This is a genomic window from Rufibacter sp. JT20002 (assembly GCF_056491185.1).
Window position 1 is genome coordinate 1,960,825 of record NZ_JBSZJY010000001.1, and the last position, 56,971, is coordinate 2,017,795.

General features: G+C 50.8%; 52 protein-coding genes (2 of these 52 running past the window's edge). 29 read left to right on the forward strand and 23 right to left on the reverse strand.

What is annotated here, in order from left to right; all coding sequences use genetic code 11:
* A protein-coding gene (locus ACW9SV_RS07780; protein WP_479556170.1) for a methyltransferase RsmF C-terminal domain-like protein crosses the window boundary here: on the forward strand, positions 1 to 872 show its 3' portion. Its footprint begins 544 nt before the window's first position; the window shows 872 of its 1,416 coding nt (coding positions 545-1,416); the start codon falls outside the window, past its left edge; the stop codon is at positions 870 to 872.
* A gap of 249 nt (positions 873 to 1,121) precedes the next feature.
* On the opposite strand, the gene ACW9SV_RS07785 is transcribed toward ACW9SV_RS07780, so the two are convergent.
* Together ACW9SV_RS07785 and ACW9SV_RS07790 are read right to left on the reverse strand one after the other, a co-directional pair.
* The gene (locus ACW9SV_RS07785; protein WP_479556171.1) at positions 1,122 to 1,547 is read right to left on the reverse strand and encodes a hypothetical protein; all 426 of its coding nucleotides are present in this window, start codon (positions 1,545 to 1,547) and stop codon (positions 1,122 to 1,124) included.
* Positions 1,548 to 1,577: 30 nt separating this feature from the next.
* Positions 1,578 to 2,765: a class I SAM-dependent rRNA methyltransferase gene (locus ACW9SV_RS07790; RefSeq protein ID WP_479556172.1), complete on the reverse strand. Its 1,188-nt coding sequence runs from the start codon at positions 2,763 to 2,765 to the stop codon at positions 1,578 to 1,580.
* Between the two features lie 128 nt (positions 2,766 to 2,893).
* On the opposite strand from ACW9SV_RS07790, the gene ACW9SV_RS07795 reads away from it, so the two are divergent.
* The 6 genes from ACW9SV_RS07795 to ACW9SV_RS07820 all read left to right on the forward strand — a co-directional run bounded on the left by ACW9SV_RS07795 (position 2,894) and on the right by ACW9SV_RS07820 (position 10,401).
* The gene (locus ACW9SV_RS07795; protein ID WP_479556173.1) at positions 2,894 to 3,889 is read left to right on the forward strand and encodes a dipeptidase; all 996 of its coding nucleotides are present in this window, start codon (positions 2,894 to 2,896) and stop codon (positions 3,887 to 3,889) included.
* A gap of 220 nt (positions 3,890 to 4,109) precedes the next feature.
* Entirely contained in the window at positions 4,110 to 6,815 is a 2,706-nt protein-coding gene (locus tag ACW9SV_RS07800; RefSeq protein ID WP_479556174.1) for a TonB-dependent receptor plug domain-containing protein, read from the forward strand.
* 118 nt (positions 6,816 to 6,933) lie between these two features.
* Positions 6,934 to 8,007, forward strand: coding sequence for a peptide chain release factor 1 (gene prfA, locus ACW9SV_RS07805; protein WP_479556175.1), 1,074 nt, complete (start codon positions 6,934 to 6,936; stop codon positions 8,005 to 8,007).
* Positions 8,008 to 8,113: 106 nt separating this feature from the next.
* Positions 8,114 to 8,503, forward strand: a complete 390-nt coding sequence (locus tag ACW9SV_RS07810; RefSeq protein WP_479556176.1) for a hypothetical protein — start codon at positions 8,114 to 8,116, stop codon at positions 8,501 to 8,503.
* Between the two features lie 67 nt (positions 8,504 to 8,570).
* Positions 8,571 to 9,965: a hypothetical protein gene (locus ACW9SV_RS07815; RefSeq protein ID WP_479556177.1), complete on the forward strand. Its 1,395-nt coding sequence runs from the start codon at positions 8,571 to 8,573 to the stop codon at positions 9,963 to 9,965.
* 13 nt (positions 9,966 to 9,978) lie between these two features.
* Positions 9,979 to 10,401: a secondary thiamine-phosphate synthase enzyme YjbQ gene (locus ACW9SV_RS07820; RefSeq protein ID WP_123128590.1), complete on the forward strand. Its 423-nt coding sequence runs from the start codon at positions 9,979 to 9,981 to the stop codon at positions 10,399 to 10,401.
* A 60-nt stretch (positions 10,402 to 10,461) separates the two neighbouring features.
* Here ACW9SV_RS07820 and ACW9SV_RS07825 read toward each other — a convergent pair whose 3' ends face one another.
* Positions 10,462 to 12,696 carry an ATP-binding protein gene (locus ACW9SV_RS07825; RefSeq protein WP_479556178.1) on the reverse strand — a complete coding sequence of 745 codons (2,235 nt, stop codon included), beginning with the start codon at positions 12,694 to 12,696 and terminating at the stop codon, positions 10,462 to 10,464.
* A 161-nt stretch (positions 12,697 to 12,857) separates the two neighbouring features.
* Between ACW9SV_RS07825 and ACW9SV_RS07830 the strand changes: the two genes are divergently transcribed.
* A complete protein-coding gene (locus ACW9SV_RS07830) occupies positions 12,858 to 13,157 on the forward strand; it encodes an antibiotic biosynthesis monooxygenase family protein (RefSeq protein ID WP_479556179.1) in 300 nt (99 codons plus the stop codon).
* 25 nt (positions 13,158 to 13,182) lie between these two features.
* Here the strand turns inward: ACW9SV_RS07830 and ACW9SV_RS07835 are convergent, their stop codons facing one another.
* On the reverse strand, positions 13,183 to 13,830 hold the full coding sequence (locus tag ACW9SV_RS07835; RefSeq protein WP_479556180.1) for a hypothetical protein: 648 nt from the start codon (positions 13,828 to 13,830) through the stop codon (positions 13,183 to 13,185).
* A 97-nt stretch (positions 13,831 to 13,927) separates the two neighbouring features.
* The gene (gpmI, locus tag ACW9SV_RS07840; protein WP_479556181.1) at positions 13,928 to 15,463 is read right to left on the reverse strand and encodes a 2,3-bisphosphoglycerate-independent phosphoglycerate mutase; all 1,536 of its coding nucleotides are present in this window, start codon (positions 15,461 to 15,463) and stop codon (positions 13,928 to 13,930) included.
* 142 nt (positions 15,464 to 15,605) lie between these two features.
* On the opposite strand from gpmI, the gene ACW9SV_RS07845 reads away from it, so the two are divergent.
* From ACW9SV_RS07845 to ACW9SV_RS07890, 10 genes are all read left to right on the forward strand, one after another.
* Positions 15,606 to 16,010, forward strand: coding sequence for a DUF4783 domain-containing protein (locus ACW9SV_RS07845; RefSeq protein ID WP_479556182.1), 405 nt, complete (start codon positions 15,606 to 15,608; stop codon positions 16,008 to 16,010).
* A 77-nt stretch (positions 16,011 to 16,087) separates the two neighbouring features.
* A complete protein-coding gene (gene nadC / locus ACW9SV_RS07850; protein WP_479556183.1) occupies positions 16,088 to 16,948 on the forward strand; it encodes a carboxylating nicotinate-nucleotide diphosphorylase in 861 nt (286 codons plus the stop codon).
* 111 nt (positions 16,949 to 17,059) lie between these two features.
* A complete protein-coding gene (locus ACW9SV_RS07855; protein ID WP_479556184.1) occupies positions 17,060 to 17,659 on the forward strand; it encodes a hypothetical protein in 600 nt (199 codons plus the stop codon).
* Positions 17,660 to 17,705: 46 nt separating this feature from the next.
* On the forward strand, positions 17,706 to 18,017 hold the full coding sequence (locus ACW9SV_RS07860) for a hypothetical protein (RefSeq protein WP_479556185.1): 312 nt from the start codon (positions 17,706 to 17,708) through the stop codon (positions 18,015 to 18,017).
* Positions 18,018 to 18,098: 81 nt separating this feature from the next.
* Positions 18,099 to 18,383, forward strand: a complete 285-nt coding sequence (locus tag ACW9SV_RS07865; RefSeq protein ID WP_479556186.1) for a heavy metal-binding domain-containing protein — start codon at positions 18,099 to 18,101, stop codon at positions 18,381 to 18,383.
* Positions 18,384 to 18,448: 65 nt separating this feature from the next.
* The gene (locus ACW9SV_RS07870) at positions 18,449 to 19,186 is read left to right on the forward strand and encodes an SAM-dependent methyltransferase (RefSeq protein ID WP_479556187.1); all 738 of its coding nucleotides are present in this window, start codon (positions 18,449 to 18,451) and stop codon (positions 19,184 to 19,186) included.
* Positions 19,187 to 19,189: 3 nt separating this feature from the next.
* A complete protein-coding gene (locus ACW9SV_RS07875) occupies positions 19,190 to 19,978 on the forward strand; it encodes a ZIP family metal transporter (RefSeq protein ID WP_479556188.1) in 789 nt (262 codons plus the stop codon).
* Positions 19,979 to 20,199: 221 nt separating this feature from the next.
* Positions 20,200 to 20,874, forward strand: coding sequence for a DUF2939 domain-containing protein (locus ACW9SV_RS07880; protein WP_479556189.1), 675 nt, complete (start codon positions 20,200 to 20,202; stop codon positions 20,872 to 20,874).
* A 102-nt stretch (positions 20,875 to 20,976) separates the two neighbouring features.
* Positions 20,977 to 21,807 carry a formyltetrahydrofolate deformylase gene (gene purU, locus ACW9SV_RS07885; RefSeq protein WP_479556190.1) on the forward strand — a complete coding sequence of 277 codons (831 nt, stop codon included), beginning with the start codon at positions 20,977 to 20,979 and terminating at the stop codon, positions 21,805 to 21,807.
* A 211-nt stretch (positions 21,808 to 22,018) separates the two neighbouring features.
* Positions 22,019 to 23,929 (forward strand): TlpA family protein disulfide reductase, encoded by a 1,911-nt coding sequence (locus tag ACW9SV_RS07890; RefSeq protein ID WP_479556191.1) that lies wholly within the window; start codon positions 22,019 to 22,021, stop codon positions 23,927 to 23,929.
* 115 nt (positions 23,930 to 24,044) lie between these two features.
* Here ACW9SV_RS07890 and ACW9SV_RS07895 read toward each other — a convergent pair whose 3' ends face one another.
* The 3 genes from ACW9SV_RS07895 to ACW9SV_RS07905 all read right to left on the reverse strand — a co-directional run bounded on the left by ACW9SV_RS07895 (position 24,045) and on the right by ACW9SV_RS07905 (position 28,735).
* Positions 24,045 to 25,412 carry a deoxyguanosinetriphosphate triphosphohydrolase gene (locus ACW9SV_RS07895; protein ID WP_479556192.1) on the reverse strand — a complete coding sequence of 456 codons (1,368 nt, stop codon included), beginning with the start codon at positions 25,410 to 25,412 and terminating at the stop codon, positions 24,045 to 24,047.
* A gap of 172 nt (positions 25,413 to 25,584) precedes the next feature.
* Positions 25,585 to 27,744, reverse strand: coding sequence for an IPT/TIG domain-containing protein (locus tag ACW9SV_RS07900; protein WP_479556193.1), 2,160 nt, complete (start codon positions 27,742 to 27,744; stop codon positions 25,585 to 25,587).
* 430 nt (positions 27,745 to 28,174) lie between these two features.
* Entirely contained in the window at positions 28,175 to 28,735 is a 561-nt protein-coding gene (locus ACW9SV_RS07905; RefSeq protein WP_479556194.1) for a YciI family protein, read from the reverse strand.
* Between the two features lie 101 nt (positions 28,736 to 28,836).
* Between ACW9SV_RS07905 and ACW9SV_RS07910 the strand changes: the two genes are divergently transcribed.
* From ACW9SV_RS07910 to ACW9SV_RS07925, 4 genes are all read left to right on the forward strand, one after another.
* Complete coding sequence (locus ACW9SV_RS07910) at positions 28,837 to 29,322, forward strand: hypothetical protein (protein ID WP_479556195.1); 486 nt, start codon at positions 28,837 to 28,839, stop codon at positions 29,320 to 29,322.
* Positions 29,306 to 30,454: a hypothetical protein gene (locus ACW9SV_RS07915; protein WP_479556196.1), complete on the forward strand. Its 1,149-nt coding sequence runs from the start codon at positions 29,306 to 29,308 to the stop codon at positions 30,452 to 30,454. The genes ACW9SV_RS07910 and ACW9SV_RS07915 overlap by 17 nt, the downstream gene beginning before the upstream one ends.
* Before the next feature lie 91 nt (positions 30,455 to 30,545).
* Positions 30,546 to 32,741, forward strand: a complete 2,196-nt coding sequence (locus tag ACW9SV_RS07920) for a prolyl oligopeptidase family serine peptidase (RefSeq protein WP_479556197.1) — start codon at positions 30,546 to 30,548, stop codon at positions 32,739 to 32,741.
* Positions 32,742 to 32,924: 183 nt separating this feature from the next.
* Positions 32,925 to 33,773: a LytR/AlgR family response regulator transcription factor gene (locus ACW9SV_RS07925; protein ID WP_479556198.1), complete on the forward strand. Its 849-nt coding sequence runs from the start codon at positions 32,925 to 32,927 to the stop codon at positions 33,771 to 33,773.
* 74 nt (positions 33,774 to 33,847) lie between these two features.
* Here ACW9SV_RS07925 and ACW9SV_RS07930 read toward each other — a convergent pair whose 3' ends face one another.
* On the reverse strand, positions 33,848 to 35,995 hold the full coding sequence (locus ACW9SV_RS07930; protein ID WP_479556199.1) for an acylase: 2,148 nt from the start codon (positions 35,993 to 35,995) through the stop codon (positions 33,848 to 33,850).
* A gap of 283 nt (positions 35,996 to 36,278) precedes the next feature.
* Between ACW9SV_RS07930 and ACW9SV_RS07935 the strand changes: the two genes are divergently transcribed.
* Positions 36,279 to 36,755: an N-acetyltransferase family protein gene (locus tag ACW9SV_RS07935; protein WP_479556200.1), complete on the forward strand. Its 477-nt coding sequence runs from the start codon at positions 36,279 to 36,281 to the stop codon at positions 36,753 to 36,755.
* 108 nt (positions 36,756 to 36,863) lie between these two features.
* Here the strand turns inward: ACW9SV_RS07935 and ACW9SV_RS07940 are convergent, their stop codons facing one another.
* The gene (locus ACW9SV_RS07940; RefSeq protein ID WP_479556518.1) at positions 36,864 to 37,169 is read right to left on the reverse strand and encodes a DUF4286 family protein; all 306 of its coding nucleotides are present in this window, start codon (positions 37,167 to 37,169) and stop codon (positions 36,864 to 36,866) included.
* Between the two features lie 91 nt (positions 37,170 to 37,260).
* Between ACW9SV_RS07940 and ACW9SV_RS07945 the strand changes: the two genes are divergently transcribed.
* A complete protein-coding gene (locus tag ACW9SV_RS07945; RefSeq protein WP_479556201.1) occupies positions 37,261 to 38,070 on the forward strand; it encodes a TonB family protein in 810 nt (269 codons plus the stop codon).
* A 48-nt stretch (positions 38,071 to 38,118) separates the two neighbouring features.
* On the opposite strand, the gene ACW9SV_RS07950 is transcribed toward ACW9SV_RS07945, so the two are convergent.
* Positions 38,119 to 39,354 (reverse strand): MFS transporter, encoded by a 1,236-nt coding sequence (locus ACW9SV_RS07950; RefSeq protein WP_479556202.1) that lies wholly within the window; start codon positions 39,352 to 39,354, stop codon positions 38,119 to 38,121.
* Between the two features lie 205 nt (positions 39,355 to 39,559).
* On the opposite strand from ACW9SV_RS07950, the gene ACW9SV_RS07955 reads away from it, so the two are divergent.
* A complete protein-coding gene (locus ACW9SV_RS07955; RefSeq protein ID WP_479556203.1) occupies positions 39,560 to 40,447 on the forward strand; it encodes a TraB/GumN family protein in 888 nt (295 codons plus the stop codon).
* A 267-nt stretch (positions 40,448 to 40,714) separates the two neighbouring features.
* Here the strand turns inward: ACW9SV_RS07955 and ACW9SV_RS07960 are convergent, their stop codons facing one another.
* From ACW9SV_RS07960 to ACW9SV_RS07970, 3 genes are all read right to left on the reverse strand, one after another.
* Positions 40,715 to 41,269 (reverse strand): hypothetical protein, encoded by a 555-nt coding sequence (locus ACW9SV_RS07960; protein WP_479556204.1) that lies wholly within the window; start codon positions 41,267 to 41,269, stop codon positions 40,715 to 40,717.
* 34 nt (positions 41,270 to 41,303) lie between these two features.
* Positions 41,304 to 43,706 (reverse strand): TonB-dependent receptor, encoded by a 2,403-nt coding sequence (locus ACW9SV_RS07965; RefSeq protein ID WP_479556205.1) that lies wholly within the window; start codon positions 43,704 to 43,706, stop codon positions 41,304 to 41,306.
* 136 nt (positions 43,707 to 43,842) lie between these two features.
* On the reverse strand, positions 43,843 to 44,142 hold the full coding sequence (locus ACW9SV_RS07970) for a hypothetical protein (RefSeq protein WP_479556206.1): 300 nt from the start codon (positions 44,140 to 44,142) through the stop codon (positions 43,843 to 43,845).
* A gap of 420 nt (positions 44,143 to 44,562) precedes the next feature.
* Between ACW9SV_RS07970 and htpG the strand changes: the two genes are divergently transcribed.
* Positions 44,563 to 46,389: a molecular chaperone HtpG gene (gene htpG / locus ACW9SV_RS07975; RefSeq protein WP_479556207.1), complete on the forward strand. Its 1,827-nt coding sequence runs from the start codon at positions 44,563 to 44,565 to the stop codon at positions 46,387 to 46,389.
* Positions 46,390 to 46,582: 193 nt separating this feature from the next.
* Here htpG and ACW9SV_RS07980 read toward each other — a convergent pair whose 3' ends face one another.
* The 3 genes from ACW9SV_RS07980 to ACW9SV_RS07990 all read right to left on the reverse strand — a co-directional run bounded on the left by ACW9SV_RS07980 (position 46,583) and on the right by ACW9SV_RS07990 (position 49,021).
* Entirely contained in the window at positions 46,583 to 47,455 is an 873-nt protein-coding gene (locus ACW9SV_RS07980; RefSeq protein ID WP_479556208.1) for an agmatine deiminase family protein, read from the reverse strand.
* Positions 47,431 to 47,949, reverse strand: coding sequence for a hypothetical protein (locus ACW9SV_RS07985; protein WP_479556209.1), 519 nt, complete (start codon positions 47,947 to 47,949; stop codon positions 47,431 to 47,433). Before ACW9SV_RS07985 ends, ACW9SV_RS07980 begins: the two co-directional genes overlap by 25 nt.
* A gap of 121 nt (positions 47,950 to 48,070) precedes the next feature.
* Complete coding sequence (locus ACW9SV_RS07990) at positions 48,071 to 49,021, reverse strand: hypothetical protein (protein ID WP_479556210.1); 951 nt, start codon at positions 49,019 to 49,021, stop codon at positions 48,071 to 48,073.
* 246 nt (positions 49,022 to 49,267) lie between these two features.
* On the opposite strand from ACW9SV_RS07990, the gene ACW9SV_RS07995 reads away from it, so the two are divergent.
* Complete coding sequence (locus ACW9SV_RS07995) at positions 49,268 to 50,533, forward strand: exo-beta-N-acetylmuramidase NamZ family protein (protein ID WP_479556211.1); 1,266 nt, start codon at positions 49,268 to 49,270, stop codon at positions 50,531 to 50,533.
* A gap of 101 nt (positions 50,534 to 50,634) precedes the next feature.
* On the opposite strand, the gene trxA is transcribed toward ACW9SV_RS07995, so the two are convergent.
* From trxA to ACW9SV_RS08020, 5 genes are all read right to left on the reverse strand, one after another.
* Positions 50,635 to 50,955 (reverse strand): thioredoxin, encoded by a 321-nt coding sequence (gene trxA / locus ACW9SV_RS08000; RefSeq protein ID WP_479556212.1) that lies wholly within the window; start codon positions 50,953 to 50,955, stop codon positions 50,635 to 50,637.
* Positions 50,956 to 51,031: 76 nt separating this feature from the next.
* Positions 51,032 to 51,841, reverse strand: coding sequence for an AraC family transcriptional regulator (locus tag ACW9SV_RS08005; protein ID WP_479556213.1), 810 nt, complete (start codon positions 51,839 to 51,841; stop codon positions 51,032 to 51,034).
* Positions 51,842 to 51,912: 71 nt separating this feature from the next.
* Positions 51,913 to 52,683: a DoxX family membrane protein gene (locus tag ACW9SV_RS08010; RefSeq protein WP_479556214.1), complete on the reverse strand. Its 771-nt coding sequence runs from the start codon at positions 52,681 to 52,683 to the stop codon at positions 51,913 to 51,915.
* Between the two features lie 249 nt (positions 52,684 to 52,932).
* On the reverse strand, positions 52,933 to 53,763 hold the full coding sequence (gene ygiD, locus ACW9SV_RS08015; RefSeq protein WP_479556519.1) for a 4,5-DOPA-extradiol-dioxygenase: 831 nt from the start codon (positions 53,761 to 53,763) through the stop codon (positions 52,933 to 52,935).
* Positions 53,764 to 54,180: 417 nt separating this feature from the next.
* Entirely contained in the window at positions 54,181 to 54,759 is a 579-nt protein-coding gene (locus ACW9SV_RS08020) for a Crp/Fnr family transcriptional regulator (RefSeq protein WP_479556215.1), read from the reverse strand.
* A gap of 243 nt (positions 54,760 to 55,002) precedes the next feature.
* On the opposite strand from ACW9SV_RS08020, the gene ACW9SV_RS08025 reads away from it, so the two are divergent.
* Together ACW9SV_RS08025 and ACW9SV_RS08030 are read left to right on the forward strand one after the other, a co-directional pair.
* Entirely contained in the window at positions 55,003 to 55,431 is a 429-nt protein-coding gene (locus ACW9SV_RS08025; protein ID WP_479556216.1) for a DoxX family protein, read from the forward strand.
* A gap of 50 nt (positions 55,432 to 55,481) precedes the next feature.
* Positions 55,482 to 56,339, forward strand: a complete 858-nt coding sequence (locus ACW9SV_RS08030) for a dioxygenase family protein (RefSeq protein ID WP_479556217.1) — start codon at positions 55,482 to 55,484, stop codon at positions 56,337 to 56,339.
* Positions 56,340 to 56,753: 414 nt separating this feature from the next.
* Here the strand turns inward: ACW9SV_RS08030 and ACW9SV_RS08035 are convergent, their stop codons facing one another.
* Positions 56,754 to 56,971: the 3' portion of a DUF5615 family PIN-like protein gene (locus ACW9SV_RS08035; protein WP_479556218.1), read on the reverse strand. It continues 106 nt past the right edge of the window; the window shows 218 of its 324 coding nt (coding positions 107-324); the start codon falls outside the window, past its right edge — the gene reads right to left on this strand; the stop codon is at positions 56,754 to 56,756.

Genomic DNA, 56,971 nt, shown 5'->3' on the forward strand with positions numbered 1-56,971 from the left:
AAGGCATGTTCCGCAAAGACCCCGATGCCATGAACGAGTGGTCTGAGGCCAACGTGAAACTCTGCAGCGAACGTCAGCGCCGTATCTTAATGGATGTCTGGGATGCCCTCAAACCCGGCGGCGTGCTCATCTATAGTACCTGTACCTACAACTTGGAGGAAAACGAGGAGAATCTCGCCTGGCTTGCCCGGCAACAGGATGCAGAGGCAATATCCATAGAACTGCAGCCCGACTGGGGCGTCACCCAAACTGAACTGGAAGGCATGCACGGCTACCGCTTCTACCCGCACCGCACCCAAGGTGAGGGCTTTTTCCTGGCCGCCGTCCGGAAAACAGATGGCGAGGAGGCCCGAGCTTACAAAAAGAGCAAACGCCCGTACCTGGTGGCAGCCTCTAAACAGGAGAAAGCGTTGGTGCAGGATTGGCTAAAAGAGCCCCAAAGCTGGGAACTGGTCAAGCACAAAGAAATCCTCCGCGCTTTGCCTAAGGCCTGGATGCTGGAACTGGAGCAATTGTACGAAAACCTGCGGGTCGTCTACGGGGGCATTGAGGTGGCCGAGGTCATGAAAAACAACGCCAAGCCTCTGCCTGCTTTGGCTCTTTCCCAACATGTGTCAGATACTGCTTTCCCCTGTGCTGAGGTTGATTTGGCTACAGCCTTAAAATTCCTGCACCGCGAAGACATCGTATTAGAGAACTCGGCTAATGGTTGGGTGTTGGTGCAGTTCAATGGTGTCGCTCTGGGCTGGGGCAAGAAACTCCAGAACCGCGTGAACAACCATTATCCTAAGGAATGGCGCATCAGAATGAGTTTGGATGAAGCCTTGAAGCCGGAGAACGTAGCTGGTTTGTTTACGCTGGGAAGCGTTTGATAGCGAAATTCTGCTTTCGGCTTCATTTCTGAAAACAAGGCCGAAAGCGAAGGGGCATTCATGTTAAAATATCGCTAACTAAGCGTAGATTCTCCCCTTGAGGGGAGATAAAGAGGGGTGTAGATGGTTTGAAGTACGGTTGAACTTTAGCCAAGAGGAAGCAAGCTTGCCGGAACAGCTTCAGCAATACCGAACCTACTTTTGTAAACACCCCTCTGCGCTCCCCTCAAGGGGAGCGCAGAGGGGTGTTTACTTTTCCTCTAAATTTAAAATCTGATATTCTTTTACTTCAAACCCCTTGGAAGTAGAATCAATCAATACAGAAAGCTCTATATCTGCTTTGCTTCCGGATAATGACAATTCCACAAGTGCAGGAAATTCATTTATTTGTTCAATCTTACGACGATTGTATCCATATCCCTTGTGCTCACCTATTGAGATTTGAATTTCTCTCTTCGCTTTCAATTGTTCAACAGCCTGTTCTACTACCTCTGGAGAAGCTATCAGGTAAGTTCCTATAGCCGTTAAGGCAAAGACAAACAAGAAAAGCCCTGCTAAGTATTTGAAGAATTTTGCTCTAAATACATTGTCTTTGTTGCCGGTTAATTTCTGCACTATAAAGTAAGCAATAACTACGCCTACTGCGGTTTGCAGGATGTTGATTACAAAATCCATGAATCAGATTTAATAGAAATAACTACTAATCTATTCTACATACAGCACCAAGCCCTTCAGGTACTCGCCTTCCGGGTGGAAGATGCTCACCGGGTGATCGGCGGGCTGTGAGAGGTGGTGCATGACTTTCACATTACGGCCTGCTTCTATGGCGGCAGCCATCACCGTGTTCGCAAACAGGTATTTATCCACCACGCCAGAGCAGGAGAAGGTGAAGATGATGCCGCCGGGCTTAATCTTCTGAATGGCCTCGGCGTTCAGGCGTTTGTAACCCATCAGGGCGTTATGGCGCACCTTCTGGCTTTTCGCGAAAGCCGGAGGGTCCAGGATGATTAAATCATAAAGGCCTTCTTTGCCTCTCAGGAACTCAAAGGTATCAACCGCATAGGCCTCGTGGCGGTCTTGTCCGTTGTTCAGGGCGGCGTTCTGCTCGGTTAACTCAATCGCTTTTTTAGAGACGTCTACCGAGTGCACGGCGGTGGCTCCGGCGTTAAGAGCGTAGATAGAGAAACCTCCGGTGTAGCAGAACGTGTTCAGGATGGTTTTGCCTTGGGAATAATGTGCTAATAACTGGCGGTTCTCGCGCTGGTCAATGAAGAAGCCGGTTTTTTGACCCGTTACCCAATCTACCAGAAATTTGTTTCCATTCTCTGTGACTACGTGCGGCGTGGGCGTTTCGCCAATCAGGTAGCCGTTCTGGCCTTGGGCGGTTCCCTTGCTGGGCAGGGTCTCGGCGCTTTTGTCGTAAACGGCGGTCAGTTTTCCGTCATATACCTCTATCAAGGCTTGCGCAATGTGTTGTCGCACGTGGAACATTCCCACGTTGTGAGCCTGAAGCACGGCGGTGTTGCCGTACACATCTATGATAAGGCCAGGCAGGTTGTCGCCCTCGGCAAAGACCAGGCGGTACACATCGGTATCAGGGGTGTCCAGGAAACCCTGCTCGCGGCGGTAATCCACGGCCCGCTGCACGCGGCTTTTCCAGAAAGCGTAGTCTGGTTCTACTTCTTCAAAAGAGAAAATGCGTACCGCAATGGAGCCGGGCTGGTAATGGCCAATGCCCAGGAACTCGCGGCGGTTAGTGTACACGGCCACAATATCGCCTTCCTGCACGTCGCCCTCTATTTTCTTGATAGCCCCCGAGAAAACCCAGGGATGGAAACGTTTCAGGGATTGCTCTTTGCCTGCGTGTAATAATATAGAAGGAAGATGTGCCATAGCCAAGGGTACGCACCACAAAGCACGTACGTTTTGAGGTTGTTTCTGCAAAATTCGGTAAAAAATCCGGGTTTGCGGAGCGGCGGCCATTGGTTCTTCGTAAACTCGCGGTCAGACCCCGTTAGAATATGCCCGATTCACGCTTCCCCATCATTGACCTGCACTGCGACCTTACCGGCTACTTGGCGTACATCCCCAGCGCTACCGCTCTGGATATCGAGATCATTGGCTGCGCGATTCCGCATTTGCAGGCGGGTGGGGTCCGGTTGCAGACCATGGCCTTCTTCACGCCCACCGAACCAGGTAGTGCCGCGTTCACGTTGCAGCAGGCGCATTTGTTTAACAAGACGCTACTGCAAAACCGAGAGGTCTTTGAACGGGTATGCCCAGAAAAGCTACAGGAGCAGGTGGTGCAGGGAGAGCGGGTAGCCATTGTGGCCGCCATTGAAAATGCCTCGGGGCTGTGCGAGGAAGACGAACCTCTGGCGCTTGCTTTTTCGCGCCTGGAGGAAATCATCAGGCTAGCGGGACCGCTGCTGTACATCGGGTTCACCCACGCCGATGAGAACCGTTTCTCGGGCGGGAACTTCACGCCGGGCATTGGCCTGAAACCCAATGGCGAGGAACTGCTGCGTTATCTCAGCGGAAAACGCATTGCCCTGGACCTGGCCCATACCTCCGATGCCGCCGCCTATGACATGCTTTCCTTCATTGACCGCCACGGACTGGAGATCCCTGTCATCGCCAGCCATTCTAACTTCAGGGCCGTGTACCAGGAGAACCGGAATCTGCCAACAGAATTAGTGCAGGAGGTAGTGCGGCGCGAAGGATTGATTGGCATGAATTTCCTGAAAAAGTTTGTGCACCCAGGCAGGCCGGAGACGCTTTTGGAGCACATTGCCTATGGTTTTGAGCACGCCCCAACCGCCCTCTGCTTTGGCGCCGATTTCTTTCAGGAGTCAGGCATGATGGAAGGCGGAGAGTCCTATTTCCACCCGGGTCACCGGAACGCAGCACAGTACCCAGCCATTCTGCAAGACTTAATGAAGCAGTTTACCAAGGAACAACTTGAATCCCTCAGCTACGGCAATGCCTTGCGGTTTATGCAGAAGCTCTGGGCGTAGCAGAGGCTTTCAAATGCGGGAGACCATTGATGCTCTAACGTTATTTTGAGCCTAGTTTAAGTAAAACAAGGCAAAAGCCGAGACCCAGAATTATAGATTAGGAGAGTTTATGGCATAGGACCAACAGGTGGATTTTGCTATATAGAAGTGGCGTAATTTATCGGGGATTTAAGTACATTTAAGAAGCGTATCGGCGCACATACTTTCCTCCCCCATTTTTATGTTCAAACGAGCAAAATTTCTCTTTTCTCTTCTATTATTAACGGGTATCACCATCTGCGCTTTTGGGCCCAAAAACCTATTGCTGGAAACGGGCTTAGAGCAGATCTTGGCCAAACTACAACGGTACGGAGAGCAATATCCGCAGGAGAAAGTGTACCTGCATCTGGATAAACCCTATTATGCCGCCGGGGAAGATTTGTGGTTTAAGGCTTACCTGGTGAATGGCGCTACCCACCAGCCTAGTTCCCTAAGCCGGGTATTGTACGTGGATCTGGTGTCGCCTGAGGATTCTGTCTACAAACGGGTGGCAGTAGATATGAAGAACGGGATTGGCCATAGCGATTTTGCGCTGGAAGACACCATCCCTGAAGGGTTGTACCGCTTGCGGGCGTACACCAGCTGGATGCAGAACTTTGACCAAGAGTACTTCTTCCACCAGAACCTGCAGATTTACAATTCCAGACTGGCCGACCTGGTGTCTTCCGTGGACTTTGAGTTCAAGCCCCATGGCAGAGGAGATTCTGTGTGGGCGAATGTCTCCTTGAAGAACCTGAAACAAGAACCGTTAGCCCAAAGGGCCATTATCTTTCATACTCGTTCCGGCAAAAAAGTCTCTGCCCGTCGCAAAACGGAAACCAACAACGCCGGCAATGCCCAGTACAAGTTCTTCCTACCCGCCGCCGAGGGCCGGCAGGATGCCCAGCTTTGGCTCAGTATCAAAGAAGGCGAAGAGCAAATTCAGCGGCACTTCAAGATTCCGGGAACCACCCAGAAAACAGACCTGCAGTTCTTCCCAGAAGGAGGAGAATTGGTCAACAACATGTGGTGCACGGTTGGCTTTAAGGCCGTAGATGCAAATGGCTTGGGCAAAGAGGTGCAAGGCGTGGTGCAGGATGAAACCGGCAAGAAAGTGGCTGATTTCAAAAGCCTGAAGTTTGGGATGGGACGTTTCGGGTTTATGCCGCAGCCCGGAAAGAGTTACGTGGCCACCCTCACTGGTCCGGGCGGCAGCGAAACCAAGTATCCGTTACCCACCGCCCACGAAAAAGGATTGATCGTGAGTGTAGACAACAGCAAGCCAGACAATGTGCAGGCAAAAGTCTATTTAGTAGGGTATAAGCAGGCTGAAGATCGGCCACAGGCCATTAACTTAGTTGTCCAGAGCCGTGGCTTGGTGTATTTCACGGGCAGTACCGTCACGTCCAAGGATCTGTTTACCCTCAACGTGCCGCGGCAGAAGCTTCCTACGGGAGTGGTGCAGTTTACCTTCTTCTCCCACACCGGTGCTCCATTGGCTGAGCGGTTAGTTTTTTTAAACCACCAAGACCATCTGCAACTCACCTTAACGCCAGACAAGGCCACCTACAAACCCCGGGAGAAAGTAACCATGCACCTGCAGGCTAAAAGTTTGGCCGGGGCTCCCGTGTCAGGGCACTTCTCCGTGGCCGTAACCGATGCCCAAAAAGTAAGCCCAGAACGCAACGCTTCTACCATTCTGTCTTCTACCCTGCTCACTTCAGACTTGCGCGGGCACATAGAACAACCAGATTACTACTTTTCTTCGCAGGAGCCGGAGAGAACCGTCGCCCTTGATAACCTTATGCTGACCCAAGGGTGGCGCCGGTTCCTCTGGCAAGACGTCTTGCAGGAGAAAAAACGGACCTTGGACTTCCCGATAGAGCAGAGCCTGGCCGTGAGCGGAACGGTGCTAAAATTATCTGGCAAGCCCGAGCCGCACGCCCTGGTCACCTTACTAAGCCTTCGGGCCCCCGGAATGATGCTTCTGGATACCGCCGACGCCCAAGGCAAATTCTCCTTTGGCATCATGGGGCTGGACGATAGTGTCAGGATAGTGGTGCAGGCGAGTTCCACCAAGGGCAAGAGTGCCTTGGAGGTGGTGTTGGATAAAGGCTTGCCCATCACTCCAGTTATGCCACAGGTACCTTACGCTCTACCGGCCTCAGTCCTTTCCCAAACCAGGTGGGATTACCTGAGAGCCAACCGGGAGCAACTACGGCTAGACCAGCTGGCGGGAAAAAGCATCCTGCTCAGCGCAGTGGAGATTAGAGCCAAAAAAGAGAAAGAAGAAGACCGCCTGCGGCAAGGGGCACTTTACAGCCAACCAGACCACACCATCAAAGCCTCTGCTCTGCCTATGTCCATGGACATTATCACGGCCCTGCAAGGCCGGGTGGCAGGGCTACAGGTGGTTAACGGCGAAATCTCCATGCGGGGTGGCGGCGCACCGCTTTACCTGGTAGACGGCATGCCCGCCGACGCGGCCTATATAAAAGCCATTTCCCTGGCTGATGTAGAAGCCATTGACATTCTTAAGCCGGGGGCTACCTCCACGATCTATGGGTCGCCGGGGGCAAACGGGGTAATAGCCGTTCTCTTGAAAAGGGGTGGTACCAATGCTGTCGCGGGGAGCGCCCGTTACAAAGGCGTGGCGCCGTATGCGGGCATCCGGTACCAGAAAACCCGGGAGTTCTACGTACCTAAATATAACCAACCCAACGAAGTGCAGATGCCGGACTTACGCACTACCCTGTACTGGAGCCCTACCGTGGTCACCGATGCCAGCGGCAAAGCCTCCTTCTCGTTTTTCAGCGCAGATGCGCAAACTACGTACAAAGCAGTGGTAGAAGGACTCACGGCCAACGGGCAGTTGGGCAGAACTACCACAGACGTGCAGGTACGGTAAGAAGAGGAGCAACTTTTTCCCTTTAGGGGCTGTTTCAAAGAAAACACACCAAAAACAGGACTCAGAAAATGCGGCAGAAATTCCGTAGCTTTGCGCCCTGAATTAAGTATAGCAGAAGATGTTAGATAAACTGGAAGCCATAAAGCAGCGGTTTGAAGAGGTAAATGAGCAACTCATCCAGCCAGATGTAGCCAGTGACCTGAAACGATATAAGTCTCTGAACAAAGAGTTCAAAGACCTTGAGAAGATAGTAGCCGAGTACGAGCGTTACAAGCTGTTGCTTAGTAACATAGAACACACCAAAGAAGTCATTGCTACTGAAAAGGACGAAGACTTCCGCGAGATGGCCAAAGAAGAATTAGATGAGCTCCTGCCGCAGCGCGAGGCCATGGAGGATACCATCAAAGAAATGCTAATCCCCAAAGACCCCAATGATAGCAAGGACATCATCATGGAGATTCGGGCTGGTGCTGGTGGTGATGAAGCCTCCCTATTTGCCGGTGACCTGTACCGCATGTACAGCCGCTACGCTGAAAAGCAAGGCTGGAAAATGGAAGTGATTGACGTGATGGAAGGTACTGCCGGTGGGTACAAAGAGGTAATTGTGGGCATCTCTGGCGAGGACGTGTACGGCAAGCTCAAGTTTGAGTCTGGCGTGCACCGCGTACAGCGCGTTCCTGCCACAGAGACTGCCGGTCGTATTCACACCTCAGTGGCGTCTGTAGTAGTATTGCCCGAAGTGGAAGAGCTGGACGTGGAGCTGAACATGAACGATATCCGCAAGGACCTTTTCATGTCATCAGGGCCCGGCGGACAGTCGGTGAACACCACGTATTCTGCCGTACGTTTAACGCACATCCCTACCGGTATCGTGGCCCAGTGCCAGGACCAGAAATCGCAGCTGAAGAACTTTGACAAGGCGTTGGCGGTACTTCGTTCGCGTATCTACGAGATTGAGCTAGCCAAGAAGAACGAGGCCGAAGGTGCCCAGCGCAAGAGCATGGTGGGCGGTGGTGACCGTTCAGACAAGATCAGAACCTACAACTATCCGCAAGGCCGCGTTACCGATCACCGCATTGGTTTAACGGTGTACAACCTGCCCAACGTGGTAGACGGTAACATTGACGAGTTTGTAGAGCAGCTCCGTATCGCCGAGAACGCCGAGCGTCTGAAAGAAGGTGTACAGGCCTAAGCCCAATTTGGAATATAGAAGCGCAGCCCAAGGGTTGCGCTTTTTTGTTTCTGTCGTTTTTAGGCTAATTTTCAGAAACTAAGCTGAAACCAAGCACCATATTTTCATGAGGAAGTCCGTTTTTACGAACACAGCGTTTTATTGGGCAATAGTTATTCTTCTTAGCACACTGCTTCTTTGGAATTTGTACTTGGTAGTTGTACACGCACATTTTCTTGGTCTCTTTCCTATAACCATTCAAGGAGTTCTGCTCACCCTGATTTTTAAGAGACATGAATATGCGAGAAGTGGAATCAAAGTATGGGCCATCGTATTCCTGATCGTAAGTTCAGGGCTACGGCTTGTTGGAAGTTTGCTTGGAGGCCTGCTTGCCGCTTCCTTTGAGAACTTAGAGTTTTATGTACTAAATGCGTTATCTGTTTTAATTGGTATTGCTGTGGTAGACTACACCAACAAAACAGTGAAAGTAGAAATGACTGAACCAGAACTTAACTAGACCTTCTTAACCTCACTGATTGTCTAGTAAGATAGTTTTCACTGTTCAGCAAGATTGTATTTATATTATGCCTAATCGCTTTCCATTGGCCAACCTTATAAAAGTGCGCACCTGGCTGCAATACCTGGCCCTGGTGTGCTTAGTGGGCTGGTGGATGAGTTCCTGCACCCCCCGCGATGAAGAAATTACCCCAGATGCCGGGGCCATGCTGCGGTTAGAGGCAGATACGGTTCTCTTTGACACGGTTTTCACGGAGGTAGGAAGCGTAACCAAACGGCTGAAAGTCTATAACCCCAACAAGAATGCCGTCAAGATCTCGGAGATAAAAGTGGGTGGTTTGGGGGCCTCGCCGTTCCAGGTGTTCGTGAACGGGGCGCCAGGACCGCAGGTGCAGGATGTAGAACTCAGAGGAGAAGACAGCCTCCTGATTCTGGTCAAAGCCACCATTAACCCCAACACACTGGAACAGCCATTCCTGGTGAATGACTCCCTCCTATTCCTGACCAACGGAAACCTGCAGAAGGTGAAGCTGGTTGCCTATGGGCAGAACGCCTCTTATTATCGGCACAACTATATTACCTCTCCCGCAGAGGTGTGGACGGCTGCCAAGGCGCACGTGATTTATGACTCAGTAACCGTACCGGCGGGGCAAACGCTCACCATTCAGAAAGGAACCCAGGTTCATCTGCATCGGAAAGCCAAGATAAAGGTGCTGGGGACGTTGAAGGTAGAAGGCGAGCACGAAAAGCGAGTGGTGTTTCAGCAGGTTCGCCTGGAAGAGCAGTACCGCAATGCACCAGGCCAATGGCAGGGAATAGAGTTTTTGCCGGGAAGCCAGGGCAATGAGTTACGGTACGTAGAAATCAAAAATGCCGTAACCGGCGTGTACCTGAGGGCCCAAAGCAACAACGTGCCCCAGGTAACGCTTAGGAACGCTTTTCTCAAAAACATGCTGCAAAACGGAGTGCTAAGTCTTGGCGGCCATGTGCGCCTGGAGAACAGCATCATTGCCAATTGCGCGGAATACGCCTTCGCGGGTTTGGGCGGAGGGCGCTACGAGATTATCTTCAGCACCCTGGCAAATTATGCCAATGACTTTATCCGGTTTACACCTTCGTTTGCGTTTGACGGGGAGTACGTGGTCAATGTGGTCAACAGTATCTTATGGGGCAGGCAGGACGAAGAGCTGCAGTTTGGCGCTATAACGGGGGCTGCCAGCAGAACCATTCGGAACTCCTTTTTGAAGACCAAGGCGTATAAAACTGAGTTTGAGAAAGACGGGAACCAGATCAACGTAGACCCGCAGTTCCGTGACGCGCCTAAGTTTGATTTCCAGATTATCAAGCTGTCACCGGCCAATGCGGTGGGTGTTCCGGTGCCCGGTATCACGGTAGACTACGAGAACAAGCCCCGTGATGCCCAGAAGCCCGATGTGGGCGCGCTGGAAGTAGACTATCAATAATCTCCCTTGCCTTATGAAGTGGTTTCAGAAAACGTTGCGCCTGCCCGCCGTGAAACGCGGCTTTCACCTCATCACCGATCTGCTGGAAGCCCAGTTGCCCGAGCTGGAGGAGATTGAAGTAGGCCTGGCACATATCTTTATACAGCATACCTCGGCCAGCCTTTCCATCAACGAGAACGCTGACCCCACGGTACGCCATGACTTTGAGCAGCACTTCAACCGCATGGTTCCCGAAAACGCTCCCTATTACCGCCATACGCTGGAAGGCCCTGATGATATGCCGGCGCACATTAAGGCCGCGCTTCTGGGCGCCTCCGTTACGGTACCCATCACCAACGGCAGGCTGAACGTTGGCACCTGGCAAGGCATCTACCTCTGCGAGCACCGTGATCATGGTGGCAAACGCACCGTGGTCGTGACCCTGCAGGGAAAGTAAAATACTCCTTTGTCTAATCCATTTCAGGCCTGTTTTACAGAAAACAGGCCTGAAATGCTGTTAGCGAGCCTCTGGGGAGTAATCTATTTCTGTGAAGTTCACGGTAAACGTAGTTCCCTGCCCCAGGGTGCTCTCCACGTCTATGGTGCCGCCCAAAGCCTTCACCTGCATCTTGGTGAGGTAGAGCCCCAGCCCTTTTGATTGCTCTACTTTGTGGAACACCTTGTACAGGCCAAACAGTTTATCGCCCATTTGCTCCAGATCCATGCCAATACCGTTGTCAGAGATGGAGAGGTGTAGCCCATCTGCGGTACGCCAGCTTCTGATCTTGACTTGCGGCTGGCGCTCAGAGGCACGGTACTTCAAGGCATTGGAAATGAAGTTGTGCAGGATGCTCTCCAGGTACAGCTTTGGAATATGGATAGTGGGCACTTCCAGCTCAGATGTGATCTGGGCACCTGTCTCGGCAATGATAGCGGCTAGGTTCTGGGTTTCCTTTTCAATCAGTTCGGCCAGGGAGACTTCTTCCTGCGGCAACTGATTTACCAGATGCGTCTTCAGGATGATATTTAAGTCATCAATGGTCTCAGACATGTTATCGCTCACCCGCTTTACACTATCCATGGCATAGGTGGCATTCTCCTGGTCGGGCTCCTCGGTGTAGAACTGGTGCAGGCTTTTGATGGTAGCCAAGGGTGACCGCAGGTTGTGTGAGATGATGTACGCAAAATCCTCTAACTGGGCATTTCTGGTGCGTAGCTGCTCGGTGTTCAAAAGCAATTCCTGGTTGAGGTCCTGCAGGGCAGTGGTTTGGTTGTGCAGCCTAATGGCAACCAGATCCTTTAGCAAAGCCTGCGTGATCTCCACCTCGTTCAAGCTCCAGGGTTCTGATTTCCCCCTGATCACTTCTATCCATTTCTCAAACGACTTCCGCGGATGTATTTGCAGGCCATCGGTGGACATGGGTTTCTCTGGGTTGCCGGCCCACACGCGAGTTTCGTTTATCTCAGGTTTGAAGAACAGCAGGTACTCCTGGTTATAGCGCGAGATCTCCAGCGCCAGAAGGCCACTGGCGGTCTCCCTGATGGAATCTGCCTCAGTCCATTCCGCAGAAAGTTGGCGAGTGCAGAATACTGCATCGGAGACGTGCTCAGAAAGCCATTGCACCAGCCTCCGGATGTCGCTTTCAGCGGGCGTATTGCCAAGGGTGGTTAAGGAGTCATCTATCAGTAGCGCGGCGCCTTGGCTTTCGGTGAGGTCCAGCAAGGTGGGTTGTTGCCTGAAAAGACCTTCGGTCAGGCTTTTGCCATTTTTAAGGCGTTGCACCAACGTGCGTTCTACTTGCTTGTATTTGTTAAACTGCTCTTGGTTGCGTTTCTCTTGCAGTGAGGCGATCACATTGGCGAAAGTTTTGGTCACCAAATCACAGAGTTGCCGGCGCCATACGTCAATGTAGGTAGGTTCCACGTTGTGGCACGCAATTACCCCCCACAAAGCATCTTTCACGATGATGGAGAACGAAATGGTGGCGGCCACCCCAGTATTCCGGATGTACTCCAAGTGAATCTCGGAGGGGTTACGCAGTTCTGATTGCAGGATGTTGGTAGGCGCCTCAGTTCCAGGGTTGAAGTAAGGGTAAATCTCCACGGCCTGGGCGTTCACGTTCGGAATCTGCCGGACGTGCTTCTGGCGCAGCAACTCCCGTGCCGGAGACGGGATATCCGTGGCCGGGAAATGGTGCCCAATGAAAGAATGCAGATGCTCGGCGCGGCTTTCGGCAATTACATCGGTATTCCATTCGGGGTCAAACTTGGTGACGTCTACCCGGTCATAGCGCAAAATTGTACGCAGGGTCTCGGCCACCTCATCGGCCACTGCTTCCAACGTATAAAGTGAGTTAAGCCGATGGTGCAGTTGCGCCAGAATGGCGTTGTGGCGCATCTTTTCCGCATCGGGGTACGGCATGCTGGGTTCGCACTCCAAAATGAGTTTACCCTCTGTTTTATGAAGATGGCCAATAAATGGAATACCGCTCAGAATAAGAAAATGGGTGCCCGGCACCTGTGGGTCAAAGGTGGTTTGAGCGGGAGAGAGCAGGCTCTCCAAAGATTTACCTAGCAGCTCCTGTACAGAAAGGGGAAGGTAATCTCCCACATTCTTGCTTGCCTGCTCTATTTGTAGGGTTCCTTGGTCCAGTACCAGAAGAAAGCCATGAGGTTGAATGCGACCTATGTGGTGAATGGGCTCTGTATCACAGTTAGATAGGTCAACGTGAAGATTTTGGTAATTCTGCATGACATTATTACTTCCTCAGGCGAGATGAAAGGACGAAGGAAGGAATGCGATTAACGCGGTAAGTATAAATACGTTGCAAATTTCCCTAACTTGATGGCTATTTTCAAATCTTTCTTGGAAAATATGGGTAGGGATAGAAGCTGAACCTTTACTTTTGCCTTATGTTCGTTTCCCTCAGTTCCTTTACCATCGCCAATGACACCGAAGCCAGTGTAAAAGAGGCGTTCAAGAATAGACCCCACCTGGTTGATGACGCCCCTGGTTTCCAAAAGTTGGAAGTGCTCTCACCGCAAGACAACCCCAACGAGATCTGGCTCATGACCTACTGGGACAATGAGGAGAGTTTCAAGACCTGGTACAAAAGCCACCAGTACCAAGACTCCCACAAAGGCATTCCGAAAGACACCAAACTGGTGCCCGGCAGTGTCAAGATCCGGTATTTCTCAAAAGTAAGCGAGTAAGACTAAATCCAATAATCCTTTGGGGTTATTGGATCACCTCACCGGTAACACTGTAGCGCTGGCTGTCCATCATAAACAGTTTCTGGGTTTCATCTAGGTGATACCGGATAATCCGGGGCGATGGACCGGAGTGTGCCTCCAGGTGCAAGACTTTTTTGGTATTGAACATCATGTTCTCCTGCAAAATGGTGGCATCTAGCTGTACCAACTGGCCTTTGGCATCCAAGGTGTAAGTGACTTCCTGTACATTGGTGGAGGCGTCTTCCTTAGCTTTGTAGCTGTGTACTTGCTGGCCAAGTGCATTGGAAGAAACTTCTTTGGTGAAAAGACCGGTAAGGGCGGGTTTGTTGATGTCTGCATCAGAGAAAGGCGCCATTTCCTCGTTCCAGTTCAGCGAAGAAATAACCTTCTCTTCTTTGATAGCTCCGCCTTCAGAAACTGTTTTACGCGCGGCTGCCTTCTGCTCTGCCAACGCCTTGGCCTCCTGGTCTAGGAAACTCACCAAATCAAACGCCTGATGCGTGCGCACCGGTGTCACCGGAGCGGTGATCTCCTCTTCGCAGGCACTGGTGCCCAACAACAGAACCGAAAGCAAATAGATGGCAGATTTCTTAAACCCAAAACGGATAGGCATAAACGGAAACATGAGTGGCATGAAAGAATAAGTGAGCAAACAGGTTTATGGCTTGTTTTACGCAGAATAGATAAAAAACGGAGATGGAGAAAGCAAAAGGGCTTCTCCATCTCCGTTTTTCTTTGGTAAATAGAAGTTATTCTACGCTGGGAATCAACAAAGACGTACCGGTCATGTCTGCCGGGGCCTGAACGCCCAGCAAAGCGAGCACGGTAGGCGCGATATCCCCTAATTTGCCGTCCATCAGTTCGCCTTTGTACTCCTCATCTGCCAGGATGATAGGCACCAGGTTGGTGGTGTGGGCGGTGTTAGGTGTTCCGTCTGGGTTGCGCATCATATCGGCGTTGCCGTGGTCTGCGATGATGATGGACGCGTAGCCGTGCGCCAGGGCAGCCGTCACTACGGCTTGGGTACACTGGTCTACGGTCTCTACGGCTTTCACCGCAGCCTCAAACACGCCGGTATGGCCCACCATGTCTGGGTTGGCGAAGTTGAGGCAGATAAAGTCAGCAGACTCGGCTTCAATCTCTGGGATGATGGCGTCTCTGATGTCAAAAGCGCTCATCTCAGGCTGCAAGTCATAGGTAGCTACCTTGGGTGAGGGGCACAGCAAGCGTTTCTCGCCTTCAAACGGCTGCTCACGGCCGCCGGAGAAGAAGAAGGTCACGTGCGGGTATTTCTCGGTCTCGGCAATCCTGATCTGGGTTTTACCGGCATTCGCCAGTACTTCACCCAACGTGTTGGCCAGATTGTCTTTGTCAAAGATAGGGTGCACGCCCACGAAGGTATCATCGTAGTTGGTGAGCGTGTAGTAGCGGAGGCTCAGCGGGTACATGTCCTGCTCTGGGAACTCGCGCTGGGTCAATGCCTGCGTGATCTCGCGGCCGCGGTCAGTCCGGAAGTTAAAACAGATGACCACGTCGCCTTCCTGGATCTTGGCGGTAGGCTCACCGGACTCGTCCAGGCACACAATCGGTTGGACGAACTCATCGGTGGTGCCGTTGTCATACGACTCCTGGATGGCTTCGCGCCAGTTCACTGAGCCGCGTCCCTGGGCATGCACCAACAGGTCATAGGCCAGTTTCACGCGTTCCCAACGGTTATCACGGTCCATAGCGTAGTAACGGCCAATGATGGAGGCGATCTTGCCGCCAGTGGTATCTAAGTGGTTCTGCAGATCGGTAAGATAGGCTAGGCCGCCTTTGGGGTCGGTATCACGGCCATCGGTGAAGGCGTGCACAAAGACGTTGTTCAGGCCTTGTTCCTGCGCCAGTGAGCAAAGGGCTTTCAGGTGCTCAATGTGCGAGTGGACCCCGCCGTCAGACACCAGACCAATGAAATGCACTGGTTTGCCGTTTTCGCGGGCAAATTGGAAAGCATCGCGTAAAACAGGGTTCTGGCCCAGGGTTTTCTCCCGGATGGCTACGTTTACCTTCACCAAGTCCTGGTACACCACACGACCGGCACCCAGGTTCATGTGGCCCACCTCAGAGTTCCCCATCTGTCCCTCGGGCAGCCCTACGGCCTCGCCGGATGCCTGCAGACGTGCGTGCGGAAAACGGTGGAATAACGAATCCATGAAAGGAGTATTGGCGTGCTCAATCGCCGACACGGAAGGGTCTGTTCCCAGGCCCCATCCGTCTAGAATCATCAGAAGTACCTTTTTGCTCATGCGCGTAAAGATACAAGCCAGTCTTTAAAAAGAAGCGTTTGCCCTTTGATTCTGCAGATTTCCTGTATCTTTAACCCTATGAACTTATCTGCCTTTGGCATAGTTTTGGCATAGGACTAGTAAAACTTGCTTAAAATAAAACATGAAAAATCTAAAGAGATTGATGGCGATGACCTTGGTGCTGTTGGGAATGCTGGTAGGCGTTAGCGGACAGGTAGCTGCTCAATCTGACGTAATGGGCGGTATCCAATCGGCGATCAAATCTGGTTCTTCCCGCGACCTGGCCCGCTACTTCAATTCCAAGGTAGATGTGAACATTGACGGCGACAACGGCAGCTACAGCCAGAGTCAGGCCGAGATGGTGGTACGCAATTTCTTCAGCAAGAACGCTCCGATAGGCTTCAGCTTTGACCACCAAGGTGGTTCTGAAGACGGCCAACGCTATGCCATTGGGAAATACAACCACAAAGGCGGCCGCTACAACGTGGTGGTGAAGGTAAAGAAATACGGCGATGCCTATAAGATTGACACCATTGAGTTTAAATAACAGAATATAATTGCCCCTAACAGGACAATCCATAGAAAAGGCACCGATAGTTCGGTGCCTTTTTTTATTTTTGCACCGTGAAAGCATCCTACCTTACCCAAGAAGGCATTAGGGCATTTATCCGGCAGGCCCTGCAGGAAGACATAGCCGATGGCGACCACTCGTCGTTGGCGGCTATTCCAGAGAGTGCCACCAACCAAGCCAAGCTCCTGGTGAAAGACCGCGGTGTACTGGCCGGGGTGGAACTTGCCTGGAAAATCTTCCATGAAGTGGACCCTACGCTTCGGTTAGAGGTGTTTTTGCAAGACGGGGCCCAAATCAACCACGGTGATATTGCTTTCACCGTGCACGGAAGTGCCCGCTCCATATTGACTGCTGAGCGTCTGGTTTTGAATTGCATGCAGCGCATGAGTGGTATTGCCACCTACACACAGAGCCTGGTTAAGTTGATTGAAGGCACCGGCGCCAAATTACTGGACACCCGCAAGACCACCCCTAACTTCAGGATGATGGAAAAATGGGCGGTTCTCATTGGCGGCGGCACAAATCACCGGTTTGGGCTGTATGACATGATCATGCTCAAAGACAATCACGTAGACTATGCTGGGGGCATCAGGCAAGCCATTGAAGCCACTCACCGCTACCTGGAAAAACTGGGCAGACCACTCAGGGTTGAAGTGGAGACCCGCAACCTGGACGAGGTTCGTGAGGCATTGGAAACCGGCGGAATTGACCGCATCATGCTAGACAACTTTGAAGTACCTTTGCTGCGTGAAGCGGTGGAACTGATTGGTGGCCGCTACGAGATCGAGGCCTCTGGTGGTATCAAAGAAGAAACTATCAGAGCCGTGGCCGAGACGGGCGTGAACTACATTTCGGTAGGCGCACTCACCCACTCTAACCGCAGCCTGGACCTCAGTTTAAAGGCATTTAAGTAAAAACACATAAAAAGAATAAAGTAAACCAGTAACGGTAGAAGCGTAGAAAGCAGCAGGTTGGCAGGTGAAACCTCATGAGACAGGATACTTGCTACGTGGTACCAACAAATTATGCAACAACCAAATCAACGCGGCGGACAACGGGTGCAGCAACAACAGCCTTTCAACCCTCTGGCCATCCGCACAAAGAAAAATCAGTTAGATAAAAACGACTACGCCAAGATGGCGTTGGTGCAGGTCTGGAAAAAGGAATGGTGGCGCGCCTTGATTCCGCTGGTGCTGTTCTCCTTGCCAGCCGCTTTTGCCTTCTCGTGGTGGTGGGTAGCCGGTGCTGTGCTGGTGACGGTGCTTTATGTACTGGTGCGTTCTGCACAGGTGATGGGCGTAACCCAGATGGAGCAAAGCAATGTGCTGTTTGAGCGCGTGATGTTTGAGATTGATCAGCGTCAGATCTTGATGAAGCGCAACGACCGCGAGGGCATGGCCCTGCAGTGGGAAATGATTGACCGCGTGGCCACCACTAAAGATGCCTACCAGATGTACCTGAAAGGGCCCGCCGCTGACCAGCTGCCCAAAGGTTGGAAAGGCTGGATCGCCAAGACGTTCAACGTGCCGGTGTTTCTGCACCTGCCGTTCAAGATTTTCAACAGCCCCAATGACCTCAAGCTAATGGAGTCACTGTTGCGCCGTAAAAACCTTATTGCCTCATAAGCGTCTAAATTCAATAGAACCTGTTTTAGACTTAATTTTCCTAAAAATGATAAAAAATACTCTTTCCGTTTTCGCTCTGGCCGGTGCGCTTTTGCTAGCCTCCTGCAGCAGCCAGCCTTCTGACCTGCGCCCTGAAGTAAAAGTTACTGATGACTCAGTGCCTCCAGGAATGCGGAACAACACCTCAAACATTGACAATGCCCGCGGTGAAGAGGAAACCCGTGAAGACGTGTTGATCAACCACGATGAGCACGAAAACCAAACCAAGCCGGGTAGTCAGAAAGGCACGCTGCCTGGTCAGAAAAGTGTTGACAAAAACGCGGTAGAAAACAACGAAGCCGGAGACAACCACCAATAATTTACCCTGTCTGAAGCCCGTTTTTGGTTTGTTTTGCTATAAACAGACCAAAAACGGGCTTCGGCGTACCTTCTAATTTCCATGAGAAAGACTTTCTTTGCCTGGGCGCTCCTGTTGGGTTCCCTTGTCTCTGTATCTTCCTGCAATAGTTCTTCTACTACAGAGCAGCCGGCTACTGCTGGTACCCCGCAAACGGAAACCGCTACTGATACCACCGCTGTACAGAGCCAGCAAATGGCGTACATCTGCCCAATGGAGTGCGAAGGCAGTGCCAGCATGCAGCCCGGTAAATGCCCCGTATGCGGCATGGACCTGCAGAAGAACCCTGCCTTTACAGCAACGGCTGACTCTGCTGCCATTCAGTAAGGCCAAAGCCCTGCAGAACACCGCTGGGGCAAACGTGTAGCCTGCTTACCTTTTCCCGCACCCGCATGATACAACATCCGGCAGATTGGTTTCATACCTGGTTTGATTCTCCGTATTACCATCTCCTGTACAAGAACCGCGATGCCCAGGAAGCCCAGCGGTTCCTGGACAACCTCTTGAATCATCTCCGGCCCAAACCTACCTGTCAGCTCATGGATTTGGCCTGTGGAAAGGGAAGGCATTCTGTCTACCTGAACCAGAAAGGCTATAATGTGACGGGGTTAGATCTGTCTGAGCAGAGCATCGCCTATGCCAAACAGTTTGAAAACGAGACGCTGCATTTCTACGTGCATGACATGCGCGATGTGTTCCGGCCCGAGGCGTTTGACTTTGTTTTCAACCTGTTTACCAGCTTTGGGTACTTCAAAGCCGATTACGAGAACGTAGTGGCGTTGCGGGCCAGCACGGCTTCCCTTAAAACCGGGGGTAAGTTCATCATTGACTTCATGAACACGCCTAGGGTAATCAACCGGCTGGTATCCAGAGAAATAAAAGAGGTAGGCGGCATTACCTTTCACATCACGCGTAAAGTAGAGGCGGGCTTTATTCTGAAGACAATTAAGTTTGAAGACAAAGGCCAACCCTATGAGTTTTTAGAAAGAGTGCGGGCGCTCCAGTACCAGGAGTTTCAGGAGTACTTCCGGATGGCGCAGCTTCGGCAAGCCGATGTTTTTGGGGATTACCACTTGGGGCCCTATGACCCGGAGAAGAGCGAACGTATGATTTTCATCCTGAAGAAATAATCCATGATAGTAGCGGTCTCCGTTCTATTCTTTACCGTTTTAGGCGCCGGTTGGCTCGTGCGCTTTCTCCCCCAAGACAACCAGCGCTGGCTTAAACTGCTGTTGGCGTTCAGCGGGGCCTATCTGTTCGCGCTCACCATCCTGCATATCCTGCCCGATGTCCTGCTCAGCACCCAGGACCCGCACCGAGTGGGGTTCTACATTCTGGCGGGCTTCTTTCTGCAGTTGGTGCTGGAGGTGTTCTCGCATGGGGTTGAGCACGGGCACATTCACGCCCACCCCGTAGGGGATGGACACCATCATCATCACGGCGGCTCAGTGCCGGTGCTTTTGCTGACGTCGCTCATCATCCATTCGTTTCTGGAGGGCAGCGTAATGGTGCAGAGCCGGATGGCTGCGCAACAAGCACACGAGCACCTGCACGCCCATGCCCATGTAGGTGACAACTTCTACCATATTCTGGCCGGTATTGCGCTGCACCACATTCCGGCCGCCATCGCCCTGATGTCGGTGCTGGTGACGCAGCTGCATAGCTTCAAGAAAGCGTTTGGGTATTTGTTGCTGTTTGCCGCCGCCTCGCCGTTGGGGTTACTATTCAGCAACTACGTGGCCCTGGAAAAGCTGCTTTCCAGCGAGACCTACACCATCCTGTCTGGGTTGGTGGTGGGCAACTTCCTGCATATCTCCACCACTATCCTGTTTGAAACCAGCCCCGAGCACCGGTTCAACCGCGGTAAACTCCTGGCCACCATTGCCGGGGCCTTGATTGCTATTGGGGCGGGCATGCTGTAGAAAACATTTCAGGCTATTTGCCGCTCCCCTGTTTAGGGCCAGATTTCAGAAAATCTGGTCCTAAACAGGGGAGCGGTTTTCTTTTGTGCTTTGGGTAGAAAGGCTATCTTCATGGTGTCCGGCAGCAGGAAAAAGGAAAATTTTCTATTCGGGCAACAGAAAGGTAGCCGAGGCGAGGGTTTTACGTTAGAAGGAGTTCTACACAGATAGACGACATTCCTATGAAAAGAATTATGGTTCTGCTCTCCGTGCTGGTACTGGTGGGCGCCGTTGGTTTCTGGCTGTACAAACGCTATGCCCAGGGACCAGAATTTTCCTTATACCAAATCAAAAAAGCGGTAGATAACCGAGACTTGGTGGCGCTTGAGAAGTACGTGGATGTGGACCGCACCACGGCCAGTTTTCTGGACCAGGCGGTGCAAGCTGGTATGGCCGAGCTGCCTCAGAAAGAGCAGGCCTTGGCCGCAATGGCGCTAGGAATGGCCATGGCTTCTAAAAAGCAGGAAGTCTTGCAAAGCCTTCGCGGAGGGATTGAAGAGTATGTGGCGCACCGCAGAACCCAAACCGGCAAGCCCGCGCAGGTAACCGAGGAAGAATGGGCGCAATTGCAGGCAGTGCTTCCGGTGCAGAAACTACTTCAGGAAAACCCCTTAACCAACAGCCGCCTGGAAGGGATCTCCTACGTGAACCGCACCGATTCGCTGGCAGTAGTGGGCTTAGACTTGCGGGTGCCCTCCCACCCCAACCCTGTGATTGTGGAAGTGCAGATGCGCGACAGAGATGGGTATTGGCAGGTTGTAGGATTGCCCAATGCGGGAACGGTCATGAAACAGTTAGGCCTATTGGAGACCTTCAAAAACCTCAAGAACTTGCCGCAATTAAAGCTGCGCATGTAAGGTTAAAACTCAACACCCTTTTCTCCTGAAATCAGTCCTGCTCTCTTTGAGGCTGTTTTACCCTAAACAGCCTCAAAGCAAGGCCCTTCTTATGTCACCTCTATGGTTAATTTCCTGCTCATTGATTGCCCAGACCGCAAAGGGCTCATCTTCACCATCACCCAGATTGTTTTCCGCAATAATCTCAACATCACCAGCAACGATGAATTTGTGGATCGGCAGCAGAACCACTTCTTTATGCGGGCGGAGCTGGCTGGCGCGGTACATCCGGAAGCCTTGGTGCAGGAACTGAGGGCCGAGTTGCCCCCGGAAGCCAACATCAGGCTGGTGCCCGAACGCAAGAAAAACATTGTGCTACTGGTGACTAAAGAACACCATTGCCTGGGTGATCTGTTGCTGCGCCATGAGTACGGCGATCTCAACGCCAACATCCAAGCCGTGATTGGCAACTATGCCGAGTTACAGTCGTTGGTGTCCAGGTTTGGAGTGCCGTTTCATCATGTCTCGCATGAACACAAGACCCGTGAAGAGCATGACCAGGAGATAAGCGAGGTTATAGCCCATTATGCTCCCGAGTATGTGGTGCTGGCCAAGTACATGCGGGTGCTGAGCCCCGGGTTTGTGGCCCAGTTCCCTAACCGCATCATCAACATCCATCACTCTTTCCTTCCCGCTTTCATAGGAGCCAATCCGTACCGGCAGGCCTACGAACGCGGCGTGAAGATCATTGGCGCCACGGCCCACTTTGTGAACAGTGATTTAGACGAAGGCCCCATCATTGCGCAGAACGTCATTCAGGTGAACCATGCCCAAGATGCCCGGGATATGGCCCAATCTGGCCGGGATGTGGAGAAGATTGTCTTGGCGCAGGCGTTGAAGCTGGTCTTTGCGGAGAAGGTGTTTGTAAGCAATAACAAAACCATCATCTTCTAAGGCAAACTCACTCGTTGGCCTTGCTCAGGAAGCCAATTATTAATAGGAGTCTGGCTGCTTACACCCTGCTGTTTTAGCTTGAATTTCAGAAAGTTAATAGTTTGTTAAACAAGTGATATGGCTCGGTTTAGTACAGATATTTCTTTATATTTACCTAAGACCTTCCTCTCTATAAAAGAAGAGTCTCCCCAAAGTTTAACTTAGGATAGGTATGAAAAGAAATCTACTACTGCTGCTATTGGGGGTATGGAGCCTCACATTGGCGCAAGCGCAAACCCCCACTGGTTCCCTCACCTTAAAGCCTGCGCAACCCAAAGTAGGGCAGGAAGTACGATTTACCTATCATCCGGCGGGCACCATTCTGGAAAAAGCAGCCATCGTAACAGCGCTGGTGTATGCGTATGACGGGAACAAGCCCAAAGTACAGGAGATACCGCTCACCAAAACCAAAAGCGGTTGGGAAGGGCGCTTCAAGCCTTCCCAAGAGACAGATGGTGCCTTGGTGCTTTTCAGGGAAGAGGACACGTATGACCGGAACAATGGAAAGGGATACTCCTTCTATTTCTACGATGCCCGAAAACAGCCGGTGCCAGGTGCCCACTACGGCTTGGCTTCTGCCCTGGTAGAGTGGGGCGGAATGGTAGGAATTGACCGTGATGGACCCAAAGCTCTGGAGTTGTTAAACCAGGAAGCCACGCTCTATCCTTCCAAAAAGCGCGACATGGCCCAAACTAGAGTTTTTGCCACCAGTGTGGCTTATAAAGGAGAAGAAGGCAAGCAGAAAACGCTGGCAGAGCTGGATGCCCTGGCCCAGGAGCCTAACCTTACCGAAAAAGAACTGGGGTTCCTTTCCAACTACTACAGCCGCTTAGACCAGAAGGAAAAAGGAGAAGCTTTTGCCCAACAGGCCCGCGCCAAAGAACCAAATGGGGAATTTGTGCAGAACCAGCGCATGTTTGAGTATTACAATTCAGAAGACCCGGCCAAACGCAAAGAGTTGGCGCTGGCCTTTGCCAAAGAGTATCCTGCGCATGAACGCATCAGCAGTATTCTGGGCAATGTTGCCATAGATTACGGCACCAATGGCAATTGGCAGGAGTTTGAGGCTTTGCTGGATAGTTATCCTAAGGTTGCCTCTTCATCGGTGTACAATTCTGTCGCCTGGCGGCTCTATGAGAAAGGCGAAGACCTCACAAAAGCCAAACAGCTGGCCCAGAAAGCCTATGAACTAGCCCGAAAAGAGCTCACCCATCCCTCCGAGCCGAGAGAAGACCTTCTCACCGAAACCGACTGGAAAAGAAGCCGCGAATACATGTTGGGTCAGGTAGCTGATACCTATGGTGCCATCTTGCTCAAAGCAGGCGATAAAACCAATGCTGAGAAGTATCTGGCGGAGGGATATGCCTATACCCGCGGGAAAAGCCCTGAGATAAATGAGCGTTACGCCGAGGTACTTACTTCTGTCTCAGACAAAGCCAAAGCCCAGAAAGCCTTAGAAGAGATGGTTTCCAGTGGCAACAGCACCTCTAAAATCAAAGGGTATCTGCAAGAACTCTACAACCAAACGCACCCCGGAGGGACTGGATTCGAGGCGTACCTGGCCAAAGTAGAGGCTCCGGCCATAGAAAAGCTCAGAGCTGACCTGAAAAGGAAGATGATCCTGGAGAAAGCTCCCACCTTTGACCTCCGCGACCTCAACGGCAACGCTGTTTCCTTGGCTTCCCTGAAAGGGAAAACTGTGGTAGTAGATTTCTGGGCTACCTGGTGCGGTCCTTGTGTCGCTTCCTTCCCCGGCATGCAACAGGCGGTGACCAAGTTCAAAGACAATGACAAAGTAGCATTTGTGTTCGTGAACTCCTGGGAGAACGGCAACGACAAAAAGAAAAACGCCGCCGATTTCCTGACTAAAAAGAACTACACCTTCCAGGTGCTAATGGATGAGGAAAACAAGATGATTGACGCCTACAAAGTGAGTGGCATCCCTACCAAGTTCATCCTGGATGGTAACGGAAACATCCGTTTCAAGAGCGAAGGCTTTTCTGGCAGCAGTGACAAAACCGTGCAGGAAATCACCATGATGATTGACCTGCTACGCGGCGAGGGGTTGACCAGTATGAATTAAGCCATTTTGTGAAAATCGTTAGAAGAACGGAAGGCCACTGCTCTCAACAGTAGCCTTCCGTTCTTCTAACGATTTTCTAAAATTTAAGCTTAATATCCAGTCCAGGTCACTTTGGCTAGTACATCCTAGGCAGCTCAATCCCTTTGATCTTCCGGAAGAGGCTGATGGCGCTGCTGTCCGTGAGGCCTGAGATGAAGTCGGTGATGTTAAGAATCTTCTCGTAATTGTCTCCGGATATTTGGCGCTGTGGGCCTAAAAACTGATCGGGTACTAAGTCCAGGTACTTGCGGTGACGGCCCGCCGATGGATCAAAAACCGCTTTCAGGAAAGCTTCCAGCAAACCGCCCAGTACCTCAAAACCGGCGGCTTCAATCTCTAAAACAGGGCGGTGGCGGTAAATCTGGTCAATGGAAATCTTCTTGATCTCGTCCAAGGCGGCTTTCTGTAGTACCAGGTTAATCAACGACTGGTCAAAGGTGCCGTTTAGAATGGCTTCTTCGTGCTCCAGGAAGATGCTGGCGCATTCATAGATAAGATTATTGATGATCACGGCCCGCCAAACCCCCAACTGCTCCCGCCAGTCATGGAACGTGGTGCTGTGAACCTTACCCGGGCGCTCGTTCAACAAAGGATGCAGTAACTCCCTGGCTTGCTCAAAAGGGATTAATCCTAAGCGGCAGCCGTCTTCAAAGTCAATGATGCGGTAACAGATGTCATCAGCGGCCTCCACCAGAAAGGCCATAGGGTGCCGGTGAAAGGCGTGCTCTCCGGCGGGCAATAGGCCTAGTTCCTGGGCTATTTTCCTGAAATGAGCCTGTTCAGCCTGAAAGAAGCCGTATTTCTTTTCGCTGGCTTTCTTGGTGCCTTTCACCACTGCATCTGAGGGGCGCGGGTATTTGGTGAAAGTGGCTAGCGTACTGTAGGTAAGGCGCATGCCGCAAGAACCGGTACTTTGGCCTGGGTGGGTGTGGGTGATGATCCGGAAACCGGCGGCGTTGCCTTCAAAATTCTGCAGGTCAGAAACCTGGGCCGGGGATAAGTCAGCCAGGTAACCCGCGGCTTCCGGGCTCCTGAAGAAAGCGGAAATAGCGTCTTCGCCCGAGTGCCCGAAAGGAGGATTGCCAATGTCATGGGTTAAGCAAGCCGCCGCCACCATGTCCCCGAAATCAGATTCTAGCATGCCCGGATGCGCTTCCAGAATAGTCGGGTGACGTTCCAGCAGCACTTTGCCCACCATGCGGCCTAAGGAGCGGCCCACGCAGGAAGTCTCCAGGCTGTGCGTAAGCCGGTTGTGCACGAAATCACTCTCGGGCATGGGCATTACCTGCGTCTTGTTCTGCAAACGGCGGAACGGGGTGGAAAAGACCAGGCGGTCGTAGTCGCGCTGGAACTCCCCGCGCACCGATTCATCAGTGGCGTGCTCCAGGGTTTGGGCATCGAAACGTTTTTTGGAGATCAGGCGCTCCCAGGTCATCTGTGGCATAGCAAAACTCAAAGCCCGAAACTACAGCTACCCAAGGTGCTATGCAAACAGACAGTAGCTAAAAGAACCCTGTTTTTAGGGCCGATTTATGAAAAAGGGCACTAAACCAGCGGGGCTACGAAAAGACAGATTCTTCTCGTAGCCCCGCTGGTTTCAATTTATAGGAATTAGGTTAGTCCAGTTTCAGGTACCGCAAGGTGCCGCTCTCCCGGGCCGTGGACCACCTGATGAGTAAGAGCCCCCGCACCACGGCGGTCTGCTCGTCTTCGTTTTCAGGGAACAAGGTGAGATCGTACCGGTTAGACTCGGGCGTGACCACAATCCCAAAGGTGCGGTAGAGTCGGCCGGTCACGTCATAGATAGACAGTTGTACCCGCTCTTCCTGGGCCACATTGAAAAACAAAGACGTCTGGTTGCCACCGGGGTTAGGTGCCAGTTGGCGCACAAAGCCAGGGCCTGCCACTTGCACCACGTCAGAATACTCCTCTGTTTGGTTTGTCCTGATCAGGCGCAGCCGGTAATAGTTAAGTTGGGAGAACGGGTTAGGGTCCACAAACTCGTAAGACCTGGGGGTGGTTGTATTGCCATTGGCTTGTACTGTGCCAATGGTGGTGTAGTTTTCCCCATCGGGGCTTCTTTCAATGGCGAAGGCCGTTATGCCGTTTTCCTGCTCGGTGGTCCACTGCAGCAACACTTGGTTTTCTGCCGTCAGCCTGCCCTCCAGTTCAATTAACTCCACCGGAATGGCGCAGGCATTGGCGGGCTTCGCAACCATGGGCTCAATGTTGCATGGAAAAGTAGTGGTGCTGCGGGCCATCACGTAATTTCCGCCGGCAATGTCACTGATGGGGTTCAAGGTTCTGGAAGAAGCGCCTCTGGCCACGGCGTAGTGCATAATCGCTCTGGGCAAGATCAAGTGACTTAACTGATGCCCGTGCCCCAACTCATGCACCAGCACCGCCGGGAAATCAAACTGTTGGTTTGTAGAGCCGTCAGGGCCGTACTGCCAGTCATTACGAGGAGAGTACTCCATGTCTATCTCGTCTACCCAAAAGTTGACTACCGTGCCGGAGATACAACCACGGTACCGGCTAATGGTTCTGCCCAAGACGTTAGCAGGCAGCTCACCCGTATTGGCAAACCGCACCGAGTTGATATTATCATCGGCGGTGGTAGCCACGGGGTCATTAGAGGCGGTAATCCAGTTAACGAACGTGCTGCAAGACCACTCGTTCATGGAACGCTTAAAGGCGTACAGGGCCGCGGTGTTAGATTCAAAGTTCGCCGAGAATCGGAAGGTGTACCCCCCCAGATCGTTTTGGTTTATAAGCCGGGGCTGGAAAGTCTGTTCTGCTATGTCACGGTCCTCGTCTTCGTAGCTTACGTTGGAGTGGGCGAAAATAATTGTCAGCGGAGCGGCAGAGGTGGCCGTATTAGGATCATTGTTGACCACCCTGAAATCACCGGTTCCTGCTGTGCCCCCATCAATGCCGTACGAAGGTACTTTCACCCTGATCTGGGTATCGGACCAACTCAGGTAGTCGGTGGCCAAAGGCTGTACGAACGTTTTTCCGCCATCATCAGCGTTCCTGAATTCCACGTAACCATTGCCGCGGGTAGCCCCGAAGTTAGTGCCGGTGATGGTCAGTACGTCGCCGGTACCAGCCCTAAGCGTAAGCGGGCTGAAGCTGGCGATAAGCGGGATAGCGCGGCGTTGGTTGGAGGTGGCAGGTTTCGGTTTCAAAGCTACATCCAGTTCTGTGTTGGCCTTCACCGTGCGCAGCGAGCTGCCCGATAGGCGTGACAAGGAGCCATATAGCTCCAGCGGGATGGAAGAGTAGCGGGCAAATGCATCTTTGGCGGTTCCCTCCGTTAACTGATACCTGATAAACCCTTGTAAGCTGCCAAAAACCGTATAGCGCCGCTGAGCTGCCGCGGCTTTGGAAGCTTGTAAAAAGAAAATTCCCTGTTGCTGTTTCTTTAGCTGTAACGTGGAAGAGTACACGTGCACGTCCAGGCCTACTCTACCGCCTTCGGTGATGATTTCCACGGTAGAGGCGGTGGGTTCGCCTTTGAACACTTTATACACCTCTACCTGGTTGGCGGTGTAGATGTTCTGGTGCTTTTCGTCCCAGAAAGAGCGCTGGCTTATCACTTTACCTTCTACCACCACCTGAGAGGCTTGGACGCGTTCCTCCAGAGACAAAGGAATCAAGAGGCAGACATCCTGGGCGAGGGCCGAGGTGGCAGATAAGAATCCGAAAACCAGAAGGAAAACGGGAAAAAGGTTCTTGGAGACGGAAGAGAAAAAACGAGTAAACCTTTGCATCATAGGTGACGGTGAATAGGTACTGCTGAATTGGAGTAAATAAAAGGGCTCGCCAGTTTTTGCTAGTGCTTGGTTGGCGCGCCCACTGCAATATAAGTACGGATAATGTAGCCGATACGGTTGGTGTCCGTAAATTTTGAGCTAAAAAAATTGAGGCACTTACCTGTAAAAGATAAATGCCTCAAAAAGCTAAACAGAAACTACTTCTACATTGAAACGGGCTACGCCGGCAGATATTGTGGATTTGCCTATAAATGGCAAGAAAGGCCTGAAAACACAAAAGGACCTAGCTAAGTCAGCCGGATCCTTCTGGTACGTTACACAACAACTATTTCGCCTCTAAAACGGAAGGAGTAACGGGTATATTGTGCAGGCGCAAAAATTTATTTTCTGTTTTGGGTATCTTTTTTCTAAAACGGCTCCAAAGGCCAGCTTACTTCAGTTTAGTCCCTTTTTGGGCAAACCACGGGTGAAGCTCCATGATGAGCCGGCCGGCTTTCACCGCGGGGTCTGCTTCGGTTAAGGCTTTGGCTTCTTCCATGGTGGGCACGTTGAAAATAAAGATGCCGCGTAGCTCGCCGTCATCCATGAAAGGTCCGGCTAAGGTAAGCTTGCCCTCGGCGGCCAATTTGTTTATGTGAGCCATGTGCGCGTCCTGGATTTTGATAGAGGTAAGGGAGTCATGGTTGCGGTTAGGGCCTTTCTTCAGCAAAGCCATGCAGTAGAGCTTCATTTCGCCCTCGGCAGGTTCTTTGTGGACTGGCTTTGCAGGTTCCTGGGCCGTGGGTTTCTCAAGTTGCTTTACAGGGGCTTTGGCAGTCTGCTTGACAGGTTCTTTGCCAATAGGCTTGGTTTGGGCGTGGGTGGTGACGGCTCCTAGATAAAAGCCCGGATAAGAGTAAAAGGTGCTTAGATTGCATAAAAAGGAAGGTGTGAGAATCTGTGCGCTAAAAATTTCTGACTGATATGAGGTTTGTGGCCGGTTAAATGACAAACCCGCTTCTACTCCCTGCTCGGCTTGTTTTTTAGCTTACCAGCCGATGCGTGCCGCTTATATTGTGTATTGGGAATATAAGAAAGTTTTCTCTAATATAGATGGGTAAATTACAGTTCTGGCGTATGGTTTCCTCTTCCAGGCGGTTGCTGGGTCTGCGCATACTTGTAGCAATAAGTGTGCTGGGGTCTTTGTGCTCTTCCTTTACATTGATAAAGGGATGGGGAGAGCTGTACCCGTTTGCCAACTGGAAACTGTTTACCCAGCCCCGCGGCAGTGATGGCCAGTACAGCACCTATCGGGTGTACACGCGCTACCCGGGAGAAACTACGTTCCAACGCCAGGCCGTGCGCCCCATCCGTTCCTTTGACCAGGATGACTATGTCTATACCCTGGACTATTGGGTCAATCGCATCTTGCAGGACAGTTCCAATACCAGCGGTAGCCGTGAGCGGTTGCATACGCTGGTAAAGTACCTGCACCCGCAGGCGCAGGAATACCGCATTGTGCGGGAAAGCGCCCACGTGAAAGAATTGCTGCTCCACCCGGAAAAGTTTAAAGCCGATACCGTTGTTTATTTCAGATAAGGAAAACAGCAGAGTTTCGGGGTGGCCTCAGGTAAGCGAGCATGGGTGCTTTAACCAATACCTGCGGGCCAGTGCCGACTTTTTCTACGCCGAGCTGTTTCTGCGCCTCCTCACCTTTGTCTGGCTGTACTGGGCCTGGCAGAAGTTTGACCTGTACCTTGACCGCCCTGCCGAGTTATTTGAGCCTTTGAATATGGTGGGCCGGGTAGTGGCGCCAGCGTTCCCCAGGAAAGAGGTTTTCTGGCTGGTCCTCGGCATTGCCGCTCTGGCTAATGTAGGCAAGGTTTTCTATAAACGGCTCCTAATCCCGCAGGTGGTATTGGTAGCCGCTCTGCTGTGGATTAACCTGGTCTTGTGGAGCTACGGCTATTTACCGCACGTAAACCATTTGTTTCTGCTGGCGCATCTGTTCCTAATTTTTGTAATGGTAGAAAAGCCAGGAGTAAACCATCCGGATGAGATTCAATACAAAAGCATCAACTGGTTGTACTTTGGGTTGCTGTTTGTCTACACCCTTTCGGGGCTCTGGAAGATTGCCGCCTTGGGCAAAAAGCTCCTTTCAATCTCAGAAGCTGTGCACTGGCTCAAGCCTGAGGCCGCTTTGTATAATGCGCTGGTAAGTTTCAGAGACTATGATCAGCCGCTTGCTTTGGCGCACTTGTTCACAGATTATCCTTGGGTTTGGCAAATAGGGTTTGTGCTGGTGGTATATTTTTTGACCTCGGCCGTGGCAGCAGCCTGGCACCCACCGCTCAGGCCTTGGATGGGAGCTCTGCTGATCTGTTTTCACCTGATCAACCAATTCGCCTTCCTGATTTACTTTGTAGTAGCCTGCCTGACTATTTTGTGCCTTTTCTTTCCTTATACATTAGTGTTCCGGCAGTACAGAGCGCACTACTGTTTTCCCGTTAGTTTTGAGTTTTCGGGCCAGAAACAAAGGGCTACTTACGTCCGGGAATACGAAGATGGGCAAGAGGATGTCTACCATGGGTTTGAGGCGTACCGGAAACGGCTGCTGGATAAAAACTATTACCTGGCTGGGTTGCTGTACTTCCCGGGAGTAAAACTGGTCACGCAGCTTTGTTGGAGATTGACTAGCCCGGAAACGCAGAATAAAGCCTCCATTTCGTAACTTTGGAATAGACCCAAACCGCTTTGTTTAGGTGTCGGCAAGGAGCTGGCCCTTCTTTTCACATGGATTGGTGAAACTAACTCACATAAACATGAACAGATCCTTTACGTTTATCTGGGTTGCTGCCCTGCTGGCAGCAGCCAGCTGTAAAACCAGCACGCCTTCTACTTCACCTGCCGCCGCGGCTAGTTCCGCTGCTGCCCCAGCGCCCGCGGTGGCTGCTAAATCTTCTAACCCTATGTACCCTAAAACCGAAAAGATAAACCACGTTGATACCTATCACAGCACCCAGGTGCCAGACCCTTACCGCTGGTTGGAAGCCGATACGGCCGACGATGTAGCAGCTTGGTTAAAAAAGCAGAACGAGGTCACATTTGATTATCTAGCCAAGATTCCGTTCAGGGAGCAGATTAGGCAGCGCTTGACACAGCTCTGGAACTACCCCAAATACGGAGCCCCCTTCCGCGAGGGAGAATATTACTACTTCTACAAAAATGACGGCCTGCAGAACCAGAGCGTACTGTACCGCCAGAAAGGCCTGAACGGCACGCCTGAGCTCTTCCTGGACCCTAACAAACTGTCAGAAGACGGCACTACTTCTTTAGGCAGCCTGGACTTCAGCAAATATGCCAAGTACGCGGTCTACACCACCTCTACCGGCGGTTCTGACTGGCGCGATGCCTATGTGCTGGATGTAGCCACGGGTAAAAAGCTGTCTGATGAGCTGCACTGGATAAAGTTTTCGGGTACCAGCTGGCACAAAGACGGGTTCTTTTACAGCCGCTATCCAGAGCCTACCCAAGGTTCTAAAATGGCCAACAAGAACGAGTACCACAAGGTCTATTACCACAAAGTAGGCACGCCGCAGAGCCAGGATCAACTCATCTGGGAAGCCAAGGCCCATCCGCTGCGCCTGTTGTTTGCCACCACCACCGAGGATGAAAAGTACTTGATTTTGACGGCCTCAGAAGGTCCCAGCAACAACTCGCTGTACGTGAAAGACCTTACTAAATCCAACAGTCCTGTTGTGCCGTTAGTAGAGCGCTTTGACAAGGAGTATGGCTTAGTGGAAAACATTGGCGACAAGCTCATCGTGCTCACCAACCAAGATGCCCCTAAGTACAAGCTCATAGAGATAGACCTCAAGAAACCGCAGCAAGCCAACTGGAAAACGCTGGTGCCGCAAACCGAGAATGTCCTGAACTATGCCTCACTGGTAGGTGGCCGCTTGATTCTGAACTACATGAAAGATGCCGCTACCTTGGTGCGGGTGCATGACACCACCGGCAAATGGTTGCATGATGTCACGCTGCCCACTATTGGTACTGCCGATGGTTTTACCGGTAAAAAAGAAGACAAGCAGGTTTTCTACACCTTCACGTCTTACACCTACCCTACCACCATCTACCAGTACGATGTGGCCTCCAACAAGTCAACCCTCTTCCGGAAATCGGAGGTAGACGTGAACATGGAAGGCTACGAGACCAAGCAGGTGTTCTACACCAGCAAAGACGGCACCAAGGTTCCTATGTTCATCACCCACAAGAAAGGCTTGGTGCTGGACGGAAACAACCCTACCTACCTCTACGCCTACGGCGGATTCAACGCTTCCATGACCCCAGGCTTCAGCATCGCCCGCATGGTGTGGCTGGAGAACGGAGGCGTGTTTGCGGTGGCGAACATTAGAGGTGGCGGCGAGTACGGCGAGGCCTGGCACAAAGCGGGAATGACACCTAACAAGCAGAACGTTTTTGACGACTTCATTGCAGCCGCTGAGTACCTGAGAGACCAGAAATACACTTCGCCTCAGAAACTGGCCATTGCCGGTGGGTCTAATGGCGGATTGCTGATTGGCGCCGTGGTAAACCAACGGCCTGATCTGTTCAAAGTGGCGCTACCGGCAGTAGGTGTGATGGACATGCTGCGGTTCCATAAGTTCACCATTGGCTGGGCATGGGTGCCGGAATATGGTTCTTCTGATGACGCGGCACAGTTCCAGAATCTCCTGAAGTTCTCTCCTATCCACAACCTTAAGGAAGGCGTGAGCTACCCCGCTACCCTAGTAACCACCGCCGACCATGACGACCGCGTAGTACCGGCACACTCATTCAAGTACATTGCCACACTGCAGGAGAAAGGTGCCGGACCAAACCCATACCTGATCAGGGTAGACGTGAAAGCCGGGCACGGCGCCGGGAAATCCACCACCGCCCAGATCGCGGAGGCTGCCGATGTATGGTCATTCGTGTATTACAACATGGGCGTAAATCCGTTTGGAGCGCAGTAGAAAATCAACGTTACCCATTGCAAAAAGCCGATGTTTTCTGAAAGCATCGGCTTTTTGCTTGTTTAAGCAAAATCAGGGCAAAAGCTAAAGCTGACATCCCTGTAAAATTGTACCCCTGGGTAGTGTCTCCTCAGGCAGATTGCTATCTTTATAGGGCAATCAAGGCACTATCTCTCGGCAAACATGGCCCGTTACCCTGACCTAAAAACCAGATTAGCTGTTGCTCCTTTCCTGGGCTTGCTGTTCAGGCACGTGGGGGAGCCGGCGCCTTTGGTGGAACTCTTGCGGAACCCAGATTACTACGCCGATTTGGCCGTCTGCATGGCCTCTATCTGGCTGCTTTGGGAGTATAACCGCTGGATTATTGAAAAGCTGGATAAACGCTATTCCTGGCTTGAGTCTCCGTTTGAGCGCTTACTGCAGCAAGCTTTTCTGGGCATTGGCATCACGCTGCTGTGGGTTACACTCATCTCCTTCGTTTACAATGAATTTATAATGGCTCAGCAGCGCGCCGAGGTGTTCAACGTCACGGTGGTGTTTGTGACCGATGTGCCGGTGGCTTTCCTGATGTTTACGGGGCTGCATCTGCTCTACACCCTACTGCGGGTGCAGCAAGAGTACGAGGCCAAACTCCGCAGCCTTCAGCAGGAATCTTCATTCATTCCTGAATTTAAGCCCGAAACGCCTACTCGCAACATCATGGCCCAACAGGGAAAATCCCTGGTGCCGGTTCCGCTCCCAGAGGTGGCGTATTTCTACAAAGCCAAAGAGCTCACTTTCTTGCGGACCTTCGCGGGAAAAGACTACCTGGTAGACGAGACGCTGGAGCACTTTGAAAATACCCTTTCCCCCGATGCTTTCTTCCGCCTGAACCGCCAGGTACTGGCCCAGATGAGTGCCGTGCAACGGTTTTCTGCGGATGGCACCGGCCGTTTACTGATTACCTTAGAGCCACCCTTCAAAGAAGAAGTTTTCGTGAGCCGAAGAAGAACCCCCGAGTTCAATGCCTGGATGCGGGAATTCGCCCTGTAGAAACCTGCCTGTTTAGAACCCCATTTCTAAGAATCAGCTCTAACACAGGCAGGCCATCCATTCGCTTCAAACTTTTACTTGTTCATAGACAACTGCTCACGCTTCTCCATGTTCCGCAGAATTTCCTCCTTCTCCAACAAAGCCGGACGAAGTTTCTTCTCTGAAAGCAACTGGAGTTGGTCTCCACGGTGTTTGCTGCCAGGTTGGGTGGCGTTGCCGTAGCTGAGCAAAACCTGGGCTTTGACCTTATCCCCGAACTCCGTGATGGCCACATACGAATCTCCGTGATAGGCGTACTCCTTGTTATCATCGGCGCTGTAGTAGTGCATAGTCCTAAAGACGCCATAGTGGCTGTGCGCGCCGTTGCCGGGCACGTTGTGATCACCCACCCTGAACCGGTGCACCTCGCCCCAGGCTACGTCTAGGGACCCGTACTTTTTCTCTACCTCGTCTGCAGTGGTCACCAGCAGGGCCACGGCTTTCTGCGGGTCTTTTAGGCCGTCTGGTGTGGTGAAAGGCTGATCAGGGTTCCAGGGCGTAGTGAACATGTCCTCGCGCAGCTTGTCAAACCAGCGGGCGAACAGGATGGCGCCCTTGCTAGTAGCCTCTGTTTGTCTGTCCCACTTTTGCAGCACGGCGGCAGCTCTTTGGGCTACCGGATCAGGGTGTTTTTGCACCGCTTTGAGCAAATCATCCAGGAAACGGTCCGCAGATTCCATGCCCGTGTTCATCTTGTAGGCCACCAGTTCGTCAAAAGAGATAGAGGCATCGTCTTTGAGCATGTTCACGGCGCGTTGCGGGCGCAAAGGCGTTTCCTGCGGAGCCATGTAAGGCGGGAAATCAGCGGGTTTGAGGGCTACGGGGTAGGTGCTGGTCCAGGGGGCGTCATTGGCGTTCTGCACAAAACCGGTGCTGGGGTTGAATACTTTGGGTAGGTCCTCGTACCGGTGGTACTGGTTCCAGATGTACTTGGAGGAGCGTCCATCTATGGTGCCGTTCCAGAAAGCCCAGTCGCCCTCGGAGCGTTTGGGCACGTTGCCGTTGAACAGGTACAGAATGTTTCCGGCCTTATCGGCGTAGATGATGTTGAACAGTGGGTTTTGCAGCATCTTGATCGCCGATTCAAACTCCTGCCAGTTCTTGGCCTGCGCCATCTTGTGGTACTGCGTGCCCAGCAAGCCGTTCTCTAACCCCGCAATGCGTACGGCGTAGGCTTTCCCGTTCTTCTCGCCTACTACCGGTCCGTGCTTAGAAGAGGCGATGACCAGATTTTCCGTTTTCACAGAACCATCGGCTTGCCGGATCTTCAGCGGCACGGTCCTTTTCTCGAAAGCCTGTACTTTGCCATCCAACAGGTAGCCGCCGTTCTGCAGCGTGAGTTCGTACCGGTCTGAGGCATCAATGGTGTTCACGGTATGGGTCCAGCCCAGGTAATCATTGAAAGCGAAGTTCAGGATCGGCAGTCCCACCAACGACGCGCCATAAGCATTGAACCCCGGCGCCGACAAGTGGGCTTCAAATAGGACAAAGAAATCTTCCCAAGGCAGGTGCGGATTAGTCACCAGCATCGCCTTCTTAGACGCCGACCGAGAAGGCGCAATGGCGTAGGCGTTGGAACCGGGCGTGATCTCGCGCACCGCTGCCCTAATGTCATCGCTGCCCAGGAACTCCAGGCAGACCACGCGGGAACTGTGGGCCAGCACATCATAGGCGGTAATAGGCAGTACTTGCTTTCTGGCTGGGTCAATGGCTTCTGGATGGGCTTGAGCATAAGCATTCACCCCGCGCACGAAGGCATCTAAATGCTGCTTGCCTTCTGATGGCTGTTGGGTATACTGCTTTTTGGCGGTCTCAGGCAAACTAAAGAGGTGCACCTGTTTGTCTGCGTTGAGGTACTTCTCGCCCCAGTATTCTGCGGCTCGGCCCCGCGCCTGTCCGTAAAGTTCCAGCAGGAGGTTGGCATGGTTGTGCATCTGCGCCCAACCGAAGGCGTAGTACATCTCGGCGGTATTCTGGCTATACACATGCGGCACGCCGTATTTGTCCCAAATGATTTCTGAGGGGGCTTTCTGGGCTTGTGCCTTACCTAAGACAGCGCAGAAAAAGAAAACCAGCCACACCATCGCTTTAAAAGATGATCTTACCTGTTTCATGATGCCTGTAGATTGATTGGGTGCTTGCCACCCCTTGGGGTTAAGATGTTTTAAGGCTTGATTTTTCATAAGGTTATGGATGTATTTTTTTTCAAGGAAAGATTTCTGCTTTGCGGGAAGGGCACTCGCCGGGGCGTTTGTCTGGGACAATAGTAAAGGGTTTGAGAACCAAAAACCGTCTTGATTAAGCGGATGGGACGTATTTTGGGGTGAGTGGTAGGTAAGCGAAAGGTGAATGGCTGCCGATGGTTGGCAGAGAAAGGACGGAAAGCGGTAGCCGCTGCTTTTTGTTTGCGCCCGCGGAGGCGTAATTTGCAGCACCATTGGCCAGAAGGCCGTTTAAGAAAGCATTATGAGTTTAACTGTATCCGTCCGGAAAGGAACCGAGGCCGACCTGCCGGGCGTGCACGCCTTGATTGTGGAATTGGCCGTCTATGAGAAAGCCCCCGATGAAGTCACCAACACCATTGATGACATGCGCCTAGATGGGTTTGGAGAACGGCCAATTTTTGAGTTCTTCGTGGCGGAGTCTGCCGAGGAAGGCATTGTGGGAATCGCGCTGTATTACACCGCTTACTCTACCTGGAAAGGAAAAATGCTGTTCCTGGAAGACATTGTGGTGACTGAGCGTCTCCGCCGGCAGGGCATTGGACGTCTGCTGTTCCATGCCGTAGCGAAAGCGGCCAAAGAAGAAAACTATAAGCGCATGAAGTGGCAGGTGCTGGATTGGAACGAGCCTGCCATTAATTTTTACCGCAGCATAGGTGCCAACCTAGACGCAGAATGGATTAACTGTAACCTGAGCCAGGAAGAACTGCAGCAGTTCTAGTTTCAATCATGGCTAAAATAAAAACAGCCTGAAAAAGCTGCGTAGAGCGTTTTCAGGCTGTTTTGTAAAATCAGGCTAGAAAGGAAGTAAAATTTAGTAGGGAAGTAACTATCCTACCACCTCAAGCACAGTCCGGAAAGACACGAACTGACCAGGGTACTGCGCTTGCATTTTCGCCTGCATGGCTTGGTCGTGCGCTTGGTGATACTCTAACAGATCATCCATGTGGCGGGCATAATACTGAATAGCGTAGGTAGTGCCGCCGTTGTCCTCTTCCTCCATTACTTTTGCAATCTGGAACTTAACAAAAAAAGTGGTGGCCATCACCTCCGGAATATGGGTTTCCTGCATCCACTGTAGCCAGTCTGCGGCTACGGTGTTGTCTATGTTTACGGTCTCGTTGAAAAGAATCATCCTCAAAAATACTGCTTATCTTGCGATAACATACAACTGAGTGCAAAAGGTGCCTTCTAAGCAACGCACGCCTAAGTTTATCTAAAATCTAATGAGAAAAGTTTTACTAGCCATGCTGATATGGCTATGTGGTGCCGCCACTGGTTTTTGCCAAACAGATTCCACCATCACGTACTTGAGTACTGCATTTAAAGAGGTTCCGCAGAGCGAGGCTGCCTATTACCGGGTGGTTCGGATCACAGATCCACGTACCGGGCGGGGTTATAAGAAAGATTTTTTCATTACCGGTGAGAAGCACGAGGAAATACACTTCAGCAAAACAGATTCTGTACGAGACGGCTTGTCCCAGACCTGGTTTAAGAACGGACAACTCAAAGAACAGAAACTGTATGTGAAGGGCAAGCCCGAGGGCAAAGCACAGGTATGGTTTGAGGACGGTAAGAAGAAATGGGAAATGACTTACAGGAACGGGGAACTGCATGACACCTTAAGAACCTATCATGTCAACCAGCAACTCAAGCGCCTGGATGTGTACGCCCAGGGAAAACTACTGAATGGACAGTGCTTCAATGAAGGGGGAACACCGGTGCCTCATTACCCCTTTGAAGTGATGCCCGAGTTCCCTGGAGGGCAAAGAGCCATGTTTCAGTTCCTGGCCAACAACATGAGAATACCCAAAGACATGCGGAAAGCCAGACAGGATGGTCAGTTAATTCTGTCCTTTGTAGTAGGAAAAGACGGGAAAGTAGAGAACATTGAGGTAGTGAAAACCACCCATGAATCTCTAGCCACCAATGGAATACAGGTAATTCAAGCCATGCCCACTTGGCATCCCGGGATACAGGATGGCGAAAAGGTGTCAGTAAAGTATACGGTTCCTTATAATATAAAGGTAAACTAACGGATGGCTGTTTTAGGGGCTGATTTCACCAAATCAGCCCCTAATCGTTTATTCTGTGTAGTCTAGGTCCTTGTTAAAGCTCTCGGGCAAGGTACTGATAGAAACCAAGGCAATAATAATAGTAATGGCTCCCAGCAACGCGGCGGTTGTCAATAAACCCAGGTCATCTTGCAGGCCCTTGAACGATAGGGTAAGCACCACAACCGCCCCACGCACGAAATTAGGAACCGTAGTGGTGACAGTAGCCCTGATGTTGGTGCCAAACTGCTCGGCCGCGATGGTCACAAATACCGCCCAGTAGCCGCTGCCAAAGCCTAAGGCCACGCACAACACATAGAAATAGGTCTCACTAGCACCTTGGGCTAACAGGAAAAGAGCCACTATTCCTGAAAGAAGCAGCAGAAACAAGACCACTACCTTTTTGCGGCTGCGTAGCTTCTGGCTCACTAGTCCGCTGGCCAAATCACCCAGGGTAAGACCCAGGTAAGAGAACGCAATACCTTTAGCAGCAGAGATAGGAACAGAAATATTCAAGGCTTGGCTGATCTCAGGTGAGAAGGTAATGAGCACGCCAATCACAAACCAGATAGGCACGCCTATAAGAATGCATTTCAGGTACTTAAAGAAGCGAGCGCCATTGGTGAAGAGACTCAGAAAGTTACCTCGGGCTACCTCTTGCCTCTGGGTCCGCTCAAACATCCCTGATTCATATACTCCTATTCTGAGCAGCAGCAGCAACAACCCTAAACCACCTCCCACAAAATAAGCCGTGCGCCAGTGGAAATACTCGCCGATAACCCCAGCTAAAATAGCCCCGGAAATCCCCACGGAGGCAACAATGGTGGTGCCATAGCCCCGTTTTTCCTTAGGGAGCACCTCGCTTACCAATGTAATACCGGCGCCTAATTCCCCGGCCAAACCAACCCCGGCAATGAATCGCAGCCAGGCGTAGGCCTCCAGGTTTGAGACAAATCCGTTGGCAATGTTCGCGGCAGAATACAAGAAAATAGAGCCGAACAGAACCGAGATCCGGCCTCGTTTATCCCCCAGAACTCCCCAGAAAATACCGCCCAATAACATGCCTGTCATTTGCATATTTATCAGACGAACCCCGTCTTCCAAGAGGGCCGTGGGGCTTGTCACCCCCAGGTCACGGAGGCTGCCAATTCTAACAATGCTAAACAGAACAAGGTCGTAAATGTCTACAAAGTAGCCTAGGGCCGCCACAATAACCGCAGTGTTTAATAGTTTACTTGTAGGAGCCGGAGAGGTAGGGATTTGCATGCAGGAAGAAGCAAGGTCGGTTAGTAAAAGCTTTTTGGATTTTAGTAATAAATCTATTGAAGCGGAGGAAATGGTATAATTAGTTTAACCACAGGTTATTAGTTTTTGTCCTGTATTTATACCGTTTCGTCGGATTATTGACAAAGACCATGTGGTGCTCTAAAAAAAAGTTATACTTTTGTTAAAGTTCTGCAACCTTCTGTCTATGATTACGTACAAACCCGCTTTTCTTTGGTTTTTATTCGCAAGCCTGATCTTCGGAATCGCTTTCCCGAAGAGTGGAACTTGTGCTACTCCAGAACCGCAAGGCAAGTCGTTGCTTTGGAAAGTAAGCGGTAAAGGGATCAAGACGTCTTATCTCTACGGGACTTTCCATCTGGTTCCCAAAAACCAGTTTGTTCTTCCTAGTAAGGTAAAACAAAAATTGCTGAAATCCCAGACGGTGGTCTTTGAAGTTGACTTGGATAGCCCAAAGCTGAGCCGGCTTCTTTCTAAGACCATGCGCATGAACCAGCCTTTAGAGTCTTTGATGACTGCGCAGGACTACAACTTGCTCACCAACTTTTTGAAAGATTCATTGGAGCGCAGCATGCAGCAGTTCCGGTACATCAAGCCAGGTTTCCTAGGGCAGTTGCTGCTTTACCCAAAGTTATTGGGTTACAGTCCCGAATCGTATGACCTGGCTTTGTTAGACCTAGCCAAGAAATGGCATAAGAACGTGTACGTGCTGGAAACCCCAGAAGAGCAGGTTGCCCTTTTTGACCAATCCACCCTGGAAGTCCAAACCTCTCAGTTGCTGAACAACGTGAAGCAGTTTGACAAGCAGCGGAAACTGATGAAGAGCATGTTAAGCCTCTACCAACAAGAAGATTTGATGGGTTTGTACCACCTCATCACCTCGCAGGAGGATGCAGCGGAGTCTAATGATATGCTACTAGACGAGCGGAACCACAAATGGCTAACTCCTATGGTGGCCATGATGAAAAATAGCCCATCTTTTGTAGCGGTAGGGGCTGCCCACCTTGCCGGTGAAGAAGGGTTAATTCAACTGTTAAGAGCCAAGGGCTACAAGGTAGAGCCTGTTTTAGAGTAGTCCATACTATCCCTTTATTAATAAGCCCAACGCATGTGAAAATGCGTTGGGCTATTTCTTTTTAGTAGTTTGTGGAAGTACAAATCCAACTTTCTAAACGGTAGCAGGATTGTGTTTCAAGGCTGCCAAGATAAGCCGTTTACGGGTTGTTTTTCCAAGAGAGGTGGTGAAGCGCAATATGGGCCCTCTGTTCTGGATGAGGAAAGCCTAGAACAAAAAAGGCCTTGGCAGATGCCAAAGCCTTTTCTAGAATTGGTGTCAATAAGCTTACCGAACAGTGATAGGGAATAATACCTCTGCATCGGTTTCACCAGTGTTAATAGTGCTGGTAGCGCTTTTCAGGTTGGGTTGGTGCTTCAACACTACTTGCAGGTTGCCGGTGGAAGCACCGGTAGTGGTTATTCTGGTTTGAATACCCACCGGACGATTGTTGGCGTCCATGTCGTTGTACACTACGGACAGGTTCAAACCGCTGGACACTACGTAGAAGAACTGGTGCTCATCTCCTTCTTCCTCTACCTCTTCTGTGATGTCTTCTGCCGGGTTTTTAGATTCATCCAGAACCTGCACCGTCACGTCATACACTTTATTTGTTGCCAGAGTGGCGCCGGTAATAACCGGTACCTGTCCGCCATCGCCATCTAAGTCACGGTAAGTGGCCGTTACAGTTGTGCCACCGCCCTGTGGAACCATGGTTAATTTTAGCGTGGTAATCAGCTCTTCCTCATTGGTGGGAATTGGATCATCGTCATTGCTGCAAGAAGTCATGAATACCGATGCGGTGAACAAAATAGCGAGGGATGGTTTCAAAAATTGTTTCATAGTGGTTAAAGTTACTCTGGTAAAAAAATACGGTTTAGAAGTTCAGCGGGATACTCACCCGCAGGGTAATGGATCTGCCTATTTCATCGGCGTAGTACCGGAAACGGTTCAGGTAATCGCGGTAGGCGGTGTTTAAGAGGTTGCGGCCGATTAAGCCTACCTCAATGGGCTGTTTGCCGAAGTGCAGGGTAGTTCCAGCCTCGGCGTTCAGCAGGAAATAACCGGCCGGTGGCATGGCGTAATCCCGAGCCAAGTAATTGTTTGGGATGTGGCGCTGCCGGGGCACGGCCAGACCGCTGACAGAAATAAAGTTTTGCGCAAATACTCCCTTGGCTCCCAGCCGGTCTACCGAGTAGCGCAGGCTGCTCTCGTAGCGGTCAGAAGGAATCCAGATCAGGTACTCATCGGCGGTACGGTTGTAAGCCCGCACCAGAGAGGCCTTGGTGGCGAACAAAAGGTGATCCGTTAACTTATAAGACGCACTTACATCTATCCCCGAGAACGTAGCATTGGTTTGTTTCTGACGGGCTGTTAAGAATGCCCCTCTGATGGTGAGCGTGGGCACGGTATCAGGTTCTTGATAGATGTAGTTGTCTATGATGTTGTGGTACACACTGATCTCACCGTTCAGGCGCTTGTTCTGCACGTACGCCAGCGTAGCCATAAAATTGTACGCCCGCTCCACGCCCAGATTCTCGTTGCCGTACTCATAGGTGCCCGTACCGTGGTGGATGCCATTGCTGTACAACTCACTGGTGGTAGGCGAACGCCAGGCCGTGGAGGCATTCAGGTTTAGATCCAGGTGCGGCCCGAAATGGTAGATGGCGCCCAGCGTACCTGACAGGTTCTGGAACCGATGAGTAGGCGTGAGCAGCTCATTGTCCAATTCAGACTGACCGGTTCTCTCCGAGGTGTCCTTGCGGTACAGTTTAGCCTGCAGGTAGCGGTAATCGTATCGAAGCCCTGCCTCCACGTGCCACTTACCTTTCTCCCAGTTCTCAATCCAGAACAAACCACCGGTATGGCTCTGGTAAAACGGCACAAAGAAACGGCCCTCGTACCGGTTGAACTGGTACTGGTACGTGGCCCCAATGCTGCCTTTCAAATTCCGGATGAGCGGATGTTCCCAAACGGCTTCGCTGCTGTGGGTGGTGATCTCAAACCTTAAGCCTGGGGTGCTTTGGTCGCCGTGGGCATCATACTCCTCGCGCTGGTTGTACTGCCGGGCGTAGGTGAAGAGCAATTTGCTGGCGGGACCAGTGCGGTAGAAGCCGTGCAGCCGGAGCAAATCATGCGTCACGTTCTGGTATGGCACGCCAATATCATAGGTGAAAGCAGCCTCCGGCTCGGGGCGTTCCCGTTGCAGGGCAGTCCGAATATCGGTGAGGTTACCCACGTGCGAGGCCGAGAACACGCCTAGCTTGGTGTCAAATCGGCTGAAAAAGGCATCCACCCCAAACTTCTCGCGGGTCCAACCGGCAGCGGCCGAGAAGTTCTGCTCCTGGTAACCGGTGTTGGCCAGGTAGTAGTCTGGGGTTTTGCTGTTCCCGGCCTTTTTGAGCGTGCCCTGCAGGCGCCAGCTCAATGACGGAATACCCGCCGGATTACTTTCCACCAAGCCCGATAGCACACCCTGGCGGTTATGGCTGACCCCTACTAGGTTCAACTCAGCACTGGTTCCAGCAGAGTCTCTCAACGGTTTAGGCTCTACCAGAATCACGCCGCCAATGGCATCAGCGCCGTAGCGTACGCCGGCGGCACCTTTTACCACGGTCAGTTCAGAGGCCACAAACGGGTCAATCTCGGGCGCGTGCTCAGAGCCCCATTGTTGGGCCTCGTGGCGCACGCCGTTGTTCATGACCAGCACGCGGTTGCTGTGCATGCCGTGAATCACGGGCTTGGCAATGCTGGGTCCGGTCTGGATGCTGGTAAGTCCCGTCATCCGTTCCAGCGACTGGGCCAGTGACTGGCCATAGGTCTGCCGAAGCTCCTGGCCGCTTAGATGGCTCGTGGCTTGGGGAATCTGCTCGCGCTGTTTGGCAATCCGAACTTCCACCGAGTGCAGCTGAAGCGCATCCGGGTGCAACCGGAAGTTAATCACTTCAGGAGCTCGAACTAGTTTCTCCAGCCGTTCTGGGTTGTAGCCAATATAAGACACCGCCAACCGGTACGTGCCGGGGCAGAGATCATGGAAATGGTAATGACCGTTAGCATCGGTGATGCTGGTGTGTTGGGTGCCTTCCAAAACCACGGTGGCACCTATCAAGGGGCTGCGGTCTTCGTGGTCCGTGACCGTGCCAGACAAAGTGATGCCGCAATCTGCATTGGCAGGAGCATCTTTTCCGGTAGGTACGGGACCGTCCTGTGCACTGACATTGACAGACGCCAAGCCAATACACAGCAGAAGCAGCACCAAATAGTTTACGTATTTGCGCAACTCAGTAAGAAAAAAGAATGGAAAAAGGAGGAGCGTCCTCCTAACCGCCTTCAAGCGTAGGGTGTTTCTTACCTGTTTTTACAAGAAACGGCTGAAAACAGCGCGACCAGGCAAGCCTGCCTTAAAGGAAAAGGAATTAACTAAGCCGGGCCACAGGTGGGCCGCGCGGAGAGGCAGTATGCGGATAGCTGAACTTCCAAATAAAGGCAAAGCCAGCTCGGTAGCGGTCTATCAACGGAATAGGAGCGGTAAACGCCACTATGGTCTCTGAGGGTTGAAAAGGCGTATTGAACAGCTCGGCCGTTGGACAGTGCGTGTGCTTGTTGTCAATGTGCGGCCGGTTCTCGTCGTGGGGTTTGTCTTCTGAGTGCGCGTGGGCGTGCAAAGCCACCAGTACCTTTTCAGGTACCATCACCCGCATAAACAGCAGGAGCAAGAGGTAGGCACTTATAGTTCTAAGACAACGCACTTTCAAATGGGGGAATAAGCAAATATAGGTCCTAAAAATAATAGTTACACAGCAATCGTCAGACAAAGAGGAAGAACGGCAACTATAGGCTATTGAAACGAGGAGGGGCGGGCTTATGTTTTTAAGCTATTTCTCAGAAACTGGGCTATAAATGAGAAATAGCTCGCTTTGTAGGAATAACAACTAACGCTTTGTCTTAACAGAATCGCGCCAGCAGGGAGTAAATGGGAAATCTGGGCCTTAACAAAATGCCTCAACTCATCATTGGCATTTGCTGGTGCTGCTCCTTCCATATTTTATCTGACATCCTGTCACTTTTGACGTAGGTGGAACAGCTTTTGCCAAGCCTCTTCAAAACCGCAATACATATCATCTTATATAAAGGAAATGGAAGAAAAAGGCACGATTTCGATTCACACCGAGAACATTTTCCCCATCATCAAGAAGTTCTTGTACTCAGACCACGAGATCTTCTTGCGTGAGTTGGTTTCAAACGCTGTAGACGCGAGCCAGAAGGCCAAGCGTTTGTCGGTGATTGGTGAACTGAAAGGCGACCTGGGTGACCTGAAGGTGACCGTGAAGGTGGACAAAGAGAAAAAGCAGATCATCATCTCGGACAACGGGATAGGGATGACCGCCGAGGAGATCAAGAAATACATCAACCAGATCGCTTTCTCTGGCGCTACTGAGTTTGTGGAGCGCTACAAAGACTCAAACGCTGACAAGAGCCAGATCATCGGGCAGTTTGGTTTAGGGTTCTACTCGGCGTTTATGGTGGCTGGCACCGTAGAAATTGACACCTTGTCACACGCAGATGGCGCTGAACCGGCCCACTGGATCTGCGACGGTTCTACCGAGTTCTCTATCACCAACGGAACCCGCACCGAGCGTGGTACTGATGTGATCTTGAACATCGCCGAAGATTCTGAGGAGTTCCTGGAAGAAGCCCGCCTGCAAACCATCCTAAACAAATACTGCAAGTTCTTACCCATTCCGGTTGAGTTCAACGGCGAGACCATCAACAACCCGAACCCAATTTGGACCAAGTCTCCGTCTGAACTTACTGACGAGGACTACAAGAACTTCTACAAAGAGCTGTATCCGTTCTCTGAGGACCCATTGTTCTGGATTCACCTGAACGTGGACTATCCGTTTAACCTCACCGGTATTCTTTACTTCCCTAAAGTGAAGAATGAATTCGATTTCCAGAAAAATAAAATCCAGCTCTACAGCCGCCAGGTATTCATTACCGATGAGGTGAAAGATGTAGTGCCGGAGTTCCTGATGCTGCTGCACGGCGTAATCGATTCTCCAGACATTCCGTTGAACGTGAGCCGCTCTTTCCTGCAGGCCGATGCGAACGTGAAGAAAATCAACACCTACATTACCCGTAAGGTAGCGGATAAACTGAACGAGATCTACAAGAAAGACCGCACCGCCTACGAAGAGAAGTGGAACGACATTGCGGTATTTGTGAAGTACGGCATGCTCTCAGACGACAAGTTCTACGAAAAAGCCAAGGACTTCGCCCTGCTGCAAAGCACCGACGAGAAATTCTACACCCTGGAAGAGTACCGCAACTACGTACAAGCGAACCAAACCGATAAGAACGGTCAATTGGTGATTCTCTACACAACTGATGCCGAGAAGCAGCACGCTTTCATTGAGACCGCCAAGAACCGCAATTATGACGTGGTGAAGCTGGATACGATGATTGATCCGCACTTCATTGGCCAGTTAGAGCAGAAATTGGAGAAAACAACCCTGAAACGCGTTGACGCCGATACCATTGACAAGCTCATTGAGACCGATGCCAAACCGGCCAGCGTGTTGTCTGAAGACGAGACCAAGCGTTTGAAAGAGTTGTTTGAAAAGGCCATCAGCAACCAGAATATGACCGTTGGCGTGGAAGCCCTGAGCACCGATGACCAACCGGTAATCATCACCTTGCCTGAGTTCATGCGCCGCATGAAAGACATGAACCGCATGGGCGGTGGCGGCATGATGATGATGGGTAATCTGCCCGACATGTACAACGTGACCATCAACGCCAACCATCCTATCAACCACCGCATCCTCAAGCACAACGATGAGCGCGGTGAGAAGATAGCCAAACAAGCCTATGACCTGGCATTACTGTCTCAGAACATGCTTTCCGGTGCAGCCTTAACGGCCTTCGTGAAACGCAGCGTAGAGCTGATTGACAAAGAGTAGTCTGTCGTTTTAAAGTATTTTTATAGAAAAGAGGCCGGAAACGTACGTTTACCGGCCTCTTTGTTTTAGGCTCCTCCCCACCTCCTTTGTCATCTTGAAAGGACCTTGTGAGCAAGCTGTAATAATGTTGTTCCAAAGCTTTTCTAGTTTGCCCACAAGATCTTTCCAAGATTAGAGGGAAAGGAAGAAATGATCAGAGTTTAACATTCCAAGTGGCACAGTTCAGAACACCTCCATGATAAGCGATTCCATTTGATAGAATAGGGTGAATAATGCAATCAGGGTAAAGCTTCTTCACCTTCGCTAGTACAATCTCGTCCTCTGGTAGACCAAAGAAAGGAAGTAGAATAATATTACCCACTTGTGCGAAGTTGATGTAACAACCTATGGCAGTAAAATCTCCTTCATCATTTTTCTCGTCTGATGGGAAGTAGGGAAAGGAGATGATCTCCAAACCTGTGTTTTTTAGAGCTCTGGTAAGACGCTTTTGCCAACTGAGGCTTTCCTGACTGAAATCATTCACCAGCAAACGATTATCGTCCAGAAACCGAACCATACCATCTGCATGGCCAGTGAAGTCATCGGGTTGACTAGGTATAATGTAGAGTTCTGCTACTTGGAGTTCAGTTTGCAAAGCTGCTTTAACTACCTCTTTGGATAAGTGGCTGTTTTCTGTGAATACCCTTTCTGTGACAATGGCTTTGCTTTTTGCCTTCACCACATTGCCGCCATCCAAATTCAGGTCTGAAGATCCGATTGTTGTATTCCAGGCAAAAGATACCTCGGTAGGATTCGTTCTGGTATGGCGGTATCTGTCATTATCCAAGTAACTTGGATGATAGGTGAACTGTACCAATTCCCCTTTTGATACCTGCACTGGCATGTAATCTCGGCACCAGATGTCCTTGGTACCATGTAAAAGGTCGTAGCTAATACCTTTTTTGTCTAAAATACTTTTTAACCGGAGCCAGAAAGGTCTGTATTTTTCTTCAGTAGCAAGCAAGGAAGAGAGATAGACAAAATTGGTTTCCTGGTCTGTAATCATTCGGCTAACCGCTTCTGCCAAACTGCTTTTATCGATTGGCCAATCTGCTTGAATTCTTCTTCTGTGAAGGTATCTGTTTTAGCGTTGTTGCACCAATAACAGGCGCAAACGATGTTGTCTAGCGTGTAAGGAGCATTAGGCCTTTTCCGATCAATTTCAAATTTTCTCCCTCTACTACGTTTCGTTAACTGCTGATTTCGCCGCCACAAGGAATCCATCTGTTCTTGGGAGATTTCGCAATAGTGGCATTGCTTTGGAGTATTATACCATTTATCAAACTCATGGAAATCCATGTCTCCCTTGAGAGATTTAGATTTCCATACTGCCAATGTAGAAGCTAATTTTTCCCGCTCAATTTTCAATTCATTCCAGAACCTTCTGCAGTCAGCCAGTGGAATATCGTGCTTCTCGGCTATTTCGTGGTATTTAACTTGTTCAACTACTGCAAGTCGTAAGAATTTTTGTTCTGTTGTTTCTTCCATTGAGGCTGTAGCTTGCTTAAGTGCATCTCCCATCAATGGTTAATATATGAAGTTTCTTATATAAGTAGGCTCTGCAAAACAAAAATGCCTAGGGATTGCGTTAATCTGTTGCCAGACCAAACAATTGAGAAGGAACTGCGCCACTAGCCTGATTTTACATAGCCTGTAACTTCTGCTCAGAAGCATTAATAATTATCCCAGCCTCTTTGTATTTTCTTAGAAGAGCATTGGCCTGGGTCTTATCAGGTCGTAAGAGGGCTTTGAAGTAGGGCTGCACCAACTTGTTTGCCTCAGATTGAGGGGCACATTTGTGTAATTCCTGATAGGCCACGGCGAAGTAGGTGTCTATTTTATTCCTCCTTTCCAAGGAAAGAACGGGGGTGTTTACAAGGCCTTCCAGCAACACGGTGTAGTAGTATTTCTTTTTGGCCTTGCTTTCCTGAGCGTAGATAAAGGAAGGATTTCGGTTTACAAAGTTTTCCCACCAGATCACTCGGCTCACCAATTCTTCTTCTACAATCGCGAGGCCGCCTACATCAGCAAAGCCTATTTTGGTTTCTTTGTTTACCTGCTCCAGGTACTCTTTCAGGCTAGGGCTGAGGAAGGTGTAGAAGTGAGTGGCTATAAACTCGCGATGCTGTTTTAAGTAAGTACCGTTTTCTGCTGGGGCAATTTCAAAACCGTTGGCTTGCAGAGTTTGGTTGGAGGCCTGCTGCTTCTGCGTGCTTTGGGAAGAATTAGAGCTCTCAGAAGCCACTAATGTGGTGAAACTTGTTGCGTGGCTGCGGTGGTTCTTGTTGAGGTTTCTGTCTACCTTTTGATAAAACTGCTCAAAAACTGCGTAGGCAGAATCTGCCAGTGCCGTAGGTTTTCCTTTGAACAGAGAGGCATATTCTTCGGCGGCCTCTGAGACATTCTCTACCTCGGTACTGTCTAGATGAGAGACAAACTCCTGGTACTCTACAAGGGGAGAGTGGTTAGGCTTTATTTGCTGGACCAGAGACAGAAGAACTGTGCTTACCCCACTTACTTGCAGATTGGCTTTTTGCTGGCAAGCAATCGTAAAAAGGACGGCAAAGATGGGCAGAAGGTACATTTTCTTCATAGACTTACATAAATATGTTTCTATGCCACTAAGAGGTGGTGGTTCAATATACAAAATACTTGAGCTCAGCAACCCAGTTAACAGGCTACTTTCAACAAAACAGGTTAAAATCATTGCTTAAACCAAATGCCGCCCAAGCCTTTTACCTGCTAAAAAAGGTTTCTATCTAGCCCTTGCGTCAATTACATTGGTACTTTGAATCCAATGCTTCATCTTGCATCATAATTTCAGGTTTTCTCCCAGACTATGACCAACTCTTTGTTATCGTACCTTTCCATAGGCCTGCTCACCTTGGTGTTAGGCTGCTCTTCCTGTTCTAAATCTACTAATACTGCCGCTACTTCTTCCGCCCAAAGTAAAGCAACCTCGGCCAAACCCGGCAAAGCTTTGATGACGGGTGCTGACCAAACGGAGAAATATGTGCCCTACCTGAAAGGCAAGAAAGTAGCCATGGTGGTGAACCAGTCTTCCACCATCGGGGGAAAGCCCAGTGTAGATAGTTTATTAGCCTCAGGGATTCAGATTGTGAAGGTGTTTGGGCCGGAGCACGGGTTCCGGGGCAATGCCAGCAACGGCGCGAAGGTAGACGATGAGGTAGACGCCAAAACCGGTATACCCATCATCTCTCTATACGGCAAAAAGCGGAAGCCCAGCAAAGAAGACCTAGCCGGTGTGGATGTGCTCATCTATGACATCCAGGACGTAGGCGTTCGCTTCTACACCAACATCAACACCCTGCGTGATGTGATGGAGTCTGCCGCTGAGCACAGCGTGGAACTGATGGTACTAGACCGCCCCAACCCGCACGCGTACATGATTGACGGACCTATTCTGGACATGAAGTACAAATCAGGCATCGGGCAGTTTCCTATTCCTATAGCGCACGGGCTTACGGTAGGCGAGTTTGCCCAGATGGTGAACGGCGAAGGCTGGATGGAGAAAGGCCTGAAACTGAACAAACTCAACATCATCAAACTGGCCAATTACCACCATGACATGCCGTATGTGCTGCCCGTAAACCCCTCGCCTAACCTGAATACTGCGCAAAGTGTGATGCTATACCCCAGCTTATGTCTGTTTGAAGGAACCATCATCAGTCAGGGACGCGGCACGCAAATGCCCTTCACCGTTTTAGGCGCACCAGCTTTAAAAGGCAAATACGATTTCACTTTCACGCCAATCAGCATCAAGGGCATGAGTGAAACGCCGCTGCACATGAACGAGGTTTGCTATGGCTTAGATCTTCGGAAATACGATGTAGAGCAACTAAGAAAAAAACGCCAGATCAACCTGAGCTGGATGATAGAACTGTACAAAGCCTATCCAGAGAAAGCGCGGTTCTTTGACTCTTCCTATAGCAAGCAGATGGGCGTGATTGAACGACTAGCCGGCGTAGCCGATTTCCGGAAACAGATAGAAGAAGGCTGGTCTGAAGCTAAAATCAGGGAAACCTGGGAGCCCGGCTTAAAAGCCTATAAGGAGATGCGGAAGAAGTACCTGCTGTATCCGTGAGAGAAAAACTAGAAGCAGAAATGCTTCTGTTTTAAACCCGTTTTTACCAAAAGAGGCCGGAAATGCTCCGGCCTCTTTTCTTTTTTAGATTAAGTAAATCTCTACAAGTGCGCGGTCAGCTTTTGCTCCAGCACCTTCTTGGGAACTGCACCTACCTGTTTTTCCACCACTTGTCCGTTTTTGATGACCAGGATGGTAGGCATGCTCCGGATGCCGTATTTAGCGGAGATGACCGGGTTACTATCCACATCCAGCTTGCCGATGATGGCTTTGCCCTCGTATTCCTTCGCTAATTCCTCCACCAACGGACTGACCATGCGGCAAGGACCGCACCACTCGGCCCAGAAATCTACCAACACAGGTTTATCAGATTGAAGAAACTCTTCAAAGGTGGCGTCTGAGAAATGAACTGCTTTTACCATTTTGCTTTTGTTTAAGTACAAGGCAAAAGTAGCCGCGGCGGTGTGCTCAGGATTGTATCAGAACGACATTCTGCGATTAGATGCGGAGGCCCGGGTCTTGCGGGTCTTCGGAGAAAAAGGTGCGAGGCGTTACTCCGGAAAGCTCCTTGAAATCACGGTTGAAGTGGGCCTGGTCATAGTAGCCGCTGGAGAGGGCTAATTGGGTAAAGCTTTGTGTGGGCTGCTGCTTGTACTGTTGCAGGGCATACCGGAACCGCTGGATTTTAGCGTATTCGCGCGGACTGAAGCCCAACAGGTGCTTGAAACGCCGTTCAAACTGTCGGCGGGAGGTGTGCATCTGTTCAAAGATCTTCTCTACATCGGGTTGCTGCCCGGCATCAATATCGGCTTTAATCAACTGCTGGAGCGAGGTGTCAGGGTTGTTCTTCTGAACGAGGTGCTCGGTTAAGAAGTGAATCAGCAGTTCCAACCGCTCTGCATTTGTAGAGGCATTGGTAATCTGGGGTTCTAAGTCTCTAAGGCTACTTCCGAATACTTCCTGTACTGGCGTTACTTGGTCCTTTACCTCTTGCCCCGAGGTTCTGAACAGCAGGCTGGCCGTGTACGGGTACAAGGCCGCGCCTAATATCCCGAAACTTTCCTGCGTCACCAGGGTGGTGGGTTTACTGGTGGGGCCAAGCAGGTTGAACTCCGGCACGGCTTGATCTGAAGACGGAGAAACAAAGGCTCCCTTGAAGTGGAAGGTAAGCTGTGCACACCCATTCGCCACGGAGCTAAAGTGGTAGGGTGCGGAGATATCCTGCCCCTCGGCTATCCAGAAATAGCGCACGTACTCCGCCAAATGCGGTGGCGGCGGAATCTGTTGGTAAGAAGTGGTATGCGCCATGCCTGAAAGAATTTGGGACAACAGGTGTAGGAAATCTGCCCTGCTAAAGTAAAAATTCTTCCAGACTTCGGCTACAGGGATACCAGCGAAGGTTGCGTGGGTATAGGAGCCGTTTTCCTGGAATTCAGCCACAAACTGAGCAGCAACAACAGAAACAAAACTCCACAACTGGCCGCCAGCATTAAGGGAACATTAGGGAGTTTAAACCAAAGCGTCACCAGCAGCATATTGCCCACTGCCTGACCAATGATTACCTTCTGCAAAGTGTTGAGGAAAGCGGGAAGCAGCACGCAGGCACCAGTCGCTAGAAAGGTCAGCATCCCGAAGGTGTTGGTGAGCACCATGTTGAAAGGCGCCGCGGCCATGGTCAGCAAAGCCAGTGTCAAGACAAGCCACGGCAGTCTACCGCTTCGGAAAGCCTCTAAAGGAGAAGAGTTGACCATCGGGTGGGCCGAAGGAGAAAACAGAAACAGGAACCGCTTGTATTCATACAGCAGCAACATCACGTTCAGCAGCAGGAAGACGGCATTGACATAGGGTGTGCCTGTCCAGTTCTGCGAGACAGTGACGGCCAGAATGGACACATTCATGGGCACCAGCATAATGGCGCCCAATGTGCTGAACCGCTGCGTAAACAGCAAAGCCCCGCAAATGACTTGGCAGCCCGCCACCACCTGCGCAAACAACCCCAAGCCATGCTTTGCAAGAGCCTCTTCCAACCAGGGTGGGCCAATCAGTTGCCCAAACTGCCCATGCGTGAGTTTGCAAATACCCGCCGAAAAGAAGATGTACCCCAAAAACAGACGGATAAGGAGTACGAGGAAGTCTTTGTTTTTGACCATGGCCTTTCAATTGTTAGAACCTGAACAGAGCCACTTCACCCAAAGCCGCTCCGTTGATGACCACAAGTAAAGAAGCTTCTTCCTCCTCTGAAAATCTTTTAGACCAACCGCCACATCATCTAGACAAACTCCGGCTTCTCACCTGAACCTCAGTAAAATGGAGGTGGGGTCTATACGTTTAGAAGGCGTTTAAACAAAAAGAGGCCGAAATCGCTTCGACCTCTTTTTAGAAAATAATAGTAGAAACGCCTAAGCGCCTATTTTCACCGAGGTCATGGTCAAAGACCCGCCCACCATTTTATCGTTGAAGAACGATGTTTCCTCGTCTTTGCCTTGTAAGCCCAGTGTGTAGAGCAGCGGCAGATAATGCTCCACTGTAGGGATGGCCATGAGGGCTTCTTTGCCCAAAGTCTGGTAGTTGATGAGCGGCTGATGATCACGGTTCAGGATGAGGTCTTTGAATTTCTCATTGATGGTGTGGGTCCAGTCATAGCCGCCGCCGTTGATCATGCTCCAACTGATCATGCGCAGGTTATGCACCATGTTGCCGCTGCCCACAATCAATACGCCTTTCTTGCGCAAAGCCGTCAGTTCCTTGGCCAGATCATAGTGATACTGCGGCCCTTTGGTGTAGTCAATGCTGAGTTGCAGCACCGGAACGTTGGCCTCAGGGTACATGTGCCGGATGATGGTCCAGGTGCCGTGGTCCAGTCCCCAGTCGTGGTCCAGTTCTACGGGCGTGGCGGTGATCAAAGAAGCCGTTTCCTTCGCCAAAGCGGCATCTCCGGGCGAGGGGTACTGCACCGCAAACAGCTCTTTCGGAAAGCCGCCAAAGTCATGGATGGTCTGCGGGAAGTCCATGGCCGTGATCTTGGTGCCCTTGGTAAACCAGTGCGCCGACACGACCAGCACCGCTTTAGGCGTAGGTATTTCCTGCGCCAATTTCTTCCACCGCTGGCTGAATTCGTTGTCTTCAATGCCGTTCATAGGCGAGCCGTGCCCAATGAAGAGCACCGGCATGGTATAGTCTTGAGGCGTTAAATCCTCAGTAAATTTTCTGAATGCACTTAAAGTAGTCATCGCTATTGCTCCTCCTGCTACTGATTTGATAAAGGTTCTTCTTTCCACGGATGTAATTTTTGTGCGTGAAAAACGGGTGAACCGCTTAAAGCAGGTATCTAGTAAACATAACTGCTGCCACCTCTGGTTCACTAAGCAAAGATTGTGTGCACCGCAGTTGAAAAGAATAGTTACTTAAGAAATAGGTTGTTGGTACAGCTTTAGCTCTGCAGATTTGATGGTGCTGTAGAACTCAGATTAACTCGCTGCACATGTACATGTAATAAGTAGAACTCTTGCTTTAAACAAACAGATAAAAAGCGCTTGTCAAACATTCCTCTTTTTAACAGGCAGGGATTTTCTGCCTAATGCTACTTTATTCATAATAGATAAACTGCCTAAGAAGTACTCCTAAAACATAGTTGTATCTGTTTACCATCACTTATCAAGCAACTCTTTCCGGATACGGCTCAGAGATTCGGGAGTCAGCCCCAGATAAGAGGCAATCATCCAAAGCGGCAAACGCAGAGCCAAAGACGGATACGTCTCAATAAAGCCCAGGTACCGCTGTTCCCCGGTTTCACTCAGGTGGCTGATGAGCCGTCTCTGAAAAGAACGAAGGCTATTTAGCTGTAAGCCACTCATCATCTGAGGCATGTTTGGGGCTACCTGGTTTAACTCGTCAAAAAAGAAAGGATCTATGGCTACCAGGTCTGTCGCTTCAATGGCATCAATGTAAAAGATGGCGGGTTCCTTCTTGAATAAACTGATTTGTTCGGCTATCCACCAGTTTTCGGGCGCGAACTGGATGATGTGTTCTTTTCCCTTTGCGTCAATGACATAGCTCCGCAAACATCCTTTAAGCACAAAACTACCATACTGGCAAACTTCCCCTACCCGGAGCAGTATTTGTCCCTTCTCCACGCGCCGTGTTTTCAGGTGAGGCTTCAGTTGAGAAAGCAATTGCTCATTGATAGCCAGCTTAGAACGCAAATAATCAAAGAAGGCTTCTACCATTTTTAGAAAGGTGTATAGGGTGTTAACTAGTTAAAGCCAGGGGTACTCAAAGGAGTCGGAAACTTTCACCATAGGTGCCTGTTGCCAAAAATCATATAGTAATCGCTCTGTTTAAGCAGAATACTGATTCCCCCTTTATAGGCCAGCCTTTTGTTTTCTTAACATACATCAAGGCGTACCCCTCAGATTCTCCCCAACTTTGTGTCACAATAAAAGAAATCCAAAACCAAAAACCTGAACAATATGACAACGCACAGTTTAACAACCCAGAAAAGTTCTTCAAAAGCATTGAACATCACCCTTTGGATAGCGCAGGTACTTCTGGCCGGCATGTTCCTGATGTCGGGCTTCATGAAAGTAGCCCAGCCTATTGACCAACTCTCGCAGATGCTGCCTTGGGCCAGCCAAGTGCCAGAAGGACTGGTGAGGTTCATTGGAGTAAGCGAGGTACTGGGAGGGCTAGGCTTAATACTCCCTGCATTGCTCCGCATTAAACCTTTCCTTACCGCCTGGGCGGCCTTGGGCCTTGTGGCCGTGATGGTTCTTGCCTCTCTCTTTCACGCCTCAAGAGGCGAGTTCTCCGCCATCGGGATGAACGTTGTCCTGATCTTGTTGGCTGGCTTTGTTGCCTGGGGACGGTTCAAGAAAGCCCCTATCCAACCTAGAGCCTAATTAAGGTGGACCGGAATCAATTTTTAAAAACACTAGTCGCTTTTTCCGCCATGAGTTCATTGAGTAGTTTCAAAAGCTTCACTGATTCACTTCCCACGCAAAGCAGGAAGATGCCCGTGCTGTTTACCTCGCACGGCAGCCCCTTGGATATCCCGCTTACCAAAGAGGAGAAACCTTTCTGGAATAACCTATACGAGCTGGGCTTGCAGCTGCAGAACAAGTACGAGGTAAAGGCTGCCTTGATTGTATCTGCGCATTGGTGCACGAAGGGTACGTTTGTGAACATCTCCCCTGAGCAAACCCAGATATACGACTACTACGGGTTCCCGAAGGAGTACTACGAGGTGAAGTACCAAGCCAAAGGAGCACCCACCATTGCCCAAGAAGTGAAGAAAATCATTCCCTCGGTGCAGGAAACTCCTGAGTGGGGTCTGGACCATGGTGCCTGGCCTATGCTTATGCACTTGTTCCCGCAGGCTAATATACCGGTGTTCCAGATGAGCATTGACTACCATGCCAAGCCAGAGTACCATTATGAGCTGGGGAAGCAGTTGAAGTTGCTACGGGAAAAGGGTGTGCTCATCATTGGCAGCGGTTCTCTTATTCATAACCTAAGCCTGGCCGGTCAGAAGTTTCGGAGCGGGGACCTGACACCCTTTGGCTGGGAGGCAGATTACGACCATTGGCTTAAGAAGCAATTGGACGAGCGAAATTTCAGCAACCTCATTCAGTACGAAACCAGCCACAAGCTCGGCAAGGTAGCTTCCCCAACCCCTGACCATTATGTACCAGTGCTTTACAGCTTAGGCTTAATGGACAGCAAAGACGAGCTGAAACACTTTTACGAGGAGGCTGTCACCATTCCGGCCTTCAGTGAACGAAGCTTTCTCATTGAGAATAATACGTAAGGAATAAACCTCAAGAGTATCATAAACCAACTAAGTCCGGCTGGGATGTTGCTATCACAAATAATAAACCTATTTAATGTTTCACATCAACTTTAACAGTAAAGCGCTATTGTCAAAGAAGCCTCAAAAACACTATAAAGAACCCATAGAGTAGTAGTAATCAAGTTTTGGTTATAACGGCCGGTTTGTTCGTTTACTGGCCGTTATCACCAAAAACAATTGTAACCTCAGCTAATACTTTCAATCAGGTTATAGAAATTCAGTCTGATAAACTGATAGAAAGGACACAACAGAGACCTCTTTCATCAGTTGGAATTTCTGTTTTAGATACTGCTAACTTCAGTGTTTTCTGTAGGGTGCTTATCTACCTATTGTAATGATTGGGGGCAGCTGAGAGAAAAGTTTGGAGAAAAATTAAATAGAAATCACAGTTGGACCGGGGCTTAGAGGACGAGCTAGAGCTTCTCTGATGGCGGGAACCGTCGTACTTAATGTCATATAGGTATTATCTGAAGCAACCAACACAAGGACTGGAACAGAATACTTCTTAAAGTTTTGCTGAAACTGAAGGTTCTTATCAAAAGTAAGCAGGGCATCAAAATTTTCAGCAAGGAGTAACTGCATTAGCTCTC

Excerpts from the sequence above, each read along its gene's own strand:
- ACW9SV_RS07860 (WP_479556185.1), top strand. The coding sequence starts at position 17,706 with ATGATAAAAAATACTCTTTCCGTTTTCGCTCTGGCCGGTGCGCTTTTG.
- ACW9SV_RS07930 (WP_479556199.1), bottom strand. The coding sequence starts at position 35,995 with ATGAAAAATCAAGCCTTAAAACATCTTAACCCCAAGGGGTGGCAAGCA.
- ACW9SV_RS07865 (WP_479556186.1), top strand. The coding sequence starts at position 18,099 with ATGAGAAAGACTTTCTTTGCCTGGGCGCTCCTGTTGGGTTCCCTTGTC.
- ACW9SV_RS07785 (WP_479556171.1), bottom strand. The coding sequence starts at position 1,547 with ATGGATTTTGTAATCAACATCCTGCAAACCGCAGTAGGCGTAGTTATT.
- ACW9SV_RS07940 (WP_479556518.1), bottom strand. The coding sequence starts at position 37,169 with ATGATTCTTTTCAACGAGACCGTAAACATAGACAACACCGTAGCCGCA.
- ACW9SV_RS07875 (WP_479556188.1), top strand. The coding sequence starts at position 19,190 with ATGATAGTAGCGGTCTCCGTTCTATTCTTTACCGTTTTAGGCGCCGGT.
- ACW9SV_RS08025 (WP_479556216.1), top strand. The coding sequence starts at position 55,003 with ATGACAACGCACAGTTTAACAACCCAGAAAAGTTCTTCAAAAGCATTG.
- ACW9SV_RS07895 (WP_479556192.1), bottom strand. The coding sequence starts at position 25,412 with ATGCCACAGATGACCTGGGAGCGCCTGATCTCCAAAAAACGTTTCGAT.
- ACW9SV_RS07825 (WP_479556178.1), bottom strand. The coding sequence starts at position 12,696 with ATGCAGAATTACCAAAATCTTCACGTTGACCTATCTAACTGTGATACA.
- ACW9SV_RS07890 (WP_479556191.1), top strand. The coding sequence starts at position 22,019 with ATGAAAAGAAATCTACTACTGCTGCTATTGGGGGTATGGAGCCTCACA.
- ACW9SV_RS07950 (WP_479556202.1), bottom strand. The coding sequence starts at position 39,354 with ATGCAAATCCCTACCTCTCCGGCTCCTACAAGTAAACTATTAAACACT.
- ACW9SV_RS07960 (WP_479556204.1), bottom strand. The coding sequence starts at position 41,269 with ATGAAACAATTTTTGAAACCATCCCTCGCTATTTTGTTCACCGCATCG.
- ACW9SV_RS07955 (WP_479556203.1), top strand. The coding sequence starts at position 39,560 with ATGATTACGTACAAACCCGCTTTTCTTTGGTTTTTATTCGCAAGCCTG.
- ACW9SV_RS07920 (WP_479556197.1), top strand. The coding sequence starts at position 30,546 with ATGAACAGATCCTTTACGTTTATCTGGGTTGCTGCCCTGCTGGCAGCA.
- htpG (WP_479556207.1), top strand. The coding sequence starts at position 44,563 with ATGGAAGAAAAAGGCACGATTTCGATTCACACCGAGAACATTTTCCCC.
- ACW9SV_RS07880 (WP_479556189.1), top strand. The coding sequence starts at position 20,200 with ATGAAAAGAATTATGGTTCTGCTCTCCGTGCTGGTACTGGTGGGCGCC.
- ACW9SV_RS07795 (WP_479556173.1), top strand. The coding sequence starts at position 2,894 with ATGCCCGATTCACGCTTCCCCATCATTGACCTGCACTGCGACCTTACC.
- ACW9SV_RS07945 (WP_479556201.1), top strand. The coding sequence starts at position 37,261 with ATGAGAAAAGTTTTACTAGCCATGCTGATATGGCTATGTGGTGCCGCC.
- ACW9SV_RS07910 (WP_479556195.1), top strand. The coding sequence starts at position 28,837 with ATGGGTAAATTACAGTTCTGGCGTATGGTTTCCTCTTCCAGGCGGTTG.
- ACW9SV_RS07925 (WP_479556198.1), top strand. The coding sequence starts at position 32,925 with ATGGCCCGTTACCCTGACCTAAAAACCAGATTAGCTGTTGCTCCTTTC.
- ACW9SV_RS08020 (WP_479556215.1), bottom strand. The coding sequence starts at position 54,759 with ATGGTAGAAGCCTTCTTTGATTATTTGCGTTCTAAGCTGGCTATCAAT.
- gpmI (WP_479556181.1), bottom strand. The coding sequence starts at position 15,463 with ATGAGCAAAAAGGTACTTCTGATGATTCTAGACGGATGGGGCCTGGGA.
- ACW9SV_RS07995 (WP_479556211.1), top strand. The coding sequence starts at position 49,268 with ATGACCAACTCTTTGTTATCGTACCTTTCCATAGGCCTGCTCACCTTG.
- ACW9SV_RS07800 (WP_479556174.1), top strand. The coding sequence starts at position 4,110 with ATGTTCAAACGAGCAAAATTTCTCTTTTCTCTTCTATTATTAACGGGT.
- ACW9SV_RS07810 (WP_479556176.1), top strand. The coding sequence starts at position 8,114 with ATGAGGAAGTCCGTTTTTACGAACACAGCGTTTTATTGGGCAATAGTT.
- ACW9SV_RS07990 (WP_479556210.1), bottom strand. The coding sequence starts at position 49,021 with ATGAAGAAAATGTACCTTCTGCCCATCTTTGCCGTCCTTTTTACGATT.
- ACW9SV_RS07855 (WP_479556184.1), top strand. The coding sequence starts at position 17,060 with ATGCAACAACCAAATCAACGCGGCGGACAACGGGTGCAGCAACAACAG.
- ACW9SV_RS07935 (WP_479556200.1), top strand. The coding sequence starts at position 36,279 with ATGAGTTTAACTGTATCCGTCCGGAAAGGAACCGAGGCCGACCTGCCG.
- ACW9SV_RS07830 (WP_479556179.1), top strand. The coding sequence starts at position 12,858 with ATGTTCGTTTCCCTCAGTTCCTTTACCATCGCCAATGACACCGAAGCC.
- prfA (WP_479556175.1), top strand. The coding sequence starts at position 6,934 with ATGTTAGATAAACTGGAAGCCATAAAGCAGCGGTTTGAAGAGGTAAAT.
- ACW9SV_RS07790 (WP_479556172.1), bottom strand. The coding sequence starts at position 2,765 with ATGGCACATCTTCCTTCTATATTATTACACGCAGGCAAAGAGCAATCC.
- purU (WP_479556190.1), top strand. The coding sequence starts at position 20,977 with ATGGTTAATTTCCTGCTCATTGATTGCCCAGACCGCAAAGGGCTCATC.
- ygiD (WP_479556519.1), bottom strand. The coding sequence starts at position 53,763 with ATGACTACTTTAAGTGCATTCAGAAAATTTACTGAGGATTTAACGCCT.
- ACW9SV_RS07870 (WP_479556187.1), top strand. The coding sequence starts at position 18,449 with ATGATACAACATCCGGCAGATTGGTTTCATACCTGGTTTGATTCTCCG.
- ACW9SV_RS07845 (WP_479556182.1), top strand. The coding sequence starts at position 15,606 with ATGAAAAATCTAAAGAGATTGATGGCGATGACCTTGGTGCTGTTGGGA.
- ACW9SV_RS07900 (WP_479556193.1), bottom strand. The coding sequence starts at position 27,744 with ATGATGCAAAGGTTTACTCGTTTTTTCTCTTCCGTCTCCAAGAACCTT.
- trxA (WP_479556212.1), bottom strand. The coding sequence starts at position 50,955 with ATGGTAAAAGCAGTTCATTTCTCAGACGCCACCTTTGAAGAGTTTCTT.
- ACW9SV_RS07820 (WP_123128590.1), top strand. The coding sequence starts at position 9,979 with ATGAAGTGGTTTCAGAAAACGTTGCGCCTGCCCGCCGTGAAACGCGGC.
- ACW9SV_RS07815 (WP_479556177.1), top strand. The coding sequence starts at position 8,571 with ATGCCTAATCGCTTTCCATTGGCCAACCTTATAAAAGTGCGCACCTGG.
- ACW9SV_RS08030 (WP_479556217.1), top strand. The coding sequence starts at position 55,482 with ATGAGTTCATTGAGTAGTTTCAAAAGCTTCACTGATTCACTTCCCACG.
- ACW9SV_RS08005 (WP_479556213.1), bottom strand. The coding sequence starts at position 51,841 with ATGGCGCATACCACTTCTTACCAACAGATTCCGCCGCCACCGCATTTG.
- ACW9SV_RS07985 (WP_479556209.1), bottom strand. The coding sequence starts at position 47,949 with ATGGGAGATGCACTTAAGCAAGCTACAGCCTCAATGGAAGAAACAACA.
- ACW9SV_RS08010 (WP_479556214.1), bottom strand. The coding sequence starts at position 52,683 with ATGGTCAAAAACAAAGACTTCCTCGTACTCCTTATCCGTCTGTTTTTG.